General features: G+C 41.0%; 49 protein-coding genes (2 of these 49 only partly in view). 34 read left to right on the plus strand and 15 right to left on the minus strand.

Translation table 11 applies throughout. The features are described from left to right. The 4 genes from A9267_RS13520 to A9267_RS13535 all read left to right on the plus strand — a co-directional run. Window positions 1–1,493, plus strand: partial view of an assimilatory sulfite reductase (NADPH) flavoprotein subunit gene (locus A9267_RS13520; RefSeq protein ID WP_065109526.1) — the 3' portion only. Its footprint begins 292 nt before the window's first position; 1,493 of the gene's 1,785 nt are visible here — the last part of the coding sequence; its start codon lies beyond the left edge, outside the window; its stop codon occupies window positions 1,491–1,493. Window positions 1,494–1,570: 77 nt separating this feature from the next. Next, window positions 1,571–3,262, plus strand: a complete 1,692-nt coding sequence (cysI, locus tag A9267_RS13525) for an assimilatory sulfite reductase (NADPH) hemoprotein subunit (protein ID WP_065109593.1) — start codon at window positions 1,571–1,573, stop codon at window positions 3,260–3,262. 32 nt (window positions 3,263–3,294) lie between these two features. Beyond that, the gene (locus A9267_RS13530; protein ID WP_065109527.1) at window positions 3,295–4,038 is read left to right on the plus strand and encodes a phosphoadenylyl-sulfate reductase; all 744 of its coding nucleotides are present in this window, start codon (window positions 3,295–3,297) and stop codon (window positions 4,036–4,038) included. A gap of 666 nt (window positions 4,039–4,704) precedes the next feature. Next, on the plus strand, window positions 4,705–6,426 hold the full coding sequence (locus A9267_RS13535) for a hypothetical protein (protein WP_065109594.1): 1,722 nt from the start codon (window positions 4,705–4,707) through the stop codon (window positions 6,424–6,426). Window positions 6,427–6,497: 71 nt separating this feature from the next. On the opposite strand, the gene A9267_RS13540 is transcribed toward A9267_RS13535, so the two are convergent. After that, the gene (locus A9267_RS13540) at window positions 6,498–7,361 is read right to left on the minus strand and encodes a phospholipase A (protein ID WP_055025194.1); all 864 of its coding nucleotides are present in this window, start codon (window positions 7,359–7,361) and stop codon (window positions 6,498–6,500) included. Between the two features lie 290 nt (window positions 7,362–7,651). Between A9267_RS13540 and cobA the strand changes: the two genes are divergently transcribed. The 11 genes from cobA to nqrF all read left to right on the plus strand — a co-directional run bounded on the left by cobA (window position 7,652) and on the right by nqrF (window position 19,624). Further along, on the plus strand, window positions 7,652–8,473 hold the full coding sequence (gene cobA, locus A9267_RS13545) for a uroporphyrinogen-III C-methyltransferase (protein ID WP_055025131.1): 822 nt from the start codon (window positions 7,652–7,654) through the stop codon (window positions 8,471–8,473). 56 nt (window positions 8,474–8,529) lie between these two features. Continuing rightward, window positions 8,530–9,438, plus strand: coding sequence for a sulfate adenylyltransferase subunit CysD (gene cysD, locus A9267_RS13550; protein ID WP_055025132.1), 909 nt, complete (start codon window positions 8,530–8,532; stop codon window positions 9,436–9,438). Window positions 9,439–9,513: 75 nt separating this feature from the next. Continuing rightward, on the plus strand, window positions 9,514–10,956 hold the full coding sequence (cysN, locus tag A9267_RS13555) for a sulfate adenylyltransferase subunit CysN (protein ID WP_065109528.1): 1,443 nt from the start codon (window positions 9,514–9,516) through the stop codon (window positions 10,954–10,956). Between the two features lie 3 nt (window positions 10,957–10,959). Further along, entirely contained in the window at window positions 10,960–12,687 is a 1,728-nt protein-coding gene (locus A9267_RS13560; RefSeq protein ID WP_055025134.1) for an SLC13 family permease, read from the plus strand. 30 nt (window positions 12,688–12,717) lie between these two features. After that, the gene (cysC, locus tag A9267_RS13565) at window positions 12,718–13,335 is read left to right on the plus strand and encodes an adenylyl-sulfate kinase (protein WP_055025135.1); all 618 of its coding nucleotides are present in this window, start codon (window positions 12,718–12,720) and stop codon (window positions 13,333–13,335) included. Window positions 13,336–13,757: 422 nt separating this feature from the next. Beyond that, on the plus strand, window positions 13,758–15,119 hold the full coding sequence (locus A9267_RS13570; protein WP_065109529.1) for a Na(+)-translocating NADH-quinone reductase subunit A: 1,362 nt from the start codon (window positions 13,758–13,760) through the stop codon (window positions 15,117–15,119). Next, a complete protein-coding gene (locus A9267_RS13575; RefSeq protein ID WP_065109530.1) occupies window positions 15,119–16,336 on the plus strand; it encodes an NADH:ubiquinone reductase (Na(+)-transporting) subunit B in 1,218 nt (405 codons plus the stop codon). The genes A9267_RS13570 and A9267_RS13575 overlap by 1 nt, the downstream gene beginning before the upstream one ends. Beyond that, window positions 16,326–17,099 carry a Na(+)-translocating NADH-quinone reductase subunit C gene (locus A9267_RS13580; protein ID WP_065109531.1) on the plus strand — a complete coding sequence of 258 codons (774 nt, stop codon included), beginning with the start codon at window positions 16,326–16,328 and terminating at the stop codon, window positions 17,097–17,099. The genes A9267_RS13575 and A9267_RS13580 overlap by 11 nt, the downstream gene beginning before the upstream one ends. Beyond that, window positions 17,096–17,716, plus strand: a complete 621-nt coding sequence (locus A9267_RS13585; protein ID WP_065109532.1) for an NADH:ubiquinone reductase (Na(+)-transporting) subunit D — start codon at window positions 17,096–17,098, stop codon at window positions 17,714–17,716. The genes A9267_RS13580 and A9267_RS13585 overlap by 4 nt, the downstream gene beginning before the upstream one ends. A 5-nt stretch (window positions 17,717–17,721) precedes the next feature. Next, on the plus strand, window positions 17,722–18,330 hold the full coding sequence (nqrE, locus tag A9267_RS13590; RefSeq protein WP_055025195.1) for an NADH:ubiquinone reductase (Na(+)-transporting) subunit E: 609 nt from the start codon (window positions 17,722–17,724) through the stop codon (window positions 18,328–18,330). 76 nt (window positions 18,331–18,406) lie between these two features. Then, window positions 18,407–19,624, plus strand: coding sequence for an NADH:ubiquinone reductase (Na(+)-transporting) subunit F (gene nqrF / locus A9267_RS13595; RefSeq protein WP_065109533.1), 1,218 nt, complete (start codon window positions 18,407–18,409; stop codon window positions 19,622–19,624). Window positions 19,625–20,156: 532 nt separating this feature from the next. On the opposite strand, the gene A9267_RS13600 is transcribed toward nqrF, so the two are convergent. From A9267_RS13600 to yjjX, 7 genes are all read right to left on the minus strand, one after another. Further along, window positions 20,157–21,347, minus strand: a complete 1,191-nt coding sequence (locus tag A9267_RS13600; RefSeq protein WP_065109534.1) for a hypothetical protein — start codon at window positions 21,345–21,347, stop codon at window positions 20,157–20,159. 28 nt (window positions 21,348–21,375) lie between these two features. Further along, window positions 21,376–22,293: an FAD:protein FMN transferase gene (locus A9267_RS13605; protein WP_197495537.1), complete on the minus strand. Its 918-nt coding sequence runs from the start codon at window positions 22,291–22,293 to the stop codon at window positions 21,376–21,378. A gap of 754 nt (window positions 22,294–23,047) precedes the next feature. Continuing rightward, window positions 23,048–24,223 (minus strand): membrane dipeptidase, encoded by a 1,176-nt coding sequence (locus tag A9267_RS13610; protein ID WP_065109535.1) that lies wholly within the window; start codon window positions 24,221–24,223, stop codon window positions 23,048–23,050. A 40-nt stretch (window positions 24,224–24,263) separates the two neighbouring features. Next, on the minus strand, window positions 24,264–24,671 hold the full coding sequence (locus tag A9267_RS13615) for a SufE family protein (RefSeq protein ID WP_231919134.1): 408 nt from the start codon (window positions 24,669–24,671) through the stop codon (window positions 24,264–24,266). Window positions 24,672–24,800: 129 nt separating this feature from the next. Next, window positions 24,801–26,024, minus strand: a complete 1,224-nt coding sequence (locus A9267_RS13620) for a cysteine desulfurase (RefSeq protein ID WP_065109536.1) — start codon at window positions 26,022–26,024, stop codon at window positions 24,801–24,803. 156 nt (window positions 26,025–26,180) lie between these two features. After that, window positions 26,181–27,221, minus strand: a complete 1,041-nt coding sequence (locus tag A9267_RS13625; protein WP_065109537.1) for an NADP(H)-dependent aldo-keto reductase — start codon at window positions 27,219–27,221, stop codon at window positions 26,181–26,183. 80 nt (window positions 27,222–27,301) lie between these two features. Then, window positions 27,302–27,853 (minus strand): inosine/xanthosine triphosphatase, encoded by a 552-nt coding sequence (yjjX, locus tag A9267_RS13630; protein ID WP_443018798.1) that lies wholly within the window; start codon window positions 27,851–27,853, stop codon window positions 27,302–27,304. Window positions 27,854–28,016: 163 nt separating this feature from the next. On the opposite strand from yjjX, the gene A9267_RS13635 reads away from it, so the two are divergent. The 3 genes from A9267_RS13635 (at window position 28,017) to A9267_RS13645 (ending at window position 31,896) form a co-directional block, all read left to right on the plus strand. Next, complete coding sequence (locus tag A9267_RS13635; RefSeq protein ID WP_065109539.1) at window positions 28,017–28,799, plus strand: ribonuclease H family protein; 783 nt, start codon at window positions 28,017–28,019, stop codon at window positions 28,797–28,799. A 325-nt stretch (window positions 28,800–29,124) separates the two neighbouring features. Next, on the plus strand, window positions 29,125–30,417 hold the full coding sequence (locus A9267_RS13640; protein ID WP_055025148.1) for a serine/threonine transporter: 1,293 nt from the start codon (window positions 29,125–29,127) through the stop codon (window positions 30,415–30,417). 111 nt (window positions 30,418–30,528) lie between these two features. Beyond that, a complete protein-coding gene (locus tag A9267_RS13645) occupies window positions 30,529–31,896 on the plus strand; it encodes an L-serine ammonia-lyase (protein WP_065109540.1) in 1,368 nt (455 codons plus the stop codon). A 77-nt stretch (window positions 31,897–31,973) separates the two neighbouring features. Here A9267_RS13645 and A9267_RS13650 read toward each other — a convergent pair whose 3' ends face one another. After that, window positions 31,974–32,435, minus strand: coding sequence for a GNAT family N-acetyltransferase (locus A9267_RS13650; RefSeq protein WP_055025150.1), 462 nt, complete (start codon window positions 32,433–32,435; stop codon window positions 31,974–31,976). 104 nt (window positions 32,436–32,539) lie between these two features. Between A9267_RS13650 and A9267_RS13655 the strand changes: the two genes are divergently transcribed. Beyond that, entirely contained in the window at window positions 32,540–32,887 is a 348-nt protein-coding gene (locus A9267_RS13655; protein WP_065109541.1) for a hypothetical protein, read from the plus strand. A gap of 205 nt (window positions 32,888–33,092) precedes the next feature. Further along, window positions 33,093–34,433: a dicarboxylate/amino acid:cation symporter gene (locus A9267_RS13660; protein WP_055025151.1), complete on the plus strand. Its 1,341-nt coding sequence runs from the start codon at window positions 33,093–33,095 to the stop codon at window positions 34,431–34,433. Window positions 34,434–34,538: 105 nt separating this feature from the next. Here the strand turns inward: A9267_RS13660 and A9267_RS13665 are convergent, their stop codons facing one another. After that, entirely contained in the window at window positions 34,539–34,958 is a 420-nt protein-coding gene (locus A9267_RS13665) for an META domain-containing protein (RefSeq protein WP_065109542.1), read from the minus strand. 169 nt (window positions 34,959–35,127) lie between these two features. Here A9267_RS13665 and A9267_RS13670 point away from each other — a divergent pair, with 169 nt between their 5' ends. The 3 genes from A9267_RS13670 to A9267_RS13680 all read left to right on the plus strand — a co-directional run bounded on the left by A9267_RS13670 (window position 35,128) and on the right by A9267_RS13680 (window position 36,396). Continuing rightward, window positions 35,128–35,364, plus strand: a complete 237-nt coding sequence (locus A9267_RS13670; protein WP_055025153.1) for a hypothetical protein — start codon at window positions 35,128–35,130, stop codon at window positions 35,362–35,364. After that, on the plus strand, window positions 35,361–35,933 hold the full coding sequence (locus A9267_RS13675) for a GNAT family N-acetyltransferase (protein WP_065109543.1): 573 nt from the start codon (window positions 35,361–35,363) through the stop codon (window positions 35,931–35,933). The genes A9267_RS13670 and A9267_RS13675 overlap by 4 nt, the downstream gene beginning before the upstream one ends. Window positions 35,934–36,015: 82 nt before the next feature. Further along, window positions 36,016–36,396 (plus strand): hypothetical protein, encoded by a 381-nt coding sequence (locus tag A9267_RS13680; RefSeq protein WP_065109544.1) that lies wholly within the window; start codon window positions 36,016–36,018, stop codon window positions 36,394–36,396. 45 nt (window positions 36,397–36,441) lie between these two features. Here A9267_RS13680 and A9267_RS13685 read toward each other — a convergent pair whose 3' ends face one another. Next, window positions 36,442–37,002, minus strand: a complete 561-nt coding sequence (locus tag A9267_RS13685) for a GNAT family N-acetyltransferase (protein ID WP_065109545.1) — start codon at window positions 37,000–37,002, stop codon at window positions 36,442–36,444. A 556-nt stretch (window positions 37,003–37,558) separates the two neighbouring features. On the opposite strand from A9267_RS13685, the gene A9267_RS13690 reads away from it, so the two are divergent. Continuing rightward, window positions 37,559–38,161 carry a flavin reductase family protein gene (locus tag A9267_RS13690; RefSeq protein WP_055025157.1) on the plus strand — a complete coding sequence of 201 codons (603 nt, stop codon included), beginning with the start codon at window positions 37,559–37,561 and terminating at the stop codon, window positions 38,159–38,161. A 92-nt stretch (window positions 38,162–38,253) separates the two neighbouring features. Beyond that, window positions 38,254–38,814, plus strand: a complete 561-nt coding sequence (locus tag A9267_RS13695) for an MAPEG family protein (protein WP_065109546.1) — start codon at window positions 38,254–38,256, stop codon at window positions 38,812–38,814. Window positions 38,815–38,899: 85 nt separating this feature from the next. Here the strand turns inward: A9267_RS13695 and metK are convergent, their stop codons facing one another. Then, a complete protein-coding gene (gene metK / locus A9267_RS13700; RefSeq protein WP_055025159.1) occupies window positions 38,900–40,051 on the minus strand; it encodes a methionine adenosyltransferase in 1,152 nt (383 codons plus the stop codon). A 577-nt stretch (window positions 40,052–40,628) separates the two neighbouring features. Here metK and tkt point away from each other — a divergent pair. The 9 genes from tkt to A9267_RS13745 all read left to right on the plus strand — a co-directional run bounded on the left by tkt (window position 40,629) and on the right by A9267_RS13745 (window position 52,032). Further along, window positions 40,629–42,623 (plus strand): transketolase, encoded by a 1,995-nt coding sequence (tkt, locus tag A9267_RS13705; RefSeq protein ID WP_065109547.1) that lies wholly within the window; start codon window positions 40,629–40,631, stop codon window positions 42,621–42,623. Between the two features lie 131 nt (window positions 42,624–42,754). After that, window positions 42,755–43,777, plus strand: coding sequence for an erythrose-4-phosphate dehydrogenase (epd, locus tag A9267_RS13710; RefSeq protein ID WP_065109548.1), 1,023 nt, complete (start codon window positions 42,755–42,757; stop codon window positions 43,775–43,777). A gap of 87 nt (window positions 43,778–43,864) precedes the next feature. Then, on the plus strand, window positions 43,865–45,040 hold the full coding sequence (locus A9267_RS13715; RefSeq protein WP_065109549.1) for a phosphoglycerate kinase: 1,176 nt from the start codon (window positions 43,865–43,867) through the stop codon (window positions 45,038–45,040). A 261-nt stretch (window positions 45,041–45,301) separates the two neighbouring features. After that, window positions 45,302–46,366, plus strand: coding sequence for a class II fructose-bisphosphate aldolase (gene fba / locus A9267_RS13720; protein ID WP_055025163.1), 1,065 nt, complete (start codon window positions 45,302–45,304; stop codon window positions 46,364–46,366). Window positions 46,367–46,658: 292 nt separating this feature from the next. Next, window positions 46,659–48,002 (plus strand): MATE family efflux transporter, encoded by a 1,344-nt coding sequence (locus tag A9267_RS13725; RefSeq protein WP_065109550.1) that lies wholly within the window; start codon window positions 46,659–46,661, stop codon window positions 48,000–48,002. Window positions 48,003–48,129: 127 nt separating this feature from the next. Next, window positions 48,130–48,870, plus strand: coding sequence for a DUF481 domain-containing protein (locus A9267_RS13730; protein ID WP_065109597.1), 741 nt, complete (start codon window positions 48,130–48,132; stop codon window positions 48,868–48,870). 352 nt (window positions 48,871–49,222) lie between these two features. Further along, window positions 49,223–50,011 (plus strand): hypothetical protein, encoded by a 789-nt coding sequence (locus tag A9267_RS13735; protein WP_144430194.1) that lies wholly within the window; start codon window positions 49,223–49,225, stop codon window positions 50,009–50,011. Next, a complete protein-coding gene (locus A9267_RS13740; protein WP_065109551.1) occupies window positions 50,001–50,555 on the plus strand; it encodes a hypothetical protein in 555 nt (184 codons plus the stop codon). Before A9267_RS13735 ends, A9267_RS13740 begins: the two co-directional genes overlap by 11 nt. A gap of 85 nt (window positions 50,556–50,640) precedes the next feature. Then, a complete protein-coding gene (locus tag A9267_RS13745; RefSeq protein ID WP_065109552.1) occupies window positions 50,641–52,032 on the plus strand; it encodes a hypothetical protein in 1,392 nt (463 codons plus the stop codon). A gap of 71 nt (window positions 52,033–52,103) precedes the next feature. Here A9267_RS13745 and A9267_RS13750 read toward each other — a convergent pair whose 3' ends face one another. The 3 genes from A9267_RS13750 to A9267_RS13760 form a co-directional block, all read right to left on the minus strand. Then, complete coding sequence (locus A9267_RS13750; RefSeq protein WP_065109553.1) at window positions 52,104–54,335, minus strand: PAS domain-containing protein; 2,232 nt, start codon at window positions 54,333–54,335, stop codon at window positions 52,104–52,106. Window positions 54,336–54,444: 109 nt separating this feature from the next. Continuing rightward, the gene (locus A9267_RS13755) at window positions 54,445–55,089 is read right to left on the minus strand and encodes a TatD family nuclease-associated radical SAM protein (protein ID WP_065109554.1); all 645 of its coding nucleotides are present in this window, start codon (window positions 55,087–55,089) and stop codon (window positions 54,445–54,447) included. Window positions 55,090–55,400: 311 nt separating this feature from the next. Continuing rightward, window positions 55,401–57,671, minus strand: partial view of an efflux RND transporter permease subunit gene (locus A9267_RS13760; protein ID WP_055025170.1) — the 3' portion only. It continues 867 nt past the right edge of the window; only the last 2,271 of its 3,138 coding nucleotides appear in the window; its start codon lies beyond the right edge, outside the window — the gene reads right to left on this strand; it ends in the stop codon at window positions 55,401–55,403.

Here is a 57,671-nt window from a genome sequence, read left to right on the forward strand (position 1 = left end):
ACAAGGTTCGTCAACTTAAACAAGAAACCATTTTGATTGCTGTGGTCAGCACCCATGGCGAAGGTGAAGCGCCAGATGATGCCATTGAGTTACATAAATTCTTAGCATCGAAGCGTGCACCAAAGCTTGAGCAATTGAATTTTTCTGTGCTTGCTTTAGGTGATACCAGTTATGAATTTTTCTGCCAGACAGGTAAGGACTTCAGTGAGCGTTTAACTGCATTAGGCGCCAAAGAGTTATTGCCTATTGTTGAGTGTGATGTGGACTATGAAGACGCTGCTGAAAACTGGCAAGAGCAAGTATTAACTGCCGTTGAACCCTTAGTACAAGCAAGTGGCGCAAGTGTCGTATCAATTGATACTGCAAAATCTTCTGCAGAAAGTGAATACACCAAGCAGCAGCCTTATGAAGCAGAAATACTGGTTAGTCAAAAATTAACCGGACGAGATTCTGATAGAGATGTTCGTCATGTAGAGATTGATTTAGGTGAGTCAGGTATACGTTATGAAGCGGGTGATGCACTAGGTATCTGGTTTACCAATAGCTCAGGTTTAGTCAACGAGGTAATAACGGGCCTTTCGTTAGATGCTAACGCTGAAGTGACAGTAAGCAAGCAAACGCTAACCCTTGAGCAAGCTTTACTTGAAAAGAAAGAACTGACGCAACTTTATCCTGGACTTGTTACCGCATGGGCAGAGTTAGCTGGCAATGGCGCATTAACAGCTATTGCAGCAGATAAAGAACAAACACGACAGTTTGTATTAGGTCATCAACTAGCCGACTTAATTACCCAATATCCAGTGACCATTGATGCTGACAAATTGGTTGCCTTATTGCGTCCTTTAACGCCTCGTTTGTATTCAATTGCTTCTAGCCAAGCTGAAGTTGAAAGTGAAGTGCATTTAACTGTGGCGTTAGTTGAGGATGAAAGAGAAGGACAAACTCGTTTTGGCGGTGCATCTCACTTCTTGGCGTCTGCTGAAGAAGGACAAACAGTTAAGGTTTATGTCGAGCCTAACAAGCACTTTAGATTGCCTGAAAACAATGATACTCCCGTTATTATGGTGGGCCCTGGAACAGGTGTTGCGCCTTTCAGAGCATTTATGCAACAGCGTGCTGCTGACGGTGTTGAAAGCGATAGCTGGTTATTCTTTGGTAATCCGCATTTTGAGCAAGACTTCTTATATCAAGTTGAATGGCAACAATACCTTAAGTCTGGTGAGCTAAGCCGATTAGATGTGGCATTTTCTCGCGACCAAGCTGAAAAAGTATATGTGCAGCATCGTATTGCTGAGCAAGGTGAAACCCTATGGAACTGGTTACAAAATGGTGCCCATTTCTATATTTGTGGTGATGCTGAGCGTATGGCCAAAGATGTTCATCAAGCCTTGATAAACCTTGCAATTGAGCACGGTGGTTTAGATGAAGCTGGTGCCGAAAATTATTTAGAAGAATTACGTAGCGCCAAACGTTATCAAAAAGACGTTTACTAATTGCCATAAAAACATAACAAGATATGCGCTAGAAAGATGAACGCTGGCGTGAGCAAAGCATTGATAGAGGCCACATGATGAGTGAGCAAAAATTAGCAGTAAACGAGTACTTAAAAACCGACAGTGATTATTTACGTGGCACGATTAAAGAAGGTTTAGATACCCAAGTCACGGGATCATTTAGTGATGGCGATCAGCAATTAATTAAGTTTCATGGTTTTTATCAGCAAGATGATCGTGATTTAAGGAATGAGCGTAAAGAGCAAAAGCTAGAGCCTTTATATAGTTTCATGCTGCGTGCTCGTGTGCCAGGTGGTATTTGTTCGCCTGAACAATGGTTAGATGTTGATCGTATTTCATCAACATTAACAACCTCGAATAGTATTCGTTTGACGACACGTCAAACTTTTCAATATCACGGCATTCCTAAGCGTAATTTGAAAACCCTGATCCAAGGTTTAGATAGGGCAGCATTAGATTCGATTGCAGCTTGTGGTGATGTTAACCGTAACGTGATGTGTAACCCAAATCCTGTTGAGTCTAAACTACATCAACAGGCTTATGCTGTAGCAAAAGAATTGTCAGATCATTTATTGCCTCATACTCGTGCTTATGCCGAGATTTGGTTAGATGAAGAAAAGTTATTAGACACTGAAACTAATGAACCTGTTTACGGTAAAACCTACCTACCACGTAAATTCAAAATGGCCGTTGCTGTACCGCCAGATAATGACGTGGACGTGTATACCAACGATTTAGGTTTTGTTGCAGTGGCAGAAGCAGGTGAGCTTGTTGGCTTTAATTTAGTTGCTGGCGGTGGCATGGGCTCAACGCATGGTGAAGTGGAAACGTTTCCAAGATTAGCTGATGATTTTGGATTTATTAAAACTGCAGATGTGATCAAGTTTGCAGAAGCCGTCATGACAGTTCAACGTGACTGGGGTAATCGTGTTAATCGTAAGCGTTCACGTTTAAAGTACACCATAGTTGATCATGGCGTTGCTGAATTTAAAGCTGAAGTTGAAAAACGTGCAGGTGTCAATTTTGAACCAAAACGTGATGTCGTGATTGGCGATCGAGGCGATCGATATGGTTGGGTTAAAGGTGTTGATAATAAATGGCACCTGACCTTATTTATCGAAAGCGGTCGTATTAAAGATGTTGAAGGTCAAACATTGCAAACGGGTTTACGTGAAATTGCCAAAATTCATAAAAGCGATTTTAGAATGACATCTAATCAAAATATGATTATTGCTGGTGTTTCAGAAGAAGATAAAGCAGCGATTGAAGATCTTGCTCGCCAACATGGTTTTTTTGGTAAGTTAATCAGTCAGACCCGTGGTCATTCAATTGCCTGTGTTGCTTTGCCTACATGTCCTTTGGCGATGGCGGAAGCTGAGCGTTATTTTCCTGAGTTTATTGACCATATTGATGCATTACAGACGAAACATGGTATTAGCGAACAAGCCATCGTGGTGCGTATGACAGGCTGCCCTAATGGCTGTGCAAGACCCTTTGCGGCCGAGATTGGTTTAGTTGGCAAAGCTCCTGGGCGATATAACTTATACCTAGGCGCAAGCTTTGAAGGTACGCGATTAAATAAAATGTACAAAGAAAACATTCAAGAAGCTGAGATTTTAGCTGAATTAGACAACTTGTTTGGTTTGTATGTACAAGAGCGTGATGCTGGCGAAACTTTTGGTAACTTTACCGTTCGTCATGGCATCGTGAAAGCAGTAAATGATGCTGCGAAAGATTTTCATGGTTAAGGCTCTAATTGAGTCTTACCAATGAGGGATTAATGATGATTAATCAAAATGAATTGCTTGCGCTACTGACTGCTCCTAAAGAGGAGCAGGCTATTGTATTAGCGCAAGTGAATGAGTTTTTAGCTGGATTAACAGCACAAGAACGTGTGACTTGGGGCTTAGCACTGTTGCCGGGCGAACATGCATTATCATCTAGCTTTGGTATACAAGCTGCGGTTATGTTGCATATGGTAAGCCAAGCACAAGCTGATATTCCTGTCTTGTTGACTGATACTGGTTATTTGTTTCCTGAAACTTATCAATTTATTGATCAGCTCACAGAACGATTGGAGCTAAATCTTAACGTTTATAAAGCAAGCGAATCGTCTGCTTGGCAAGAAGCGCGTTACGGAAAACTGTGGGAACAAGGACTTGATGGTTTAGAGAAATACAACCGTATCAATAAAGTTGAGCCTATGCAGCGCGCTTTAAACGAACTCAATGTTGGTACTTGGTTTGCTGGACTTCGTCGCTCACAGGCAAGCACCCGTGAAGCGTTACCTATTTTAGCCATTCACGGAAATCGTTTTAAATTACTGCCGATTATTGAATGGACTAATAAAGACGTGCATGAATATTTAACCAAACATGATTTGCCTTATCATCCTTTATGGGAGCAAGGGTATGTTTCGGTGGGTGATACTCACTCTAGTAAGCCGTTAGAGCTTGGGATGAGCGAAGAAGAAACACGTTTCAACGGTTTAAAGCGTGAGTGTGGTTTACACTACGAAATATAGCTGTGTATTCAAGCGTGATTGACCGACTTAAAATATCAGCATCCGTGCTGATATTTTTTATTTTGCATAAAATCAATGAATAAAATAGTTTGGTTACGCTTTATTTATCTAGCGTTTAACCTCATTCAATTGGGGTATATTGTTCGCTCAATTAAGACTATTGACTGATTTTATATCTGCTGACATTTTTTCGTCAAAAATCGACTTTAAAATTATGCACAAGTTAATTTTATAGTCTAAATTAGAAAGTTCCCGTAGATGGTTTTTGTCGACACTTTAGGTGGGTTGTTGCTCACCCAGTACCTCCAAAAGCCTCACTCGATTTATCGAGTGCCCAGTGATTGGCTTGCTAGCGTAAGTGCAATCAACTTTGATTTCTCGGTAAGTCACCCTTGGGTGACTTACCGAGAAATTCCCCTTCGTTTATCGTTTACTCGATGTCATCGACTAGTCAGCCATTAAACATTTTTTGGCAAATATTTTGTAAATGATGGCTTATCCTGCCCGTTTTCTGTGATTCATTAAAAAATAATGCTAAGTTATTGCGCTAGCTATTAAAAATTGATGTTGATGTGTCGCATTAACCTAATTGAACTCAAAACTAAACCAATAACTCTCAAGGAAGAGTGACTTGTTTTAATGTGCATGTAATTTATGGAGCAAAAAATGAAAAAACTCGCAATTGCTGCGGCTGTTATTGCAGTTGGTGCCGGTGCTTATGTACTCACAAGTAAAGAAGATAACGCTGTTTCAGCGAATGAAATGCTGCAATACATTCCGGCTGACACCTTACTATTTTCAGGTCAGCTAACGCCATTTCCTCTGGAAGATTATTTATATTCCATGCCAATGGGATTAAATAGCAAAGCTTCACTTGAGCAGTTAGAGCAAGCAGGCCCTTTTAGCACTGAACAAGAGCGTTTTTTTGTTAGCTTATATAAGAGCTATCTAACCAGTTTTGAAAACCCAGATTTATTCTTAAAAACGTTTGGTTTTCCTTCTCAAATTGAATCTTATACATACACTTTAGGTGCATTACCGGTATTCAAGATTCAGGTTGAGAATGAGGCGGCAATTTGGGCTTTATTAGATAAGGCGTCTGAAGAGAGTGGCTTAGTGCATAAAGCTGAGTCGATTAAAGGCCTTGAATATCGTGCTTATCCTCTGATTGCAGAAGATGAAACCATTGATATGGTTTTTGCACAACAAGACGGCTGGTTGACGATTACATTAAACACTTCGTTTAACCAAGCTTCGTTGTTAGAAACCGCTTTAGGGCTAACGAAAGTCGATAACCCTATCAGTGATACTAATGTCATCGAAAACATTACGTCTACACATGGCTTTTTACAAGACAGCATCAGCTTTGTTAACCATGTGGAGTTAGTGAAAGGATTAACTTCTTCTGATGGCAATATGTTGGCGAAGCAACTGACTAAATTGGTTGAGATGGATGGCACTCAAAGTGATCCATTCGCTGAATTCAAAACACCAGAATGTAAAGCTGAATTTGGTGCTATTGCAGCTAATTGGCCAAAAACGGTGATGGGATTAACGTCATTCTCCGTTGATAGAAAGCAAACTAATTTTGATGCAAAAGTCGTGATTGAGTCTAATAACCAAGTGATACTAGGTGCATTGACTAAAATGCGTGGCTTTATTCCTGGTTTTGCCCAAAACCTCAATGACAATGTAGCTTCTGTAGGCATTGGTTTAAACGTGATGCAATTGGCGCCGGCATTGACTGAAATTTGGCAAGATCTGCAAACTCCGAGTTATCAGTGTGAAGCGCTAGCGCAAATGCAATATGGCTTAAGCGAACAAAATCCGGCGATGCTCGGCATGATGACTGGTATGGCGAATGGCGTGCAAGGCGTTAGTGCATCTATCATCGACTTCACCTTAACTGATGAAAATGGTGAGCCTGGATTTAAGCAGTTAGATTCGTTAATTGCTCTTTCTGCCAATGATCCTGATATGTTACTCAACATGGTTAAGCCTTTTGTACCTCAGTTAGCGAATGTTGAACTCACTAAGAATGGTGATGCGGTCGATGTCACTCCATACTTAATGTTACCGCCTGAGCTTGGCGTCACTGCTAAAATGGCGGTTAAAGACCAGCATATTGTGATTTATAGCGGTGAAAAAGGTGAAGCATTAGCGAATCAGCTAAATGATGAGCAAGTGGTCGCTAACGGCTTAACAGCAATGTCGTTAGACTATCAGAAACTTCTCACGCCAGTGTTGAAACTGATTGAAGACAGTGGTGAACCTATTCCTGAAGAGATTTCTGCTTTGAAAGATTATGATATGCGCATGCAGTTTACTTTCGATGTCACCGATAAAGGCCTTGCTATCTCTACCAAAGCGAATAGCAAAGCAAAATAAATCATTATGATTACTAATAAAAAAAGGTGAACCTTTGCGGTTCACCTTTTTTATTTACTTATTTGTCAGCGTTATAAAATGTCGTTAATTGATACGCCAATACCGATACGTTGGTTATGGTGATTATAATCAATCATGCTCTCGCCATAACCGTTAAAGTATTGTGTATATAATCTAAGGTTACCTAGTATAGGGTAACTCCAAGTTGCTTCTATTGCGCCTTTATTGGGGCTATCTAAATTGTTACGTCCCATTAAGGTAAAGCGATGTTCACCTAGACCATAAATCGCCGTCACTTCAAAATTCCCCATGTAATCGCCGATATCCGGGTTGTCATCACCATCTGCTGATGTTGGAGTTTCTTTCTCATCTTCAGGAATGCGATACCAAGCTTTAAATCCGAGTGCAAAAGGGCCACGATCAAAAACCATTTCGCCATAAATACGATTCCAGCTACGAGATAAACTTCCTGACTTCCCATTTGATTGATGGACAGCACCAAGGCCCCAAAATGAGTTTCTTAGGCCTGCAACTTCCCAGTCATTGTTGAATAACATAAAAATTTCAGGTTCGTGATTAGTTTCTCTGAAAGGAGATGAGATGTCTTTGTTATATACCTGCCAATAAGATTGGTTGGTATAAGCAAAAAATAAATGGCCATTATCACCAAAAACATTGTACCAAAGAGGAAACTTGAAGCTTATTTGAAACTTAGCTTCAGCATTATCAACGTGCTCATCAGCGTCGTCGTTGCCCGTCTTAAAGTCGACGTATGGAGCAGTATTCGGGGTGTCATTGTAAGTGTAAGGCAGGATGTAATTCACCTTATGAGGTGTGATCACGAAGCGTTTTTCAGATGTCTCTGTCTCACTCTTTACTCGTTCATCAACTAATGACTCATTTGCGAATGCGAGTTGAGAAACGTCATAGAGCATGCATATCGTCAAAGCGATGCCAAAAAATGTTCTCATTGAATTCCCTTTTTACTTAATTTTCGTCATAGGTTATCACCGCGGATACAAAGGTGAAACAAAACTTGCGCATTTATAAAACAAATATAAGACAACAAAGTGCAAATACTAGCAGCGTAATATGTACTGAAAAAAGATTAATAGATAACTCTGTATATAACTAAAAGGAATAAAAGCTAATCAATACATATTATATGTGGAATATATAAACCGCTATATTTACCCTTAATTAATTATCGAAAGGTAAGTAGGTCATGGAATTAGTATCAATGCCTGGTCAGCAGGCTAAAGGCAAAGTATGGTTGGTCGGTGCTGGTCCCGGTGATGTTGAACTACTCACGTTAAAAGCTTATCGCGTTATTAAACAAGCTGATGCGGTACTTTATGATGCACTTGTTAGCCAAGAAATTCTGGATCTTATTCCTGCTGCTGCAGAAAAAATAGCTGTAGGTAAGCGTGTTGGTAAACACAGTGCTGCACAAGATGAGATTAATCAATTATTAGTGACTAAGGCGTATACCCGTAAAAATGTGGTTCGTTTAAAGGGTGGCGACCCATTTATTTTTGGTCGCGGTGGAGAAGAGCTCCAAACTTTAGTTAAAAGTGATGTTGAATTTGAAGTCGTCCCAGGTATTACAGCCGCTAGTGGTACAGCAGCTTATGCTGGAATTCCACTCACTCACCGAGATTATGCTCAAGGAGTGTCGTTTATTACTGGGCATTGCCAGTTGGAGAGTCGACCGATGGATTGGCAAGGCTATGCTAATTCATCCAACACCTTAGTGGTGTACATGGGTATTTTGAATGCCAATATTATCAGTGAAGGCTTAATGAGCCATGGCCGACATCCTGATACACCAGTGGCTATTGTGTCTAAAGCAACCACGGCTTTACAACAAAGATTTATCGGTAAGTTAAGTGACTTACCCCAATTAGCGGCAGATGCAGCACTTGAAATGCCTGCGCTGATGATTATCGGTGAAGTAGTTGAGCTTGCGGAAACGTTAAACTGGTTCACACCAGCATCCGCAACGACTTCCCAAATACATTCAGAAATTACAGCCCTCGGATTGTAATTTACCCATTTTATTAATTTCTAACTGTTTTGCAGTCTTGGTAATGGAGAGTAATCATGGCAAGTCGTTCATTAAGCCATTTAGAACAACTGGAAGCTGAGAGTATCCAGATCATTCGTGAAGTCGCAGCTGAGTTTGATAACCCAGTGATGCTGTATTCAATTGGTAAAGACTCTTCGGTAATGCTTCATCTGGCCCGTAAAGCTTTCTATCCTGGCAAGATCCCATTTCCTTTATTGCATGTTGATACAGGCTGGAAGTTTAAAGAGATGATTAAGTTCCGTGATGAACAAGCCAAAAAATTTGGTTTTGAATTACTGACACATCAAAACCCAGAGGGCGTTGCTCAAGGCATTAACCCTTTTGACCATGGTAGTTCCAAGCACACTGATATCATGAAAACGCAAGGCTTAAAGCAAGCTCTTAACCAATATGGATTTGATGCTGCTTTTGGTGGAGCACGTCGTGATGAAGAAAAGTCTCGTGCTAAAGAGCGTGTTTATTCGTTTAGGGATAAACATCACCGTTGGGATCCTAAAAATCAACGACCTGAGTTATGGCGTACATACAATGGCGCAGTCAATAAAGGCGAAAGCATTCGCGTATTTCCATTATCAAATTGGACAGAGTTAGATATTTGGCAATATATCTATCAAGAAAACATTGAGCTTGTTCCGTTATATTTTGCGGCTGAACGTCCTGTAGTACAAAAAGGAAGCCAGTTGATCCTTAAAGACGATGACAGAATGCCATTAGAGCCAAATGAAGAAGTGACTTATCAGAAGGTGCGTTTTAGAACCTTAGGCTGTTACCCATTAACTGCGGCAATGAATTCTGAAGCAGACACCTTAGAAAAGATTATTGAAGAAATGCTGCTAACCCGCTCAAGTGAGCGAGAAGGGCGTCTTATTGACTCTGATCAAAGTGCCTCTATGGAACTTAAAAAACGTCAAGGGTATTTCTAATTTTCTGTGGTGAATGGTTTTCGAGAATTGAATTGATACGAAATGTCATCGTAAAGAATGTAAGTGAGAAAAATTATGGATCAAGCAGTGAATAATACCACCAAAATGGCAGCCGAAATCGAGCAGCATGGTGTGAAGGAATATTTAGCGCTTCAGCAGAATAAAGGCTTATTACGCTTTTTGACTTGTGGCAGTGTGGATGACGGTAAAAGTACTTTAATTGGCCGTTTATTACACGATAGTGCGCAAATCTATGAAGATCAGTTAGCAAGTATTAAAAATGATAGCGCCAAAATGGGAACGACAGGCGATGAAATTGATTTAGCGCTATTAGTTGATGGTTTACAGGCTGAACGAGAGCAGGGTATTACGATTGATGTAGCGTATCGCTACTTCTCGAGTGAAAAACGTAAATTTATTATTTCAGATACCCCAGGCCACGAGCAGTACACCCGTAACATGGCAACAGGTGCATCAACCTGTGATTTAGCTGTAATTCTAGTGGATGCTCGTTACGGCGTGCAAACACAAACTAAACGTCATGCATTTATTGCATCGTTAGTGGGCATTAAGCATTTTGTTGTCGCTGTAAACAAGATGGATTTAATGGCATTTGATGAGTCAGTATTCAATAAAATAGAAGCCGACTTTAAAGAGTTCGTTAAAGATTTTGGTGAGCTTGACCTTCACTTTGTGCCACTGTCAGCGCTTAAAGGTGACAATGTTGTTGACCGCAGTCCGCAAACTGACTGGTATCAAGGTGGCACTTTATTAGAGCTATTAGAAACCATTGATACACAACGTGAATTAGCCGACTTGCCAGCTCGATTCCCTGTGCAATATGTTCAGCGCCCAAATCTAGATTTTAGAGGTTTCTCCGGCACTTTAGCCTCTGGTTCATTTAAAGTCGGTGATGAGGTCGTTGCTCTACCTTCTGGTAAGCGTAGCAAGGTTGCTCGCTTGGTCACTTTTGACGGTGATTTAGAAGAAGCGGTTGCAGGTCAAGCCATTACAATTACATTAGAAGATGAAATTGATATTTCCCGTGGCGACTTAATTGCAAAGCCCGACAGTGCACCTGCACTAGCAAACCAAATTCAAGCTGACATTGTGTGGATGGATGAAAAACCTCTACAGATTGGTGTGCAGTATGACGTTAAAGTGGCAGGTAAAAAGACTCAAGCAAGTGTTAGTTCAATCGAATATGTGGTTGATGTGAATACACTAGCAAAAAGTGATGCTGACAGTCTGCCATTGAATGCAATTGCAAGAGTTCATTTAGAGCTCACTGAATCGATTATTTTAGATCCTTATACATTAGTGCGTGACACTGGCGGCATGATCGTTATCGATCGTCTAACCAATGCAACTGTTGGGGCTGCGATGGTTGTAGCAGGTCAGCAAGGTAGTTTGCAAGCTGACTCTCAATTTACTCCATTTGAAGTTGAGTTAAATGCACTAATACGTAAGCATTACCCTCATTGGGAAGCGAAAGATATTAGTGTCTTTGGAAAATAATCAATGAGTGAAGTGTGGCAGCTGGCTATTATATTAATTGCCTTGGTTGGCGGGTTAGTCGCTGGTCTTGCGTCGCCTGCCGCACTGTTCTTTTTTGCACTGTTAACCACTTACTTATTCGGGTTGGTTGATATATCGAGTGCACTTGTTGGCTTTACCAATAACGGCTTAATTACCTTAATCTTGCTCGTGTTAGCTGCGATTGCCTTAGAGAAGACCTCCCTCTTGGCGAGGCTGAGTCAAATGATAGGCAATAGTTCACTGCCAATGACGTTAGCTAAGTTGGGTGTTTCTACTGCTTTATTATCATCATTTACAAACAATACGGCTGTTGTTGCTTCACTGATTGGTGTTGTTCGCCGCAATCAAACCCATGCGCCAGCTAAGCTTCTACTACCGCTAAATTATGCTGCGATATTAGGGGGCACGCTCACATTAATTGGTACCTCCACTAACTTAATCGTTAATTCGTTTGTTGAAAATGCCAACTTGAAACCGCTTGGTTTTTTTGAATTTACATTGGTTGGTATCGTACTGGTTGTGAGCGGCATCGTGTTGTTAATGTTAATCGCCAATACACTTCCTGATAGGCGGGTTGATACGGCAGAAGAGTCATTACCTTATTTGTTAGAAGCGCATGTCGCCGATACATCTGCCTTGGTGGGTAAAAGTGTTGTCGATAACCGTTTACGCGCGCTTAAAAAATTGTATTTAGTCGAGTTAGAGCGCAGTGGTATTCGAATCTGTCCAGTGCCACCTCAGTTAGTGCTACAAGCTGGCGATGTACTGCGTTTTAGTGGTGCTGTTGAGTCAGTTGAACTATTGCATCAATTTGATGGTTTGGAGTGGTTCGGCAAGCAACAAGCTAAAGGTCAAAACCTTGTGGAAGCAGTGCTGTCTCCTGCGTCTAAATTAGTGGGAACTAGCTTAAAGGATGCGCGTTTTCGTGAAGAGTACGATGCGGCTGTAATGGCAATTAGGCGTGGTCACCTTCCGTTAAAAGGGGGGCTTGGGGATATTGAATTACAACCAGGTGATGTTTTATTGATTACGCCTGGCGATAGCTTTTCGACTAATCCGAGGTTAACTACGGATTTTGCTGCCATTAGCGGCCTAGATCTTAGCGTTAGGTTAGATAGCAAACGCAGTAATTTAGTTTTGTTTGGCTTTGCTATAACCATATTAGCCAGTATTGCAAATATCTTACCCTTAGCTAAAGGCTTGGTGCTGTTGCTATTAGGCTTGCTGGCGATTGGTGCAGTGAATATGACCGAAATTAAACGTCGGTTTCCTATAGAGCTGGTGGTGATTGTTGGTAGTGCACTGGGTCTAGCAAATTTAATGCTTGAAACAGGGCTTGCGGATGTCATGGCGCAAGGAATGCTTGGCGTGTTGAATGGTTATGGCTATTTTGCGGCTTTTGTGGGGATTTACTTTGTTACTTTGATTCTCACTGAGTTGATAACCAACAATGCTGCAGCTGCGCTGTCTTTTCCTGTTGCCTATGCCGTAGCAGTTAATTATGGACTGGATCCAAGACCTTTCATCATGGCGGTAGTTTTTGGAGCAAGTGCCAGTTTTATTTCGCCTTATAGTTATCAAACTAATCTCATGGTATTTAACGCAGGCAATTATAAGTTTAGTGATTTTGTTCGTTTAGGGTTACCGATGTCGGTGCTTTATTCTGCGGTTGTGATTTCTGTTGTACCAATCGTATTTCCTTTTAAGTAATCAGCAAATTAGGCTGAATTTGGAGTCTTTATGACAGACATAGTATGGCATCAACATGTAATTGACCAAGCTGCCAGAGGTGACCAGAAAGGTCAAAGTCCAGTGTTGCTTTGGTTTACAGGGCTTTCAGGTTCAGGTAAGTCAACATTAGCGGGAGCACTTGAACGAGCTTTATTTGAGTCAGGCTTCCATACCTATCTACTTGATGGTGACAATGTTCGTCATGGTTTATGTAAAGATTTAGGCTTTAGCTTGGAAGATCGAGACGAAAATCTACGTCGTGTCGGTGAAGTTGCTAAGTTAATGGTTGATGCAGGTTTAGTGGTGCTATCAGCTTTTATTTCACCGACTTTGGCAGAAAGAGAACGCGTGAGAGCATTATTTCCTGAGGGGAAGTTCATTGAAATTCATGTATCAACGCCTTTGAGTGTCTGTGAAGCTCGCGATCCTAAAGGGCTTTATGCCAAAGCAAGAAGTGGAGAAATAGCGAATTTTACTGGCATATCTTCGCCTTATGAGCAGCCCCTTGCAGCTGAATTGACCATTGATACCAGTAAAGGTGATTTAACCACTCAAGTAAATACCTTGCTGGATTACTTAAGCGCCATTCAAGTGATCGATGGGAAGCAGCTTTCTGCACTAGCTTAACCATTACTCACTATTTTTGACACGGTATAAGCGCATTGCTTGTGCCGTGTTTTTACTTTTAGACTATTTTTAGTCTTCAATGTTAACATTTGCGTTTTTCACCAAGAAGAACGTTAACATCCTCCAAGAAATTTCATTTCATTGTCATACAGATATTGTTGAGTTTACTGTGATCTAGGTCTATGTTGTTTGGTAGTATGTTGTGCTACATCAACAGCGCTTGGTGAGTTTTTGTGCTTATTGGGCCGTTTTTTAGTTTCATAATTGAAATTTTATCTCGGACTCAGTTCAAAGTTTTAGCTCAAATTCGTTTTTTGTCGTACATTTATTTCACATTATATTTAAAAGGTGTGACTTCAATAGCGGATTTAGCTCACAAATTTATTTAATATGTGGTATCTGAATTTTAAAGGTTACAAGTAATGGCTGGATCCTCAAATCAGGTTATAACAATTAAACGAGGCCTTGATGTGCCTATCGCGGGGGAACCGCAACAAGTCATCGAATCAATAAAAGCGACGTCGAGAGTAGCAATTCTTGGTGAAGAGTACGTTGGTTTAAAACCGACTATGCTGGTTGAAGAAGGGGATATGGTCAAAAAAGGCCAGGTACTTTTTGAAGACAAAAAAACACCAGGAGTAAAGTTCACAGCACCAGCAAGTGGTGAAGTCATCAGCATTAATCGCGGTGAAAAACGCGTATTATTATCTGTTGTTATTCGCTGTGAAGGCGACGAGTCGGTGAGTTTTGACATTGCTGATGATGTGCTGGCTTTATCTCGGGATAAGGTAAAGAGTAATCTCGTCAATAGCGGTTTGTGGACTGCACTTCGCACCCGTCCTTTTTCACGTATACCTGCCCTTGATGCAACTCCGAGTGCAATTTTTGTCACTGCGATGGATACCAATCCATTAGCGGCGGATCCTCGCATTGTGATTGCAGAGCATGAGGAAGCATTCAGTCAAGGCTTACAAGTACTGTCTCGGTTAACTGATGGCAAAGTCATACTCTGTCATGATGAAGGCGCGAGTTTACCCGGCAGTGATGCTCAGCAAGTAGATTCACACCAGTTTGGTGGGGTACATCCTGCAGGTCTTGTGGGCACGCATATTCATTTTCTTCATCCTGTAAACATTGAAAATGTGGTTTGGCATATTGGTTACCAAGATGTCATTGCGTTTGGCAAACTATTTCAAACTGGTGAGTTATTCAACGAACGTGTTGTCGCGTTAGCGGGCCCCAATGTGTTAAACCCACGATTGATTCGTACCCAGCTTGGTGCCGATTTAGGTGAAATGGTAGAGAAAGAAATCAAAGATATTCAGTCTCGAGTCGTGTCGGGATCTGTGCTCTCTGGTCATACTGCTGTAGGGGTTTATAACTACTTAGGTCGTTATCACACCCAAGTTAGCGTGTTAACTGAAAATGCTCGCCATGAGCTTTTGCCGTGGGTGAGACGCAATAAAGAAAAGTTCTCCCTTACTGGCATTATGATGTCGGGTTTTAGCCGCACGAAAAAGCTATTCGATTTCACCACTCATGCGGGGGGCTCACCACGGGCAATGATGGCGTTTGGCCAATTAGCACGTGTGATGCCTTTGGATATTTTACCTACCTTACTCGTCAGAGATTTAGTGGTTCGTGATACTGATGAAGCTCAGCTATTAGGCGCATTAGAATTAGACGAAGAAGACTTAGCGTTATGCACTTTTGTTTGTCCCGGAAAGTATGACTTCGGTAAAGAGTTACGTGCTTGCTTGGATATTATCGAGAGGGAAGGTTAATGGGTCAGCAACAAAATAAACCGGGTAAGCAAGAGCAGTATTACGCTCACGGGCACTCGATGAAAAGCTATTTGCGCTCTTTATGGATTGCACGTGGCCGAAGCACCAAGGGTAAAGTACATGTACGTGATGCTATTGACGTCAAACGTACTATGCACATTGTGGGTATGTGTTTACTGCCTGTGCTGCTTTTTGGCATGTACAACTTAGGGCTTCAAGCTCAAATCGCCATAGCAGCAGGTGCTACTCAACCTGATAGTTGGCAATTAGTTATTTTTAATGCGGTTTTTGGACCACTGACAAGTGAATCAGGCTTACTGAGTTTGTTTGCTTATGGTGCCAGCTACTATGTACCAATTTATCTCGCCACATTAATCGTTTGCTTATTTTGGGAAGTGATTTTTGCCAAAATGCGTAAGCAAGAACTTCACGAAGGCTTTTTCATCACAGCCTTGTTGTTCTCGATTATTGTGCCAGTCTCAACACCGTTGTGGATTATTGCTATTGGCGTGTGTTTTGGGGTGATTGTCGCGAAAGAGATGTTTGGCGGCATGGGGTATAACTTCTTAAATCCTGCCTTAGCGGGTTACGCCTTTATTTATTTTGCATATCCGACAGAAGTGGCTGCAATTAGTCAGTTTGTCGCGGTAGACGGCTTCGCTGGCGCTACTACATTAACCGAAGCTGCAGCGAGTCGCGCTAACCTATACGCTGATGTCAGTTGGTTAGGTGCGCTGTCAGATCCTAAATGGATGGATGCCTTTTTAGGCTTTACTCCTGGTTCGATTGGGGAAACAAGCACCTTAGCCATTTTGATTGGTGGTGGCGTGTTATTACTGACTCGTGTTGCAGATTGGCGAGTGGTCGCTGGTGTGTTGTTAGGTATGATTGCCACGGCGATTTTATTCAATCTTGTTGGCCCTAGCAAAAACTCTATCGCTGCAATGCCGTGGACATGGCACCTTGTGACAGGTGGCTTTGCCTTAGGCATGATGTTTATGGCAACGGACCCTGTGACCGCTTCATACACGCGCAATGCCAAATATGCCTACGGCGCATTAATTGGTTTTATGACTGTGCTGATACGAGTACTAAACGTAAAACTTCCTGAAGGCATTATGTTAGCGATTTTGTTTGCGAATTTATGGGCACCGCTATTCGATTATCTGGTGGCTCAAGCCAACATTAAACGGAGACTAAAACGTCATGGCCTTTAAGAAAGATACTGTCGCAGGCACGATGATATTTATCATCAGTTTGAGTTTAGTGTGTTCGTTTATGATTACCGGGACCGCTGAAATTCTCAAAGAACGTAAGTTGGCCAAAAAACGAGATGAAATACAGCAATTTGTGTTGCGCGCAGCCAATGTTGATATTAGTAATGGCGATTTTCGTGAACTCTTTGCCGAGCGAGTGACACCTAAGATGGTGAATCTGGAATCAGGTGAATATGTCGCACAAGAAAACCTACTTGATTTCGATGACCGCATGGCGGCAATCAATCCTGATAGTTCATCTAAGCCTAAAAAAGATACCGCCAAGATTAAGACTCGTGCGGATAACATTCGAATTTTTGAAGTTCGAGATGAATCAGGCAGCTTATCGAGCGTCGTTATGCCTATATATGGCAAAGGTTTATGGTCGATGATTTATGGCTATTTAGCAGTCAAGCCTGACTTGAATACGGTTGAAAATATCATTTTCTACGAACATGGTGAAACACCTGGTATTGCTGACTTTGTTACCGATCCACAATGGACTGACTTATGGAAAGGCAAACAGCTATTTGATGAACAAGGCAAGATTGCTATTAAAGTCGTCAAAGGTGGCGCTAAAGAAGGTGACATTCATGGGGTTGATGGCGTGAGTGGAGCGACTCGAACTGGTGTCGGTATACAGCGCGCGGTTGAGTTTTGGTTTGGAGTAGAAGGTTTTCAAACCTTTCTTAAGCAGTTTGCTCAAGCGGAGGCTAAGTCATGAGTAGTGCTATTTCTACTAAGCAGATTTTAACATCGCCTATTTTTGCTAATAACCCTGTTGCGATGCAAGTATTGGGTGTCTGTTCTGCTCTAGCTGTCAGTAACTCTATGCAAACGGCATTAGTGATGACGCTTGCGGTGACATTTGTATTGGTGTCATCTAACTTAATCATTTCTACCATTCGCAACTTTATCCCAAACAGTGTGCGGATCATTGCGCAGATGACTGTGATTGCTTCTTTGGTCATCATTGTCGACATGGTACTTCAAGATGTGGCATACGAGTTGTCTAAGCAGTTATCTGTTTTTGTCAGCTTGATTATCACTAACTGTATCATCATGGGACGTGCTGAAGCATTTGCGATGAAGTACCCACCGCATCTCGCCTTGGTTGATGCCCTCGGTAATGCTATGGGATATGGCGTTATCTTACTGGGTGTCGCATTTGTTCGTGAACTGTTGGGGCGTGGGACCTTATTTGGTCATGAAATATTTACCACCATTGAAAACGATGGTTGGTATTTGGCAAATGAAATGTTCACCTTACCGCCTAGCGCATTCTTTTTGATCGGCGTGATGATTTGGGCCATCAATGTTGTGCAGCGTAAGAGAGGGTAATGGCAATGGAACATTATATTAATTTATTTATTCAAGCTGCGTTTATCGACAATATGGCGCTGTCTTTTTTCTTAGGTATGTGTACGTTTCTTGCTGTATCTAAGAAAGTGTCGACTTCTTTCGGTTTAGGGATTGCCGTTATCGTGGTGATGATGCTGGCTGTGCCGTTAAACCAGGTCATATACGTTAACGTACTTGCGCCAGGTGCATTAGCTTGGGCTGGCTTTCCTGAGTTAAACCTTAGTTACTTACAGTTGATTACCTTTATTGGGGTTATTGCAGCGTTAGTACAAATTTTGGAAATGTTTTTAGAGCGCTATATTCCAACCTTGTACCAGTCTCTGGGGATTTTCTTACCACTTTTAACAGTAAACTGTGCCATTTTTGCTGGGGTAATTTTTATGGCGAACCGCGATTACAACTTAGTTGAATCTATGGTGTTTGCTGGTGGTAGTGCTGTGGGCTGGGCCATGGCGATTATCTTGTTAGCGGGCTTACGTGAGCGGATGAAATTCCATGCGATTCCACTTGGCTTACAGGGTATCGGTATTACCTTTATTACCACTGGATTAATGGCGCTAGGCTTTATGTCATTTGCTGGTATCACGCTGTAATGCTGGCAAAAAAGATAGTGACAAAAGTGAACTCGAATTCTCTGAGTAATGACACATTGTTGAGAAGGTACATTTAATGGAAATGGCAATCGGCATAGGCATGTTTACCATTGTGGTAAGTTTGCTGGTAATGGTAATTTTATTCGCTAAAAGTAAGTTAGTTAACACTGGCGATGTCACCATTGGGATTAATGGTGAGGCTGATAAGAGTGTTCGCACTCCAGCTGGTGACAAATTGTTAGGCGCCCTTGCTGGACAGAATATTTTTATTCCGTCTGCATGCGGCGGTGGTGGCACATGTGGCCAATGTCGTGTGACAGTTAAGTCTGGTGGCGGAGATATTCTGGCTACTGAACTTGACCACATAACGAAAAAAGAAGCAAAAGAAGGTTGTCGTTTAGCTTGTCAGGTTGCTGTGCGAACTGACATGGAACTAGAAGTAGACGAAGAGATATTTGGTGTTAAAAAGTGGCAATGTGAAGTCGTCTCAAACAATAACCAAGCCACCTTTATTAAAGAGTTACTGTTAAAGGTACCTGAAGGTGAAGAGGTTCACTTTAAAGCTGGAGGCTACATTCAAATTGAAGCACCAGCTCACGAAGTGAAATATGCTGATTTCGATATACCTGATCAATATCGAGATGACTGGGAGCGTTTTGATCTATTTAGCTTAGTATCAAAAGTCGATGAAGATGTTTTACGTGCGTATTCAATGGCCAACTACCCTGATGAAAAGGGAACCATTATGTTGAACGTACGTATTGCTACTCCACCTACAAATGATTTACCACCTGGACAAATGTCTTCGTACATTTTTAATCTCAAAGCGGGTGATAAAGTCACGATTTCAGGACCATTTGGTGAATTCTTTGTTAAAGAGACCGATGCTGAAATGGTGTTTATTGGTGGTGGTGCAGGTATGGCACCCATGCGTTCACATATCTTTGATCAGCTTAAAAGTAAGCAGACCAAACGTAAGATGTCATTCTGGTATGGTGCACGTTCTGCGAGAGAAATTTTCTATCAAGATGATTTTGATACATTAGCAGCTGAAAATGAAAACTTTGAATGGCATGTCGCACTGTCAGATCCTTTACCGGAAGATAATTGGCAAGGTTACACAGGCTTTATTCATACAGTGCTGCTTGAGAATTACCTTAAAGACCACAAAGCCCCAGAAGATTGTGAATTCTATATGTGTGGCCCTCCAATCATGAACTCTTCTGTCATTAACATGCTAGAAAGTTTAGGTGTTGAAGAAGAAAATATTCTACTTGATGACTTTGGTGATTAACCATTAAGTTACAAAGTAAAATCAAAAGCTGAAACTGAGATTTCAGCTTTTTTATATCTCATACTTGGCTGCAAGTGATAATTATGTCTAATGGGTAACACCGGATTTGCTTAAGCTTCTTATTTAAGCCTTTCAGCTAAGCCTTTCATTTAAGTTCTTCAGTACAGCTTTTCAAGACAGCTTTTCAATATAGCTCCTTGATATAACCTCTCGATATAGCTTTTCGGTTGAGTCCCTTGAATGAGTTTTTTGCGTGAGTTTCTCGCATGATTTTTTTGCATGAGTTTTTTGCGTGAGTTTCTGGTATAGGTCTGTTGATTCAATTGTCGGTTTGAAAGCCACTACAAAATGGTTTTTAACGACATGCTATTTAATAGCGTATCAGAGAGTAAATTAACGACGTAGTGAAGAGGCTACAAAGCGTGGTTGGTAAAAAGCTCAGCACGTACTTGTACACATAAAAAAGCGCTTCTGAGGGAGTGGCAGAAGCGCTTACAGTAACGATTTATTGTAATCGTATTACTTTGGCTTATTAACCTAGTGGAATAATGCCATCAACTTTAATAACCAGTGAACATGCACCTACTTTTGTCCAATCAACATCTGATGGAGTAAAGTCTTCGCCAGCACCTAGACCAGGAACTTCAGTGACCCAATCAAAGCCTTTAAGTGCAGTACGCTCGTAATCAATTGTACCTAAGATACGTGCACCCATGTTGCGCTCAAATTTGGCTGAAAGCATCGGAGAGTATTCATAGTAAGCTAAACGAGTTTCACCTTCAGTGACAGCGTTATAACAAGTATTGTTTTTACCGATACTCATTGAAACATAATAGTTTCCATCGTCTTCAAGCTTCATACCGTAGCCGAAAATCGCCACGTTTGGTGTTTCTACCATTTCAGCTGTTTCATCATCAGTAAACTTGTTTACTGTAGTGACTAATTTAGCGCCCATTTGGTTTTTGATTGCGCTTAATTGGTATTCTTTACCATCGTTCGGGAACATGTCTGCCATGTATTCACGGTTCTGAAGGCCACAAGCTGTTTTCAGTGTTTTAGCACCAGTTCCATCTGACACTTCTTTCCACTCGTAGTTGTAAATGCTGCCATTTAAGCGTTGAGCTAGGTAATCGGCATTTAAGAATGAGCCAGTGCCGTAGTAGAACGAACCTGATGCACCTGTTTTACCATCGACTAATGTGTCATCTGGCTCAGGTTGTGGGAACGTTGGATCTTGTGGATCGCCTGGATCTACCGGCGGCGTTTCATCATGTGGATTATCATGACAGTTACTACAAGTACCGTAATCGCCATGTGGAACATTAGCAGGGTCGCTACCTTCATAGTTATGGCAGCTCATACAGTCATCAGATGCCATTGCAGAAGCGAATGCCGCTACAAGTGGCTCTTCATCTGCAGGTGCATTTGGGTCGATATAATCAAAGTTAACGCCTTCTTCAGCACATTGGTGTGCAAAAGTAGAAATATAACCAACGGCCTTAGTTTGTAATTCATCCGCTTTAGTCACTAAGTTAGCATTGTCTTCTACTAAAGAATCATTTGCTGCTGTTAGTTCTGTATTTTTAGTATTTAGCTCAGCGTTTTGAGCTTCTAATTGCTCAATTTGGTTTTCAAGACCTGACGTATCAGTGTCATCATCACTACACGCGGTTAGGCCAAGCATAGCGATACAAAGAACGCTTAATTTAAAAGTTTTTTTCATCGTTTTTCCCCTATTAATAGTTTGATAACTATTCTTTTATATATTTTTTAAAGCTCTCAGAATGGTGAGTAATCAACTTGCCAAACTTATCCTCAATGATCATGATTGGGATTTGGTGTTCATTGGCGATAGCCAATGATTCTTCGACAGAGAGCACCATAAATGCTGTTGCTAATGCATCTGCTGTCATAGAATATTTTTCAATTACTGTGGCTGAAACCACAGTGTGAGCAACGGGTCTACCTGAGCGTGGATCAATTAAATGAGAGAAGTGGTGGCCGTTTTTCTCGAAGTACTTACGGTAATCTCCCGAGGTGGCGACGGCTGCATCTCCTGGATTAATAATTTCCATTTGCCCCGTTGAGTAAGCAAAAGGTTTATCGATTCCGACTTTCCAAGCTTGTTGCTCAGCGTTAAGTCCTTTTATTCGTAATTCACCACCGATATCGACAAGGTAATTGTGAATACCATTCAGCTCCATTACATCGGCAACAACATCGACTCCAAAGCCTTTGGCAATTGAAGACAGATCAATCTCTAAGCCATCAATTGTTTTTGTCAGTTGATTGTTTTCGATTTTAATATGTTGGATCCCAACGTATTGCTTGGCATTGTCGATGGCTTTTTGAGTCGGGACTTCGGTTGCTTTACCGTCTGGCCCAAACCCCCATAAATTAACTAATGGCGCAACAGTTACGTCCAATGTATGGTTTGTTAATTCAGCAATGCGCAGTGCCTCTGTCATGACGTATTTCATGTCTCGACTGATAGTGATAGGCGTATTTTTAGGAGTTTGGTTAATTTGGCTGATTTCAGAATCTTCACGCCAAGTAGACATTGATTGATTGACGTTTTCGAGACGAGTTTCTATTTGTGCTCGAATGTTTGCCATATGAGCAGGTGTGATTTTTTCTGCTGTCCAAGAGACTTTATATTTATTGCCCATGGTTTTTCCATGAACAGTTCTCATCTCTTGAGCATTAACTTGTGTGATTAAAATGCTATATAAAAATAGCCCAAAGATTGTTTTTAAAGTACTTGAATTCATATTCATAACAAGTTTTTTGTAAATAATAACTTTTGTTTTATTAGAATATGAGACAGTCATTTTTATGTAAATTTATACACAGAAAATCCTTTTTTTGATGTTTAAATTTGCGCTTTGCATCATTCTGTTATGTGGTTTTTTGATCTAGGTCTATGTTTTATAGTGTTAAATTAGTAAAGGGTGCTATATGCCTTACCATGTTCGTTTTTTATATCGTTTAGGTATAAAAATTCAAAGCAAACAATATTTAATCTATTAAAAACTGCTCTTAATGTGATGTAGGTATAAATTTTATTGTTTTTATTTAAACCAATGAAAAATGTTGCAATATAAAATGAATTTCAAAAAATGAAATGGTCTTTTTTGATATTTAGAATTGTTAATAATTAATACAGAGGCATTTGAAAGTAGATTCTTTTTGAAAGGAAAAAATATAGATGACTGTTTCAACTCGCGTTTTATTATCGTTGAGGGTTGCTATTTTAACGTTATTCTAAAGGGTGATTCTTGGAATAAAGAAATTTGCTTATTTAGCTTATTAGTCATTTAGCCAGTAAATAAATAGCCTATTAGGCAAACGGGGGGAGGTGATGCTGGGGACTAACCCAGCATTAGGCATGTATTAGTGCATTTTTGAACATTGATTAAGGGGTTAGATCAACACCTGATTAAGCACGCGTTGCCAGTTGCCTCCTAAAAAGCGGTCACGATCGCTAGATTTATAGCGAGCTTTAGCTAAGGCATCATCAATTCGACTCATTCTGTCTATATGGTTCAGTTCCGGTATCACGACGTGCTGAGGCAGGTTCTCAAAACCCAAGACATTTTTTGCTGCTAAACTTTGCCACCATTCGTGGTATTGCTTTACACCTTCTTCGTTATTGTTATCTAACGCTAACAGGTTTTCTTGACCTCGCAGCGGATAATCATTGGCAATCGCAACAGCGTTCACCCCGCCGATTCTGGCAACTCTATCTAATTGACGTACATAATCATCAATTGTGGGCACAGGATCGTTGGTTAGCCAAAAGCTCATCATAAATACCCCAAATACGCCGCCAGTATCTGCAATGGCTCTGATAACCTCATCAGGTGAACAGCGGGCGTTATTTACAATAGAGCGCACAGCGCCGTGACTTTGTACTATGGGCACTTGGCTCGCTTTGGCTGTATCTAACGCTGTTTGCGGACTGGAATGACTAACATCAATAAGAATATTACGCTGGTTGAGTGCACTAATGAGCTGTTTACCGTCATCAGTTAGCGGTTTGTTTAACCCTTGGTTGCCGTCATTATCTAATGCGCCGCCCGCAAAGCGATTTCCGTAATGGTGGGTTAATTGTAATACCCGTAATCCGTGCTGATGAAACTCATTCAAGCGTTGCCACTGCTGACCTTCACCTGAAAAGTTATCATCTTCAACACAATCGGCACCTTGTATTTGAAAGTAAACCGCAGTGCGTTGTTCAGCCCTGGCGCTAGCAATATCACGCCCACTGAGACCCTGTAATAAAATATCTGGATTGTCTATTACCCGTTGCTGAGCTTCTTTAATGCTGGCAATGCAGGCTTTGTAACTGCGTTTATAGTTTGTGGTGCCATCGGGCTGAGTAATCGCTTCAATATCAGAAATATCACAAATGTACGCATCTAGTTTTGATGCGCGCACATCATCAAGGTTATCAGGAAGAAAACTAAGTCCATCGATATAAAGGCGCTTATTTGATTGCGCAAGTACAGAAGAGCTGTAAAGCGGGCAGAGAAGACTGGCGGCGGCAATGCCCTTGAGAAGTTGTCGTCGGCTTTGGTTACAAGCGCTTGTTGTCATGTGGTTTCCTTTTTAGACGCTTGTAATCATGTGAAGCTGATTATGTTGCGGCAAATTGCTTTATAGCATTGGCTAAGGCGGTGACGCCATTGGTACGCGACGGGCTTAATTGGCCACTTAGCCCTAAATGTGAAAAATAACGCTCTAAATCAAATGAAGTAATTTCAGCTGAGGTTTTTCCGTGAGTCGCATCGAGCAGTATAGCAATAAGACCCTTAACTATACGTGAATCGCTGTCAGCACAAAAAAAGTGTTTATCTGCATCTTGATAGTGATATAGCCAAGCTTGGCTTTCACATCCTTTCACTTGAGCAGTTTCTACTTTAAACGTTTCATTTAATGGAGCAAGTACCTTACCTACCAGCATAATTTGGCGATATTTATCTTGCCAGTTTGTTGCCTGTTGTATGGCGAGAACAGCCTGAGAAACCTTGTCATCTAATGGTATAAAACAGCTTTTATCTGGCGTATCAACGAGTATGTTTTCTGATGCTGCGTGATTCAAAATAGGCCTCAATGGGAATGACTAAATACTATTAGGGTTAAGCTGTAAAGGTTTAAGCGAGTTAAGGTTAAGTTATAACAGTAATTCTTTAACTTTACGAAGTGCATCGATAAATAGGTCAATATCTTGCTTATTATTGTATAAACCAATGGATGCACGACAACAGCCTTTAAGGTTTAGGTGCTGCATTAATGGCATGGCGCAATGGTGGCCGCACCGAACGGCAATACCTTGCTGATCGAGTAATATGCCCACATCTTGATGATGCTCACCAGTAAGGTTAAAAGCGACAACTCCAACATTATTAGGACCAGCGCCATAGAGACTTATGTCACCCAACTGAGCCAGTTGTTGCTGTAAGTAGTGCAGTAAAGTTTGCTCATGTTGCTCAACCAAATCACTGGGTAAGTCACTCATAAAGCTAATTGCAGCGCCTAAACCGATGACGGCAGAAATAGCTGGGGTGCCAGCTTCTAATTTGTTAGGCAAACTACCAAATTCCGTACCGTTAAAGCTGACCGTTTTGATCATTTCGCCACCCGTTAACATCGGGGTTAAGGTATCTAATATCTGGTAGCGACCATAGAGGATGCCAACCCCTGTTGGACCATACATTTTATGGCCTGAAAATACATAAAAATCACAACCAATTTGTTGAACATCAATAGCAAAGTGAGCGATGGCTTGCGCGCCATCAACTAAGGTGATGGCACCTGCTTGTTTGGCTTTTTGAGTTAATTCTATGATCGGGTTAACTGTGCCTAATGCATTAGTCACATGGGTTAGGGCGACTAGTTTGGGTGCTAATGACAGCAACTGCTCATACGCATCAACATCGATCGTTAAATCATCATTGAGTGGAATTGGTTTAATGATGGCGCCAGTTTGCTTTGTCAGTTGTTGCCACGGGACAATATTGGCATGATGGGCGGCTGTATCGACCAAGATAATATCGTCTTTATCAAATTGTGCCGTTAATCCATGCGCCACCATATTGATTGACTCAGTAGTTCCATGAGTAAAGATGATTTCATCGACTCGATTGCTATTGATAAACCCTTGTACTTGGCTACGTACTGCCTCATAGTCGCGCGTTGCTCGAGCTGATAATTGATGAGCCGCGCGGTGAACATTGGCATTATTTAGTTGATAATACTGATTCACTGCATTGATGACGGAGTGAGGCTTTTGGCTCGTCGCCGCAGTATCTAGATAACATAACGGTTGCCCATCAATCTGTTGAAACAGGGTGGGAAATTGGGCTCTAATCGCATCATGTTCAAAAGCTTTCGTCATTGCAAACTCACTTTATTAACGCCAACCTTAAATAACACGCGCGGATTCAAGCATTGTCGATAAATAGAAATTGGGCTAAGCCCTAAATAGAAACGCCACGATCTTCATAGAAAGTGGCGCTTATTGCAAGTCTAGCATGAACGATTAAGCAGTTTATTAAGGGCAAGGCATTCGGTAGCGTAAAGACAATTCATCAATTCTTGCCAATAATTCAGGGCTAAGGGTTACATCAAGACTGTCGATGTTTTCTTTAAGCTGATCTAGCGTTGTTGCGCCAATAATATTAGAGGCAACAAAGCGTCGACTATTTACAAAAGCCAGTGACATTTGTGTTGGACTTAGATTGAACTCTCGAGCTAACTCAATATAAGCTTGGGTTGCTTCAAGTGCCATTGGGGTGGCATTGTAGCGAGCAAATCGCTTGAACAAGGTCAGCCTGGCTTTTTCTGGCCACTGGTTATTTTCATATTTACCGGTTAGCGCACCAAAAGCGAGTGGTGAATATGCCAGTAAAGGCAGCTCTTCTCGGTGACTAATTTCAGACATTCCTACTTCAAAACTACGATTCAGTAAATTATAAGGATTTTGCACGCTAACGATTCGAGGTAAGTCGTGTTTCTCTGCAAGGCGAAGGTATTGCATCAGCCCCCAAGGCGTCTCATTTGATACTCCGATATAACGCACTTTTCCTTGGCGAACGACTTCAGCTAACGCTTCTAATGTTTCAAGAATGGGCGTTTGATGTTCTTCTTCATCATGGTTATATAAAAGCTCGCCGAAATAGTTACAATTTCTATCTGGCCAATGTACTTGATACAAATCAATCGTATCTATCTGTAATCGCTCAAGCGATGCATCAACTGCTTGATGGATATTTACCCAATCTAACGCCATATTAGGTCGGATAAAGTCGCTTTTAACACCTGCTGCAGACACTTTTGTGGCAATCACTAGGTTATCGCGGTTACCACGCTGAGATAAATATTGGCCAATAATCCGCTCAGTTTCGCCTTGAGATTCAGCTTTTGGCGGAACGGGATACATTTCGGCAGTATCAATAAAGTTAATACCGCGACTTAGGGCGTAATCGAGTTGTTCAAAAGCATCTTGTTGTGAGTTCTGTTCTCCCCAGGTCATAGTGCCCAGGCAAATTTTACTGACATCAAGACTGGTATGAGGAATGCGTTGATATTCCATTTATTTCTCCTATGGAATGCAGTTACTTTGAAGTTATCAAGCTTTTGCGTTAAACAAAAGCTTGATATTCCGTTAGCAAATTAACTGTTGAATATCTCGGCATTTATAAAGGGGGCCATTGCTAAAATAATGGCTTGGGTATAAATACTTTCTCGTGTTGCTAACCCTTGTGTTAGCAGACCAATTGCACCACCTTTTTGCTTGATGTTGTCAGTATTAAATAAACGATCCATCACATGGCCAAGCTCTTCACCTTGTTGTAATGATTGATAAACTTGAGCTGGTAATGGCAGTAGTGCACTGCGACCAATTGATATTTGCTGCTGATGAATGATGGCCATATAGGCAAAGGTGGCAGGGCCGTGATCAAAATGATCAACCCCGCCTTCCATAGCGATGTAAAAGTCAGCTTTTGTTTCTGCCATTGCGTTTGCTAAGTCTTCAGACTGGCAAAATTGAACACGATTAATTGCCCCCTGTTTTGTTTCTTGCTCTGTCATGGGTTGATCTGCGACAAGAGAGGGAGCATGTTTGCCAATGCAATGTATTTGGTGATGGGGGAAATATTGGCTGAAGGCGACTTTGGCGGCATTCACTTTTACTGGATTTTTAGAACCAACAATAATGGTCATTTGTGCAATTGTTTGCTCGGCAATTGATTTTTTATCATGCAGAGGTTGCGTTTCAAGCTGAGTAGGATTTGACATAGTTTTATATTCAATTAGTTATTTTAGTAACGGCATAAGCTACACTGATGCGCATTAAGTATCTTACGCTATTTTACAGAGAGTCATCATGGCAAAGAAGTTTTATGTTGTCTGGTCAGGTCGAGAGACAGGTATTTTTACCAGTTGGGATTACACCAAGAAGTTGGTGGATAAGTTTCCTCAAGCCAAATACAAGTCGTTTCCCACTGAGGCGCAAGCTAAAGCGGCATTTGCTGGTGCGGCATCTAGTAGCATTGGTAAACCTACTGTCAAAAAAGCGGGTGTGAAGCCTTCAACTTCAAATGCCAGTAAAGTTGAGTCAATCAAAACAACTGACATCAATTTAACCAGCCATGATGTCATGGTGTTTACTGATGGCGGTTGCGAGCCAAACCCTGGTAAGGCGGGTTCAGGAATGGCGGTTTATCGCCAAGGTGAAGTGAGTGAGCTTTGGTATGGGTTATTTAATCCTAATGGCACTAACAATAGTGCGGAACTAAATGCCTTGTATCAAGCGTTATTGGTGGCTGAAAAAGCCTTAAACGATAAGCAAACCGTCAAGATATTGAGTGACTCGCAATATTCCATTAATTGTATTACCAACTGGGCCTATGGTTGGAAAGCCAAAGGTTGGAAGCGAAAAGTTGCTGGTGATATTGCTAACCTTGAAGTGATACAACAAGCACACGAATTATATGACGCAATTAAAGGCCAGATTGATATTGCTCATGTGGCTGCTCATATCGGTATTGAAGGTAATGAACTGGCTGATCGCATGTCGATTTACGCTATCGATCAAAAAAATACTGAATTTAGCCAATATGATGAACCTATCAATTTAACTGAGATTCTGGCTCTTAGGACAGGGTAGTCGTCATTTCCTTTCTTTGAGAGATGATAGTTGAGGCATTATGTTAAGCATGGCAATCGTTATATGGGTTATTGATTGTATGACCTAAGCCGTGCTTGTGTGTGAGCTGCTGGTTTATTAGGTGTTATTGTATTAGATGTTTTGTTGAGCAATTTATCTTAAAGTGTTACCAGTTAGAATAACTGATCGTACCAGTTGCGTGCTTTGCTCTCAAATAGCGTTAAATTTTTTGTGAGTCGGGGTAAAAAATGACCTAGATCATATTTCACAATTTAGAATTCTATATTCTCCGCTGTGAAATTAGATACCTAATAGGGTCATTATTATGCAAAGAGATTCAATCAATGCGCAGGACGTTGCAGTTTCAGCTCACGATGAGCAAACTTCAGTAAAAGGCTGGACACGCCAAGATACGACTTGGATGCTTAGCTTGTTTGGTACCGCGGTTGGCGCAGGCATTTTATTTTTGCCTATCAATGCAGGTATGGGTGGATTTTGGCCGTTAGTGTTAATGGCGATTATCATTGGCCCAATGACGTACCTTGCTCATCGTGGTTTATCTCGTTTTGTATGTTCTTCTAAAAATCCAGGTAGCGATATCACCCAAGTGGTTGAAGAACATTTCGGTGTGAGTGCAGGTAAAGCCATCACAGTGCTTTATTTCTTTGCTATTTTCCCTATTGTGCTTATTTATGGTGTTGGCATTACCAACACTGTTGATAGTTTTATTGTTAATCAACTTGGCTTTGCTTCACCTCCACGAATTCTTTTATCTGCAGTGTTAATTATTGGCATGATGTCAGTGATGGTTGCGGGTGAAAAATTCATGCTAAAAGTGACTCAGTTTTTGGTTTACCCGTTAGTTGCTATTTTAGCTTTCATGTCATTTTACCTGATGCCAGATTGGAAGATGGACGCACTGCAAGTTGTGCCTTCTACCGGTGAGTTCTTGGGGACTGTGTGGCTAACGATTCCTGTATTAGTGTTTGCATTTAACCATTCTCCTGCTATTTCACAGTTCTCTGTTTCATTGAAACGTGAGCATGGCAATAACGCCTCGAAAAAAGCGGATGTGATTTTACGTAACACCTCCATGATGCTGGTTGGCTTCGTGATGTTATTTGTATTCTCGTGCGTATTGTCTTTAAGCCCTGCTCAATTAGCTGAAGCAAAAGATCAAAACTTAGCGATTCTGTCTTACCTTGCTAACGTTCACTCAAGCGGATTTGTTAGTTATTTTGGTCCTATTATTGCGTTCATTGCGATTATTTCTTCATTCTTTGGTCATTACTTAGGGGCAACTGAAGGTTTAAAAGGCATGATCACTAAGCAACTTCGTAGTAGCAATAAAGAAGTATCAGACGCCAAACTCAACAAATTTATTCTTGGCTTTATGTTTTTCAGTATTTGGATTGTTGCGGTTATTAACCCAAGTATTCTTGGCATGATTGAAGCGTTGGGCGGCCCTATTATTGCGGCGATTTTATACCTAATGCCAATGTATGCCGTTTATAAAGTTCCTGCATTAAAAGCTTACCGTGGCCGCATCAGTAATGTGTTTGTTGTGATTGCAGGTTTATTGGCAATGACAGCCATTTTATTCGGCCTAATGAGCTAACACTCTGATAGTTAAGGCTGTTGTGTAGCATGGTTAGAGGAACAATAACGGTTCCTCTTTCTTACGGTTTTTAGTTTGCTGATAGGGTCAGTAAACGTTGAGGCAAATTATATGTTTAGTGCATTTGAAATCTTTAAGATTGGTATTGGTCCGTCGAGTTCACATACCGTTGGGCCGATGAAAGCGGCAAATTGTTTTATTGATGACTTGATTGAGCAAGGCAAGCTAACTCAAATTACTAAATTCACGGTTGATGTATACGGATCATTATCATTAACGGGTAAAGGTCATCATACTGATATTGCGATCATCATGGGATTGGCGGGTAATGAACCTGAAACGGTTGATATTGATAGTATTGAGCCTTTTATTGCCCAAGTTGAGAAAACCCAAGAAATCATTATAGGTGATGCGATTCACCATGTTGATTTTCCTCGTGATGCCTTGATTTTCCATCGCTCAACCTTACCATTGCACGAAAATGGCATGACGTTACATGCTTGGATTGGCGATGAGTGTGTTTATTCCAATACTTATTACTCTATCGGCGGTGGTTTCATCGTTGAGGAAAGTGAGTTTACTCAAAGTCATTCCAGTGGCGTTAAGGTGCCTTATCACTTTAATTATGCTGATGAGCTAGTGGCACACTGCAAAGATTCAGGTTTAAGCATCAGCGGATTAATGAAGCAAAACGAGCTGTGCTTCCGTTCAGAAGAAGCTATGTATAGTGGGTTTAATCTTGTATGGAAAACCATGCAAGATGCGATTGTAAAAGGTTGTCATACAGAAGGCGTGCTATCTGGCCCATTAAAAGTGTCGCGTCGTGCGCCAGCCTTACACCGTGAATTACTTCGCTGTGAGCGAACCAGTACCGATCCTATGGAAATCATTGATTGGGTCAATTTATTTGCGTTGGCTGTGAGTGAAGAAAATGCTGCTGGTGGTCGTGTTGTGACCTCGCCAACCAATGGTGCAGCAGGGATTATTCCTGCGGTGTTGGCCTACTATGACAAATTCATACAGAAGGTCGGTGAAAAAGAATGTAGCCGTTACTTTTTAGCCGCAGCTGCTGTGGGATCGCTATACAAACGGAATGCTTCGATATCGGGGGCGGAAGTTGGCTGTCAGGGTGAAGTGGGTGTTGCTTGTTCTATGGCAGCTGCGGGTTTAGCTGAGTTAATGGGCGGTTCACCTGCGCAAGTTTGTATGGCTGCTGAAATTGGTATGGAACATAACTTAGGCTTAACTTGCGATCCCGTAGCGGGCCAAGTTCAAGTCCCTTGTATTGAACGAAATGCAATCGCATCGGTGAAAGCGATTAATTCGTCACGTATGGCATTACGTCGTAATTCTGAACCAAGAGTGAGCTTAGATAAAGTGATTGCGACTATGTATGAAACAGGTAAAGACATGCATGTGAAATATCGTGAAACCAGCCAAGGTGGTCTTGCAATAAAAGTCACCAATTTGTGTGCTTAATCGGGTTTGATTAAAAGGCTTTCTTACGAAAGCCTTTTTTGTATTTTGTACACATTGACAACAGCGTGTTGAGAACCCTACTCTTCAGCACCTTCTGCAATCTCTTCATACATCAGATAATGGCTTTGCTCCATACCTAGTGATTGATAGGTTTTTTGGGCAATGTGGTTGTCGTGCTCAACATACAATCTAAAACTCGCAGCGCCGCCTATTTCCTCAGCAAGTGATTTTACAGCTTGATAAAGCTTGGCATAAATTCCTTGGCGGCGATTTTGCGGGCGAATATACACACTTTGGATCCAGCAGTAGTTAGTTGCGCGCCAATCACTCCATTCAAGGGTAACCATTAACGATCCCGCTATTTGACCATCAACTTCAGCGACAAGATAAAAGCCTTTTTCTGGGCTATTAAGCATCGTGCTCACGCCTTTTGTAAGACGTTCATTATCTAATGTGAGGTTTTCGGTTTCCAATGCCATCGCTTGGTTAAAATCAACTAATGCTGCTAAATCTGATGCTTGGCCTTTTCTTATTATCATTGTCCTTCCTATATCGGGAATCGTAAAAATGTTGCTGATTTTTTATTCGACTAAAGTCTAAGCTGCTATGCTTATTATTCAATGTGACAGTGCAAGAGGTTGTGATGATAAAGTCAAAATATCAATTCAGAGTTTACCGATATATCAAACATCCCAGTCGAATTAATCGAGTCAAAAATCCTTGTCATAGTGTTTATCCTACTACAGTCAATGGGGCTGCACAGCCCAATATTAATCATCCGTTACACTTCCTGCTAACCTTAGCCACTTTAGGGTTATGGGCAATGGTGTGGTGGTGGCTGATTTTAAAGTCGAGAGGCAAGGAGTCAAACTGGCTTGCTGGTTTTGATGATGACTATTGGAGTTATTTAATCGAACGGGAATGTCCCCCTGCAGCTTTGTATCCTGTCAAAATCGGCAATAAAGAAACGACATTTATATTTGAAGCCTAATAGTGAATTTTGAATAGAAGCTCAGGGTAAACTGACCTAGATCATCTATTAAACCTAAATAGGTATGCTAGTATGCGGCGCCGAATTTTGTCGGCCGAGTTTATTGATGGTGTCATTGTTTAACGTTGATAACGACATCATCTAGATATTCATACATCGTGACTACTAGTCAGTTACATCAATCGCAAACAAGCAAGGTTACCCCATGTCAAAACATGCACCGTCATTTCCAAGTCGAGTTTGGTCTCGTTGGATGTCAGTTCCTTTATGGTTACAAATCCTCATCGGTATGGTTCTAGGTATTATTGCTGGGATCACCTTAGGGGATGATGCTAGTTACCTAAAACCTATTGGTACCTTGTTTGTTAATACCATTAAAATGCTTATCGTTCCTTTGGTGTTTTGCTCATTGATTGTAGGTGTTACATCAATGCAAGACACGGCAAAAATGGGCCGTATTGGCTTTAAATCATTTGGCTTTTACCTAGGCACTACGTCAATTGCGATAAGTATTGGTTTACTTGTCGGCTACGTCATGCAACCTGGCGCAGGTCTTGGACTTGAAGGTGCAAAAATTGTCAGCGAAGTAAAAGAAGCGCCGACATTGATGGATACGTTAATTAATATCGTACCTACCAACCCAGTGGCGGCATTGGCTAGTGGTCAAATTTTGCAAGTGATTGTGTTTGCTGTGGCACTCGGTATTTCGTTAGTGCTTATAGGTGAGCACGGTAAACCCGCTATTCGTGTTTTTGAAAGTCTAGCGGAAGCAATGTACAAACTCACTGATATGGTGATGAAGTTAGCGCCTTACGGTGTATTTGGTTTAATGGCTTGGGTCGCAGGTGAGTATGGCTTAGATATGTTATTGCCTTTGATAAAAGTCATTGTGGCGGTTTATATCGGCTGTGCGTTACACATTCTTGGTTTTTACAGTGTAGTACTGACAGTGTTTGGTAAGCTAAATCCGATGCAGTTCTTTAAAGGTATTGGCAATGCAATGGCGGTTGCATTTACAACGTCAAGCTCAGCCGGCACCTTACCAGCAAGTATGAAATGTGCCAGTGAAAACTTAGGGGTTAATAAGAAGATTTCTAGCTTTGTATTACCACTAGGAACCACCATTAACATGGATGGCACCGCGCTTTACCAAGGGGTTACGGCGTTATTTGTGGCACAGGCTTTTGGTATTGATTTAACTTGGGTGGATTACATTACTATTGTGCTAACTGCTACCCTTGCATCGATTGGCACAGCAGGTGTTCCAGGTGCAGGTCTAGTGATGTTAACTTTAGTACTGACCACTGTGGGCTTACCGTTAGAAGGCGTTGCTATTATTGCGGGGATTGACCGTATTTTAGATATGGCTCGTACAGTAGTGAATGTATCAGGCGATTTAGTTGCTACGACGGTGATTGCTCGCTCAGAAGATGAGCTAGACGTTGAGCATTACAATGCGGATATGGAGCAATCAGCTCTTATTGCTCAGCATAACGAAGTCGATATTCAGCAAAAAGTTGCTGAAAATGTGAAAAGCAATTCTTAAGTCATTATTTGAGTTTATTGAAAAAAAAGAGTGAAGCCATGGCTTCACTCTTTTTGTATGGACTCAGCTTAATTAGCCAAGTCATGGTGCTTTAGCGGGGAGCAACTAGTCTTGCTGCTGGCTCAATACTAATAAATTAGCACCTTGTTCTGATTTTAGCAGTAATTTTCCCGATTTTGATAAAGCCACATTTGTGACCATTGGCATGGCTTTCATGACTCTAGCTTCTTGTTTCATTAATACTTCAACACAGGCCATCATACTTGTACCAGCAGGGGAAAGGGTAAGTTGTGTATCGTCTTGCTGATACTCTCCAAAGAACTGATTACAACTATTATTACCCGATAATTTACCGCCTTCTGCAAACGTAATTTGTGCTGGACTATGATTAATTACAGCTTCAGAAAGAGCAGATTCAATATACCAACTACCTAACAAGTTAATTTCTTCAGCCTGGTGGCTGTTGCTTTGACAAGCACTAAGACCGAAAATAACCAAACAAGCGGTAATAGCGGGTTTTATCATGATGGTTTCCAATGAGATCGATAATCATCATAGTATATACTGTGTTTCAGCTAAATTTTCATGATGAAGTAGATTTAATTGTTATTCATTCTTTAAAGTCAGTGCATTAGTTAAGCTTGTCGTAAAAATCGACATCTTGATATGTCATTCAGTTAATAAGAGCTATTTAATGAGTAAAATATTTAAAGTCATGCATCTGGTCGGATTATTTATGGTTGGCTGTGGCGCATATTTCTATTTATTGACAGACATGGCCAACGAAATAAATGGCATGTTATTAGTGGCGAGCCTGATTGGTATTGGGCTTTTAATTATGGCGCCTTATCCTGTTGCATTAGTCTTCGATTGGGCACAAAAGCAGCCGCAGTCCCAAGTAAAACAAGAAAGTGATAATAAAACTGAATGAAAATCCAATACCGATTAGCAACACAAGAAGACTCAGCGGAACTGGCTCGACTTGAAAAGAGCTACATGAATGACGAGCTGTCATCACCCGCAGAAAGTATGTCTGGGCAGTGTTTTTCAAAGACCGATATTAGCGAGTTAATTCGCCTCGGCTGGATTATGTTAGCAGAGAACAGTGAAAAACAAACGAGTGCTGCACAAAGTCAGGCAAGTATTATTGGTTATGTGATTGCTGGACCTTGGTCATGGTTTAAATCATGGGGTATATACGCACTTGTTATGCGAAAACTATCTGATATAGAAGCGGGGTTTAGTAAGATAACGGCGCAAAATAGTTGTCAATATGGCCCCATTTGGATCCATCCTGATTTTCGTGGCCAAGGGATATTTGCGAAGTTAGTTGAAAAGCTTAGTTGTAATGTGACCAAAAAATACCCTTATATGGTGACTTTTATCGCAGAAGAAAATCAAACTTCTTTCGCCGCTCATACTGGTAAATCTGCCATGGAAGTAGTGGATTACTTTAGTTTTCAGCAGCGTGATTACTATTTGCTGCTAATGAAAAATTAATAGTGACAAGCAGGTATGGACAAGGTTATTAATGAAGTGGTTAACCGAAGAATTTAATGTATGGCATAACAAGAGGTAAATGATGAGTGTTGAAAACTCGCTAAATCAATTTGAACAGTTATTTCAGCCGTATTTGCATTTACGTTTGTCCGCTTATGATAATGCCAAAATTGTGGTGGCAGTATTAGCATCACAAAATAAAACATATCGTGTGGTTGAGTGTGTAAGTTCAGCGCAGTTAGATACTGAGCAAGCTGCAAGCCAACATGGCCACTACCTTGTTGAAACTGACTTCGGCAATATTGGCTGTGGCCGAGCTAATGGCTATCAAGAGGCTATTCAATTAATCGATGCGCTGCAAGACGTAGATCTAAGCTCCGCAAGAGAGCTGACTGTACCAGTGTTGAATATGCAACAAGTGGCGTTTATGTGCGTAGAAACGGCGCACTTTGATCACTGCTGATACGTATTACTCTAAATTTTCTTACTGTATCTGACTCAACTCAACTTAACTCGACTTAAGTAATGCCAAAGGTCTATTTTGGTTGTTATGCTTTTTAAATAACTGATTTATATTATTGTCTACCTCATGGGGCTTAATAAAACCGTGCTGCTGATAGAAATCGGTGAGCGAAGCTATTGCAAAAACATAACACTCAGATTCAAGCAAATTTGATTGAATAACAGACATCAATTGATGAGCGATTCCTTGGCTTCTAGCACTTTTTTTAACGACTAACCCTGTGACTAATTGAACCTCGCCAATTTTTTTTATCCTCACAGCAGCTAAAATATTATCGATTTGAAGCTGGTTCGTGTGGTTAGCTATTGGCTTATCATCAGCTTTTTCTTGGCAGCAGAGGATGACAGTGTCTTTAAACATTGGCTTGGAGTAGGGCAAGTGTTGGCGATAGAAAAGTTTGATTACGGACCATAATTGTTGCTGCTCGCTCAACGTCGTTTGGTAGTACTCGCCCTGAATACTGTCCGACGCTCTGACTGGCAAAGGCACTGATGACAGGCTAGAAAAGTCAGATTTACTTGCTTTGAACATATAATAGGAGTGCATTCATTTTCCTGAGTTTTATCATTGAGTCTCGCAACTTAAGCCTTGCAACCTAAGCCTCGCAACCTAAGTATCGCAATCTAAGTATCGCAATCTAAGTATGGCAATCTAAGTATCGCAACCTAAGCCAGTTAGCCAAAGTCGGTATGGCTTAACATCATATTGAGCATTCAGATCATAGCTTATTGCTTCAATGGGTTCGACTTATCACCTTATTTCCAATTGGTAAATTATTGCTCATTTTTAGGGCGTTTCTATGCTGGGTTTCTATGCTCGTTTCATTGCCAGTTCAACGGTTGTTATATTATTTGTTTTTTACCTGCTTCCTTATTTTCACATATTGAAAGTGTCATTGTAGAAATTCTGTCCACTTTGAGCCTTTAAAGTGCTTATTTGTGAATGTTAACAAGTTGTTTGCTGGTTAGGACTTGTTTGAATAATTATACGGTGATAGCTTAATAACTATCTTATTTAGTTTATGATTTTCATACTATTATTTGTATCGGTTTTGTTTGAATAGGTATGTTAACTAAACGTTGAAAGCAAGTTTGAGATTTCGATGGAATTTTTGCCGCATACGTTAACCGCACAGCAAATGTATAAATTATTGATTGGTGGTATCACCCCAAGACCAATCGCTTGGGTGTCTACGGTATCGGCAAAAGGAGTACCTAATTTAGCACCATTTTCATTTTTTACAGTGGCAAGTGCTAATCCTCCAGTGTTGTGCTTTAACCCAATGAGTACCGATAAAGGCGCAGAAAAAGACACGCTAGTTAATATACGTGAGCAGCAAGAATTTGTGATCAACACTGTCAGTTATCAAGACTTATCGGTAATGAATCAAACGTGCCATTCATTACCGCCAGAACAAAATGAGTTTGAATATGCTGGAATAGAAACCTTAGACTCAACGATTGTGAAACCAAGTCGCGTTAAGCAAGCTGTGGTCAGTTTTGAATGTCGACTCAATCAAATTGTCGATTTAGGTAATCAGCCATTAGCAGGGCATTTGATATTAGGGGACGTCGTTGCTGTTCATGTTAACGATGACGCGATAGATAATTTTAAAATAGATGCAGATCAACTTGATGCCATTGGCAGAATGGCTGGCAGTGACTATTGTTTAACGAGAGATAAAGTACAATTGATGCGCGAATAAAGCGATGTAAACGAGTTAAATAAAAGGACTATTTAATTCATACCCTTAGGGTAAGAAAATCTACTGATGAGCATTAAGTACAGGGAGAGATAATGCCACTTTTAGAACAATTTAAAAATAAACTATCATCAAAACAAAGTGATGTATCTTTGAGCGTCGTGATAGGAGTCATCGTCTCTTTTTTCGTTGTCGCCTATGGCGCTTTAGCTAATCCGCTCGAATACACAGAGCCACAATCTTTGGTCGAAAGGCTAACAATATATGCTTATGGCTTAATCTTGCCTGCATTGGCATTTATGTTTGCTGCAGGGCGTGTGCTACTAAGACGATTCAATACCACACAAACTCATGTTCGCTCGGCTTTTGAGGAGTCGGAAAAAACCAGGCATTTACAAAATGTTTTACAAAATACCTTAGAGCAATTTTGTATTGTTTTGAGCGTGTATTTTTTATGGACCTTTATTATGCCTGCTGAGTTCATGTCACTGATTGCGCTAATATCGATAGTCTTTTTTATCGGCAGAATTATATTTATCAGTGGTTATGAAAAAGGTTCCGCCACAAGAGCGTTAGGGTTTAGTTTGACATTTTATCCTTCGGTTCTCTCTGTAGGCGCTATTATTATTTATCTCTTTTATCGTACGTTCTCTTAGCCGTTTTAGTGAATTTTACCCATAAAAAAACCGTCATAAGACGGTTTTTTTGATTCTACTTTATGCGCTAGGCTATGTTGAAAACTTATAAGCCTGCATCTGCACGTAAGATTTCAGCTTTATCAGTCGCTTCCCAAGGGAACTCATTACGACCGAAGTGCCCGTATGCAGCTGTACCTTGGTAAATTGGACGAGCTAAATCTAACATAGCGGTTAAGCCATATGGACGTAATTCAAAGTGCTGGCGAACTAGCTTGATAAGTACGTCTTCAGAAACTTTACCTGTACCAAATGTTTCAATACTGATTGACGTTGGCTCTGCAACACCAATAGCGTAAGACACTTGGATTTCACAGCGATCAGCAAGACCTGCTGCAACGATGTTTTTAGCAACGTAACGTGCAGCATAAGCAGCACTACGATCCACTTTTGATGGGTCTTTACCTGAGAAAGCACCGCCACCGTGACGTGCCATACCGCCGTAGGTATCTACGATAATTTTACGACCGGTTAGACCACAATCGCCTACTGGGCCACCAATAACAAAACGGCCAGTTGGGTTAATGAAGTACTTAGTGTCTTTGTTTAACCATTGTGATGGTAAAACAGGCTTAATGATGGTTTCCATCACGCCTTCGATTAAGTCTTCTTGCGTCACATCTTCACGATGTTGAGTCGACAGGACGATGGCGTCGATACCTTTGATTTGACCATTTTCATAGGCAAAAGTAACCTGACTTTTCGCATCAGGACGTAGCCAAGGTAATGTACCGTCTTTACGGACTTCAGACTGACGTTTAACCAGCTTGTGTGCGTAAGTAATAGGTGCAGGCATTAATACATCAGTTTCATTGCTTGCATAACCAAACATTAATCCTTGGTCACCTGCGCCTTGCTCTGCAGGATCGCTACGATCAACACCTTGGTTAATATCTGGAGACTGTTTACCAATCGCATTTAAAATCGCACAAGAGTCAGCATCAAAACCCATATCTGAATGAGTGTAGCCAATTTCACGTACTGTTTTACGTGTGATTTCTTCGATATCAACCCAAGCTGAAGTCGTAACTTCACCACCGACTAATACCATGCCAGTTTTAACGTAAGTTTCACATGCAACACGCGCCTTTGGATCTTGCTCTAAAATTGCGTCTAGTACCGCATCAGAAATCTGATCGGCGATTTTATCTGGATGACCTTCTGAGACTGACTCAGAGGTGAACAAGTGGTTTGCCATAGTTGGTAAATCTCGTCTTTTGGAATTTGAACGTGTAGAAGCATCTACATCTAGACGTCTATAATAATTCAAATTAAGTTTGATAACACCCCTTAGAATCAATATAAGTTAAAAATTGTGCAACCATTCAAAGATTTATAAAAACTGTCATTGCTCTGTTTTATAAATTTATTAAATTAATCTTATGAATTTTATGCTAATTCTTGCCTTTATACTGTATTGGGTAGGGATGCTAAGGTTAAAAATAAAACAATAACTTTAGTTGATGTTTATCACTTTGTTGGTTTTTTTATTCGCCGGTGGCAACAAATATTCACAGTACTTTTAATGTGACAAAAAATGTCTTAGGGCAATTTAAAATAGAAAATGTAATAGCTTAGTGGGAAAAAGTTATATAAATGTTATCGGTAACATGGTATAAAGTTGGCTAATTAATCTACGCGTTTAGTTTGCAATAGATTGTTAGATGAAAAAAAGTGGCTAATACCGCTAATAAAAATTTGCGTCACATCGCCTAGTAGGGGAAAATATGCCCCCACAATTGCCCGCTAGACCTCACAAACAAGCAGGAGAGAGCATGTCATCTCGTAAAGAACTCGCAAACGCTATCCGCGCATTAACTATGGATGCCGTTCAAAAAGCCAATTCTGGACACCCAGGTGCACCAATGGGGATGGCAGATATTGCCGAAGTGCTATGGAATGACTTCCTAAAGCATAATCCAACTAACCCAGAGTGGGTTGATCGCGATCGTTTCATATTATCAAACGGTCATGGCTCAATGCTGATTTACTCTTTACTTCACCTGTCAGGCTACGCGCTGCCAATTGAAGAAATCAAAAACTTCCGCCAATTACATTCTAAAACACCAGGCCATCCTGAATACGGTTACACCCCAGGTGTTGAAACCACAACCGGTCCTTTAGGCGCTGGTATCAGTAATGCTGTGGGTATGGCTATTGCTGAGAAAACCTTAGCAGCACAATTTAATAAGCCTGGTCACGATATCGTAGATCACTTCACTTACTGTTTCTTAGGTGATGGCTGTTTAATGGAAGGTATTTCGCATGAAGCTTGTTCTTTAGCGGGTACATTAGGCCTAGGCAAATTAGTGGCATTTTGGGATGACAACGGTATTTCTATCGATGGTCATGTTGAAGGTTGGTTCACTGATGATACGCCTAAGCGTTTTGAATCATACGGCTGGCATGTTATTGCAAATGTTGATGGTCACGATAGCGATGCTATCCGCGCTGCAATTGAAGAAGCAAAATCTGTGACAGATAAGCCTACGATGATTTGTTGTAAAACCACTATTGGTTTTGGTTCTCCAAACAAATCAGGCAGCCATGATTGTCATGGTGCACCATTAGGTGATGCTGAAATTGCAGCAGCTCGTGAGTTCCTTGGTTGGGAACACGCGGCATTTGAAATCCCTGAAAACGTTTATCAAGGTTGGGATGCTAAAGATGCTGGCGCAAACAACGAATCTGCATGGGATAAGAAATTTGCAGCTTATCAAGCAGCATTCCCAGCAGAAGCAGCTGAATTTACACGTCGTGTATTAACCGGTGAATTGCCTGCAGAATTTGAAGCAAAAGCGAATGCATTTATTCAAGAGTGCCAAGATAAAGCAGAAGGCATTGCAAGTCGTAAAGCTTCTCAAAATGCGATTGGCTTCTTCGGTGAAATGTTACCAGAGTTATTAGGCGGTAGTGCTGACCTTGCAGGTTCTAACTTAACATTATGGTCTGGCTCTAAAGGTATTCAAGACGACCCAGCGGGTAACTATATCTTCCACGGTGTTCGTGAATTTGGTATGAGCGGTATCATGAATGGTATCTCGCTTCATGGTGGTTTCATTAACTACGGTGCGACTTTCATGATGTTCATGGAATATGCGCGTAATGCTGTACGTATGTCGGCGCTAATGGGTATTCAAAATATCTTTGTTTATACCCACGACTCAATCGGTCAAGGTGAAGATGGTCCAACTCACCAACCAGTAGAGCAATTAGCTAACTTACGTATGACACCAAACATGACAGTATGGCGCCCTTGTGATGCTGCTGAAACAGCCGTTGCTTGGAAAGCTGCGATTGAAAACAGCAAAGCGCCAACGTCATTAATTTTCAGCCGCCAAGGCTTAAAAGCCCAGTCTCGTAATGCTGAGCAATTAGCAAATGTGGCTAAAGGTGGTTACGTACTGTCTGATTGTGCAGGTACACCTGATGTTATTTTGATTGCAACAGGTAGTGAAGTGCAATTAGCTCTTGATTCTGCTGCAGCGTTAACTGAGCAAGGTCAAAAGGTTCGTGTTGTATCTATGCCTTCTACGAATGTATTTGATAAGCAAGATGCAGCTTATAAAGAGTCTGTATTACCTGCCTCAGTAACAAAACGTGTGGCGATTGAAGCGGCGCATGTTGATTTCTGGCATAAGTATGTTGGCTTTAGCGGCGGTGTTGTTGGTATGAGCACATTTGGTGAATCTGCACCAGGTGGCGAGCTACTGAAGTACTTCGGCTTTACCGTTGAAAATGTGGTTAAAACAGTAAATTCACTGGGTTAATCCAAAACGGACGCAATTAAAAGGGTAAACTTTTACCCATGAAGTCTGTATAATGGCGGCCTGCAATCACTTGCAGGCCGTTTTTTTATCTGCTTTTTACTGAGTACTGTTAAGAGGAAGCTTAACCCTCAATGATCCGAGTCGCTATTAATGGTTATGGCCGTATAGGTCGATCTATCCTTCGTGCACTTTACGAGTCGGGTAAACGTCAGCAAATCCAGATTGTGGCAATCAATGAACTTGCCAAGCCTGCAGCAATTAGCCATCTCACTCAATATGATACAACTCATGGTCGATTCCAAAATACAGTTAAGCTGAAGGATGATCAGTTAGTTATTGGTGATGATGTTATTCAACTATTACATCAAGCTGATGCGACTAAGCTTCCTTGGACTGAGCTTGATATCGATATTGTCTATGAATGTAGTGGCAGCCTAATAGAGCGTGATGCTTGTGAAGCGCATATTCAAGCTGGCGCCAAACAAGTTCTGATAAGCCATCCTTCTTCAGCTGATGTGGATGCCACCATAGTGTATGGCGTCAATGACAGTTTACTTAAAGCTGATCATACCGTGGTATCGAATGCATCGTGTACCACTAACTGTATTGTGCCTGTCATTGATGTACTAGATAATCATTTTGGAGTTAAAAGTGGCGCCATCACGACGATACATTCTTCGATGAATGATCAACAAGTGATTGATGCCTACCATGATGATTTACGCAGAACACGTGCAGCTGGTCAGTCAATTATTCCTGTCGATACTAAGCTTGCACGGGGCATTGAGCGCATTCTGCCGCACATGAAAGATAAGTTTGAAGCGATATCAGTGCGTGTGCCAACGATTAACGTTACCGCCATAGATTTATCGGTAACAGTTAATGAACGGGTTGATATTGATAAAATAAATAATGTATTAGAGCTTGCTGCGAGCGGCCTATTTAATGCTGTGTTGGGCTATACTGATGCACCATTGGTGTCATGTGATTTTAACCATGATCCTCGTTCCAGTATTGTTGATGGCACACAAACCAGAGTAAGCGACGGGCATCTCGTTAAGCTCTTACTCTGGTGCGATAATGAATGGGGCTTCGCAAATCGAATGCTCGACACCAGTTTAGCGATGATTCACGCTAAAGATTCTGGTCACTAATTTACGTCTATAGAGCGCTTTACCTTCATCGGGTAAAGCGCTCTATAGCAAAAGCAGTTTTGTTTTTAAATTAAAAGGAAGGTCTCAATGGCTATTATCAATATGAGTGAGTTAGATTTAACCAATAAGCGTGTGCTTATTCGTGAAGATCTAAACGTTCCCGTCAGTGACGGCGTCGTCACCAGTGATGCAAGACTACGTGCGGCTTTACCGACAATTAAACTTGCCCTTGAAAAAGGGGCTGCAGTGATGGTGATGTCTCACCTAGGCCGCCCAACTGAAGGTGAGTTTAATGCTGAGTTTTCAATGCAGCCAGTGGTGGATTACTTAAACGATGCGCTAGATTGTCCAGTCACTTTAGCTTCTGATTACCTAGATGGTGTTAACGCAAATGTAGGCGAAGTGGTTGTATTTGAAAATGTTCGCTTTAACGTTGGCGAGAAGAAAAACGATGAAGCATTAGCTAAAAAACTGGCTGCTTTGTGTGATGTATACGTGATGGATGCATTTGGTACTGCACACCGTGCTCAAGCTTCTACACACGGTGTAGGTATGCATGCTGCAGTTGCTTGTGCAGGGCCTTTATTAGCAGGTGAATTATCTGCTCTGGGTAAAGCTTTAGATAATCCTGCTCGCCCAATGGTAGCGATTGTCGGTGGTTCAAAGGTTTCAACTAAATTAACCGTATTAGAAAGCTTATCTACTAAAGTTGACCAACTAGTTGTTGGTGGTGGTATTGCGAATACCTTTATCGCTGCAGCTGGCCATCAAGTGGGTAAATCTTTGTTTGAAGCAGATTTAGTTGATGAGGCTAAACGTTTAGTCGCTAACGCCCAAAGTCGTGGTGGAGATATCCCTGTTCCAACAGATGTTGTTGTTGCTGGGGAGTTTAGCCCAACTGCGGAAGCGACATTAAAGCCTGTTAGCGACGTTGCTGATACCGATATGATTTTTGATATTGGTCCAGACAGCGCAGAAGCATTAGCAAAAATCATTGAAGCTGCAGGGACTGTGGTTTGGAATGGTCCAGTAGGCGTATTTGAATTTGATCAATTTGGTGCTGGCACCAAACGTATCGCTCAAGCGATTGCTGATTCAAGTGCTTTTTCAATCGCCGGTGGCGGAGATACATTAGCTGCTGTAGATAAATACGATATCGCAGATAACGTTTCTTATATTTCGACAGGTGGCGGTGCTTTCCTTGAGTTCCTTGAAGGAAAAGAGTTACCTGCTGTCGCGATGCTTGAAAAGCGTGGCGCATAATCGTCAAATTAACGATTAAGTTAGACCCTTTAGCGAACGTCTCACAGTTTAAAACCAAAGAGTTAACGCTGTGAAGACGCGCTGAAGTGAGTAAGAATTGAAATAAGAAAAATATAATTATTAGAAAAAAACCGCCCATGTTTATAAATGTTAGCTGAGCTACTTTGTTATCAAGGCTAAGAATTATGTGCATAGGGTATAAAAATCAATCCAAAGCGATAGCGACCTAGGTGAGAAATCACCCTATTTTTGGAGTAAAAAATGGCCTTAATATCTCTACGTCAAATGTTAGATCATGCTGCAGAACACGATTATGGTGTACCTGCATTCAACGTCAATAACCTTGAGCAAATGCGTGCAATTATGCAAGCTGCTGAAGCAACTGACAGCCCTGTAATTGTTCAGGCATCTGCGGGAGCACGTAAATATGCTCGTCCACAGTTTCTTAAGTACCTGATGGCAGCGGCACTAGAGCAGTACCCAGATATCCCTGTATGTATTCATCAAGATCACGGTACTGACCCTGATATTTGTCAACGTTCAATTCAATTAGGTATGTCATCAGTTATGATGGACGGCTCATTAATGGCTGACGGTAAAACACCTGCGTCATACGAGTATAACGTTGATGTGACTCGTCGTACTGTTGCTTTCGCTCATGCTTGTGGTGTGTCAGTTGAAGGTGAAATCGGTTGTTTAGGCAGTTTAGAAACTGGCCAAGCAGGCGAAGAAGATGGTATTGGTGCCGTAGGTACTTTAAGCATGGATCAAATGCTAACGACTCCGGAAGAAGCGGCACGTTTTGTTGCTGATACCCATGTTGATGCATTAGCAATTGCAATCGGTACCAGCCATGGTGCATACAAGTTTAGCCGCAAACCTACCGGTGACGTTTTACGTATCGATCGCATCAAAGAGATCCACGCACGTATTCCTAACACCCACTTAGTGATGCACGGTTCATCTTCTGTACCACAAGAGTGGTTAGAAGTGATTAACCAATACGGCGGCGCAATCCCTGAAACTTACGGTGTACCATTAGAAGAAATCGTTGAAGGTATTAAGCATGGTGTACGTAAAGTTAACATCGATACCGATTTACGCTTAGCGTCAACGGGTGCTGTTCGTAAGTTCCTTGCTGAAAACCCTTCAGAGTTTGACCCACGTAAATTCTTAAAAGCGTCAATGGAAGCAATGGCTGACATTTGTACGACACGTTATGAAGCATTTGGTTGTGCTGGCATGGGTTCTAAAATTAAGCCTAAGTCACTTCAAGCTATGTATAAAGCTTACCAATCAGGTGAATTAGACCCACAAATCAACTAAAGCTTGATTTGTCCTAGGTCAATTCTATGATGATGGCCAGAAAGCTATACGTTATAGTCATCATAACTAATTGATTGTTAACGCTTCGATAAAGCCAGCAGAATTTGCTGGCTTTTTTATTGGGTTATTTTCAATAAAATGACTTGTGCATAAGCGTTTTATGCCGCATTATCCCCGCCCTTAAATTTGAGTTCAGATGAACTTGGCGGCGCTACTTGACCCATTAATGTCATTCTTGGCCGTTATGCTTGTAATGGAATATGTCACCTTTAACCATTATTGAAGTACTGCAATGCACGTAAAAAACACTGCTCCCTTATCGCTTTTCTCACTGACTTGGCCACTATTTTTTGATTTTGCGCTGCACTTTTTAACAGCCGCATTAAATACATTAATGATTAGCCGAGTATCTTACCAGGGTGTTGCTGCACTATCGGTCGGTAACATGGTATTTGAGCTTTCAATTACGCTATTTAGTTTCGTCAGTATCGGCGCGAGTGTGGTGATAACGCAATATTTGGGCGCCAAGAATAGAGCCGCTGCGAGTGACGTGGTTTACTCTTCTATTGGTTTTAACCTCATGGTTGGCGTGGCTGCGGCTTTGGGTGTGTTTTTGGGGGCAGGTTTGATTTTGCACCTAATGAATTTACCCGTAGAGCTAATTCCTGATGCAAAGCTATACCTTCAAATTGTTGGTATCTGTTTAATTCCTGAAGCAATGGCAATGTGTTTAGCTGCAGGGATGCGTGCTCATGGCTTTACCCAACAAGCGATGTGGGTGACTTTACTCATGAATGTCATCACGTTCGCAGGTAATTTGTTGTTACTTTATGGTTGGTTCGGAATCCCGCAAATGGGGGTGGCAGGTGTTGCCATTAGTACGGTTGTTGGGCGCTTAATCGGGATGACATTAATGGCATACTTGTTTGTTAAGTACACCCATATTCCAATTAAGTTGTCTGAAATCATTAAACCGAAAAAGCACTTACTCGCTAAGGTTTTCCATATCGGTTTACCGGCTGCTGGCGAGAACGTTTCTTGGATGTTGCAGTTTATGGTTGTGACCGCATTCGTTGGCTTAATGGGTGACAAAGCGCTTGCTGCCCAATCCTTATATTTTCAAATCTGTATGTTCATATTATTGTTCGGTTTATCCATAGGGATTGGTAACGAAATTATGATTGGTCACATGATTGGTGCCAAACAATTTAAATCAGCAGAAACACAGATGTATCGTGCATTAAAAATTGGCTTAATTTTAACGACGATTGTAGCAGCTTTAGCGGCGATATTTGGCGAAAAGCTAGTGGCGTTTTTTACTCAAGATGAAGATATCTTATTGATGGTAGGCCAGTTATTCTTATTAACTTTACTGATGGAACCCGGTAGAACATTTAATCTTGTCGTGATTAATGCGCTACGTGCAAGTGGTGACGCTCGGTTCCCATTTTTTGCTGGCATGATTTCTATGTGGTGTATTGCTGTGCCGTTAGCTTATCTATTCGGTATTCATTGGGATATGGGGTTAGTAGGGATTTGGTGTGCGTTAGCGATTGATGAATGGACTCGAGGTTTAACAATGTTATGGCGTTGGCGAAGTGGACGTTGGCGGGAAAAGAGTCTAATTCTTGCCTAAATATACTTTTTAGTGGGTTTAAGCTGTAAAAATGCAGTTGTTTTTTCAATTTTGCTACCAAAGTGTTAGTATGCGGTTCGATTTCTGGGGTGATTTTGATTTTATTGTAAATAAAGGATTTGATGACATGAAAAAACTGCTACTGACTGCAGCTGTTACGCTTGCCATGCCATTTGCTGCTCAAGCGGGTGCGGACTTTGTTGAAGGCGATAAGACCTTTGCTGGTGAAGCAGAATTGGGTGCAACACTGACCACAGGTAACACGGATACTTCTTCTTTTAAAGCCCGTCTAGGCCTTAAACAAGAACTAGGTAACTGGGAAAACGCATACTTACTAGAAGGCTTATACAAAGAAGATTCTGGTGAGAATACTGCAAAGCGTTACTACGCTGGTATTCAAGGTGACTACAAGTTCGACGAAAAGAACTACATGTATGTTACAGCAAACTATGAAGTCGATCCTTTTACTGGTTTTGATTATAAAGCGGTTGGTTCAGCAGGTTATGGTCATAAATTTATTGATAATGGCCGTACATTTTTAAGTGCTGAAATCGGTCCTGGTTATATTTATAAAAAATTAGATGACGAGCAGTCTTTGGCCTTAGGTTATGACACTGAGGACAGTGTTGTTGCTCACGGTGCGTTAAACTTTTCATATGAAATTACCGAAAGCTCTAAGTTCACTCAGCTGTTTGTTGCAGATTATGGTGATTCTTTAGAAGGGCGTTCAGAGTCTGCTTTGACAGCAAATATTATTGGCGCTTTAGCAATGAAGTTTGCTGTCATTGTTCGTTATAACAGCGAGCCGTTAGAAGATTTTAAGAGCACCGATACTGAAACCAACATGACACTTCTCTACGCATTTTAATTGTTAGTCATTTGGGTTTAAAGCCGAGCTATGCTCGGCTTTTTTGTGTCTAAAATAATCATTTTAAGTATGGTTATCCCAACTTTATGATTGTTACTAATGTTACATTTTCTCGTGTTAATTCAGCTTAAAAATGAACTTGTTTTTATGTCATAGGTTCGCTAGGGCGTAAATGGTGATGTTTGTTTAATCGATTACCCAAATAAAAATAAACATTTGCGCAACAGGTGTAACTATTTAGGGGGGTTTAATAAGCCGAAATATTGAAATTTCGGGGTATAGCTCACGAATTTAGATGCCGAGACTTTATCAGTTATTTTGATCACAATTATACCCTTTTGCCTAGCGTATAATGATTTCCCATATTGACAGAAGAGACGAAAAAGGCATGCAAATCGGTTGTTGTTGGTTTGATGATGAGCGTAAGGTGCTTATCAACCAATCTACTGCTACTAAATGGCAACTCAACCATAGTGAGTATTGGGTGTTAAGCATTTTAGCTAAACATCGTGGCCAAGTCGTGCCTATTGAAACCTTAGCATTTCTTGAAGAAGAACAAGGATGCCATCAAAAGTTATCCGTCGATGAGATGGAGCAGTTGGTTGAAAACTTTAAAGATTATTTTGGCGATTCGCATCGAGGCTTAATTGAGCTGATTGCTGATCAAGGGGTGATTTTATACAACAGAGTCGTCGGTCATCACAGCAGTTTACTCGATACTCCCAATAAAGCGATTTCAAATGCCCATTACATACTGATTATTCTAATGACGTTGTTGGCGTGTAATTTTGTTTATTCAAATCTCAGCGCTCCTGAGTTTGTCATTCCGGATGTGAGCCGTACTTTTGAATCGCAAAGTGGTGCTAGTGTCGTTTTTAAACTCTATGGTGACGACAAAAGTGAACGTGATTTTTCTGAGGTCGCGGATACAAGTATCGCAGCGTTAAAACAGTGTGACACGATTTTGTGGGATTCAATATCTGCCACATTAGCCAAGGGTGATAATTCGGTGAGTATCTTGCTGAAAAAACAAGTCGATAAAGGTGTGCGATTCCATAACATAAAAGTGTTGCGTGATAATCCTGAACTTTTATTTGTCTCCACCGCGTGGCTTAAAAAGGTGCGAATCTGTGGTGAATAAACTCACTAAATTTTTATCGACAACATTTGGACGTATCGTTTTTTTGTTTATTTCAATGAGCATATTTTGCCTTGTTATTTTGACATTAGAACGTTTTGCCGACACCAGAGAGGTGTGGTCATTTGATTGTCAAAGTGATGTCTATCGTTTTGAAACGACAAGTGCTGAGCCAAAAGAGATTGATGAAGGCGAATTATTCTTATCACTCACAGTTGAAGATGGACAGATCCGCTTAGATTATTACAATGCAGATAAACCGTCCGATAGAGAGTTTATTTCATTAGCGGGCGAACTGAAAGAGTTAGAAGTGGGAAGCGTAAGTTATCAATTAGATTTAGCGGTCACTGACGTACAATTTGAAAACGATAGTTCTTATTTAAAAACGTATCTTGCAAAAGAGCTTGACGAGCCTCAGGCTAACTTGTCGATAGGCAGTCAGGTTAATGTCACTGTTAAAGTGTTAGAAATGAGTATGAATAAAAACTATATTTCTATTAAATTTACTCCAAATAGTAGTTCATGGATCTGCCGACTACACGAATAAAGTTTGATTTGATAAGGTCAGGCTTTCGCTTTGTTATTTAAATTCGCTATAGTATGGTAATTCCCTCGTTGTTGAGTTCTCCTCAGTGGCAAAAGTCAAAGTAAAACAAGAAGAAGCATTATCAATTAAGTTCAGCCACCAAATGGAGGTTGGGCATCAACGCACGTTTGATTTATTCTTTTATCTCCCCACTGAAATGGGGATTGGTGAAAAAACCTTAGATGAAGAAGAGTACTACCACAGTGCGATGTTAGGTAGGCGTTCCTATTACTCGAAAGGCCTACATTTACCTTTAGTTCAAAACCGCTTTGTGAGTATCAATAAGCGCACCAAAGAAGAGTTTCGTTTTTACCTTAATTTGTTCGCATATCAATTTGCCGTTGCGATTGAAACCGATGCCAAAGAAGTTCGCCAACTTACCGAAGCAGAAGAGTTTTACCCGGCCTTAACCGAACTCGGTCAGTCGGTTGTGCAGCTATTAAAAAAGTTTCGTCGTAATGAACCGAGTGAAGAAAAATGGCAATCTTACTTTGCTAATGCCGATAATTACCTTTCGTGGTTTTGCGAGCAGCAATTACTGAAAACCTTAGCTTATCGCCCAAGGAATGCGGCTTATAAAGAAGATAAAGAGCAGATTATTGCCTTATGCCGAGCAGAGCATCATTACCGCGAAGAAGAGCGTAAATACAACTCTGCGGGAACGAAGCAAGATGCCAATCGTATCTCTAATAAAATGCTGTTACTTCGCCGCCTGATTCAGCAAGGGGTCGTCCTTAAAGAAGAGTTAAAACCTCTTGGTATAGGGCTTAAAAAGTTTGTGACAGGTTTAGCAACGACTTTAGTGATGCTTGTGGTATCGGCATTGATTATTAAGGCACAGGGGGTATTCAGTGGTTTAACCATGAGCCTTATTGTTACCTTGGCCATTATTTATGGCTTTAGGGAAATTTTTAAAGAGGATGTTCGTAATGCCCTATGGCGATTTATACAAAGAGGCCGACCTCGCTGGAGCCGAGTACTAAAAGATACCACTACACAAACGGTCATTGCTAAACAGCTTGTCTGGCTAGACTTCACACGTCCTCAAGATATTCCTAAAGCTGTGGCAGAAATAATGAAGCAGCGGCATAGTCAAAATAAGGTGGATGCAGAAGTATTGCATTATCGAATTGCGACTAAGGTGACCAATAAAGAGTTCGAAGCTGGTTACTCACAAATACAAGAACAGGTTAACTTTAGTTTGGTTCCATTTGCGCGTCATTTAGAGCGTGGCAAAGCTAAAATTTATAAAGAACAAGACGGAAAGGTGAGTAATGAATCTGTAGAGCGGCGTTATCAAGTGAACCTAGTCGCTGTGCTTAAAGATGGTAAAGGCCCGCTAGAATATGCGCGTTATAAGGTGGTGATGAGCCGCTCTAATATTATTGAAATTACTCGTAGCAAATTACCCGGCGATTTACTTGAAATGGGTGATTAAGCGAAGACCGCAGCCTTTATAAATAGATAAAAAAGCGGGATAAATCTTGTCATTTATCCCGCTTTTTTGTTTTATGCTTTTCGAGTAAACGCTTGGCAAATGTTCTGATTACCCGTTTGCTTTGCTCTTTTTAACGCGACTTCAGCATTACTCAAGTAATGTTCAAACGACTGAGGCTCAGGGTAGCCAGCGATACCAATGTTTATGCCTTCATTGAACTCATTTTGCTCTAACCTGTCCATGATGCTCATTGCATATTTATGGGCTTGAACAGAGTCACTGGATGTTAACAGTATGACCAACGAACCTAAACGCCAATGGGCGATTTGAAATCCTATTGGTAAATCAATCAATAATTGCATTTCAATATCTTTTTGACGCTTCTCAAGATGATCGATATCGCTAATGTGGCTGATTAACCCTTCAGGGTTGATATCCATAATCAGTAAACAGGTTTGCTCTCTATTGGGCTCTGTTAACGTACTAAAATGCACTTCGAGTTCAGATAATGGCACCACCATCGAACTTAACGGCGCTTGCTGGCTAGGAAGTTGTTGTAATGATTTTTGCAATTTTAGTATTTGTAGTGTCACCACTAAATATTCAATCTCGCCATCAAGATTATGCTCAGCTTGAATACTGGCTTTCAAACTATTGGCAAAGCGAGTATCAGCATCAGCAAATATTTGCCCCTTCCATTTACCTTGTAAACTTAATCGGCTGTTGATATCGGCCCATTGCTGAGAGAACTCTTTTCCGAGTAGTTCCATCACATTGTCTTGACTGTCGGCTTCGATATCTAATAGTTTTTTGAACTTGTGATTAAACTTGAGCAACTGACCGTTGGTATCAGTTAATGCTGTCGCGACATTACTTTCTGATAGCAGTTGATAAAAATAGCCTTGCTGTTTAGCTGAGGTTAGTTCGGTTATATTTTCAAAAGTTACAACCCAGTAGCGCTCACTTTTTAATTGGGTTTTACCTGGTTGAGCCGACACGGTAATAGTACAACTATCTTCATCTATGCTAACGATTTCTTGCCAATGCTTACCATTTTCCATGGCGTCAGTGAGGGATTGATAAACATCATCTTCAAGTTGTAGTACTCGTTGCAAACGTCTTTCTAATAATGCTTCAATTTCAACAGATAGCGTTTTAGCTGCCTGACGGTTTGCTTTTAATACTCGGCCGCTACTATTAACAATTAAGCAGCTTTGCTGGTTTCTAAATAAACTACTGGCTAAATTAATGCTATTCACATTGGCATTTTTCTCTAGCTGGTATCGATGTCTTGTATATAACAGCGCAGTGGCAAGCGAGCCTATCAGGACGCCGAAAAAGATTAATATATAACGCCATTGTTCAAACCTAGCGGCAATGTCTTCGTGGCGAATATATGACATTAAATAGTATTCTCTAATCGCTGAATTATTTGCTGCTAATTCCACTTTTAAGAATACGAAAGTACCCAGTTCGTTATGATATTGGCCAAAATTGGTATTGGCCATTTGTTGCCACAGTTCTGGGTAGGTTTGTTGTATGCTACTGCCTAGGGTTGTGGGGATTTTTTTGAGGGGCTGCTCTTGTGATGCGCCCGCATATAACATGCCTTGTGAGCCAAATAATAATAACGGTGAATGATGATTAAAAAAGGCAGGTTTAATTGTCTGTAGTACTTCAGATATGGAGTTATACGTAACCAAATAACCTCGAATACTTTGGTCTGGGTTTTCAATCCAAGCAAGTTGGTAAACGTAGGGAATTAGCTTGCCATTGATTGACACAAATTGAATTTGTGACGAATAAATGTCGTTACCGCCCATGGTTTTATCATGGTTAACCACCACTGTAGGTAAGGCAACATTATCAAAAGCATTAGTGGTTTTAAGTCTTGGATTGCCTTGCGGATCAAATAAGCTTAACCCCAATAATTCTGGAATATGGGTCAATAAGCCATCCCAGTTTTTAAGTAACTTTTCTTTTTGTAGCTCAGAAGGGTTACTCAAATACTGATTCATCAATTCAGCTTTAGAAAATGCTTGGGTGCGAAACTGCAGGAAGTTAACTTTATCAGAGGCGAGTGTTCCAACGGTTTGCAGTTCGCTGTAGCGCTTAGCTGCCCAATCTTCTTGAAGTCTGCGTTCACCTAAACTTAATAACAGGGTGGTAAAAATGACAATACTAATGAGCATCACAGAAACTTGGCTTAATAATGCCAGTACTTGTTGACGACTCCATTGAATATCTTGCGCAGAAATGAGCAGAAATTTTGAGACATTTTTGTTGGTTTGTCTTTTAAACATTCGCTTACTTAGGTTCACAATCTTGATAAGGTGATGTTATCACGAAAGCGTGAATAGGTTGACCTCAGTAAAGCTTTTTTAACTAATTTATTACTAACATAAATCAGCACTAACCGACGACATCTAACTCACGTTGTTTGAACTCACAACCTCGCTGTTCAACAAGTTGCCTGCATTGCTCAATATCGACATTTTCAAGCCCATTAATTGCAGATACTTGCACTTGTCCAATGTAATCTGGCGCTAGGCTAATAAATTCCAGTAATGCTTCATAAGCCCCTTTAAGTTTAGGCTTACAGTGTTGAATATACAGGGCTTCAGTGTTGGCATTCAGCGAGATTGATAAACTATCAACACACTGAGCAAGCTCTGGCAAAATATTTCTGCGATGAAATAAGTTACCTAATCCATCGGTGTTCACTCTAACGTTACCGCCTGCGGCTTTGATATGGGTTGCGACAACAATTAAGGTGTGCAAATTAAGGGTGGGTTCACCGTAGCCACAAAACACATACTCATCAAAGGACGTTACCTTACCAAGCAAAGGGATGATGTCTTCTGGCTTCACTTGTGCACTAAGCGACAACTCATACTGATGAACTTGCTTTGAACCATTATGCTTAGGGCAAAATTGACATCTCAATGTGCAGCGACCAGTAATGTTGAGGTAGCGGCTATCGCGGATGTCATAAACCAATGTGGCTATTGGGTGAGTGTCTTCAGTGGTGATATGAGGTTCAGCTTCAACAGTCATTGATTTGGCTCGGTACAGAATTAAGTGATTTATTGTAATGGAATCACTAAGGGATAACTGTTTCACAGCTCGCAAATCATCAAGATACTGGCTATGGCTATGATCATGAAGAGGCTTGATGGTTGACTAGTGTTATCCTAATCATCTCGCAAAAAAATTGACAATAAAAAAGGAGCCTAGGCTCCTTTTTGTTGTTAACAGTTGAATTGCTGAGTTATTTTCGTTCAGAGGCTATCCATTAAGAGATTATCCATTAAGAGATTATCTATGAAACGAGTCTCATTAAAGGGGTATCCCTAATAGAGGGTCGGTCAACGATAAACTTCATCGTCGTTTTTAGGTTGCCACCACCAATTGAAAATGCGTCTAACTAAACTTTTCGCATCATCAAGAATAATGTAAAGCACGGGTACTAAAATTAGCGTGACCACGGTCGAGAATAAAATCCCGAATGCTAGTGATGCAGCCATTGGGATAACAATTTGTGCCTGTAAGCTTCGTTCAAGCAAAATAGGCACTAAGCCGACAAAGGTCGTCATAGAGGTTAAAATGATGGCCCTAAACCGATAGCACCCTGAGTTTATTGCTGATTCAAGTAATGAATAGCCTTCTTTACGAGAACGGTTAACAAAGTCGACTAAAATCAATGAGTCATTGACCACAACCCCTGCTAGCGCCACGATACCGCACAGACTCAATACACTCATTGAGATGCCTAAAATGAAATGCCCGAATAAGGCGCCAATCATACCAAAAGGGATCACTGACATAATGATCATAGGTTGGGTGTATGATTTAAGCGGAATTGCCATTAGGGCATAAATGGTAAACATCGCAAAAAAGAAGCCTTGTACTAGACCTAACATAGCATCTTGCTCATCCTGGCTTCCGCCATCGAGTGATGCATTCACATCTCGATATTTCTCGGTTAACTCAGGTAAAAACTCCCCTTGGATCTCGCCCACCACTTTTGAAGGCTCGACAGTGTTTTTATTCACATTAGCACTGATGGTGATGGCTCGTTTACCATCAACACGGGTAATAGAAGCAAAAGATTGCCCTAATTCAATATCTGCAACAGTAGAGAAGGGTACAGCGACACCTTGAGGGGTACGAATCAGCATGTTTTCAAGATGGCCAATGGTGCGACGTTGCTCTAATGGATAGCGCACCATTACTTTAACTTCTTCTTTATTTCGCAAGATACGTTGGGCTTCATAGCCATAAAATCCATAACGAACTTGGCGAGCTAAATCTGAAAGCGTCAGGCCTTGAGCTTCTGCTTCAGGGCGAATATTCAAGCGTATTTCTTGGCTACCAGATGAGAAATTGTCTGAAATATCATAGACACCTTCATATGTTGCGAGTTCTTGCTTGAGCTCTTTCGAGGCTTCAGAGAGCTGAGCTAAGTCATTTGAGGTTAATCTAAATGAAATGTCACCGCCTGACTCGTTCGTGCTCGCAGCAATATTGAGTTTTTTGACAGACAATAGCTCTGGCAGCTGTTTGCGCCACTCTTCTGCAATGGTAACGCCATCGATTTCTCGGTCTTCCCCTTTAGATAACTCAGCAAAGATAAAAGCTGAGCTTCGAGAACTCATATTGATAAAACTGTGTTTAACCACATCTTCACCTGTTTCTCGGGCATATTTATCATTCATGGCGTACAAGGCTTCTTCCACTTTTTGCACGACATCAAGGGTATTGAGTTCAGAACTGCCTTCTTCCATTTCAAGTTGTACTTGAATGAAATCTGACGGTAAATCGGGGAAGAAAACCCAGCGTACTTTACCACTAGCAAGCAAAGCTAATGACAGAATAAGTACCCCAATAAATACCGCTACCACGTTATAACGCTGCTCAATACAGCGGCCTAAAAAGTGACGGTATTTATGTTGAATAAAGTACTGCAGTTTTTCGTTAAGGCTGACTTTAAATTTAGACAGAAAATTGGTGGGAGGGCGCTTCTTTTTCACTTTCATGTGAGCCAAATGCGCAGGTAAAATCAATTTAGATTCCACTAAAGAAAAAGCCAAAGCCAAAATAACCACCATGCCAATGGACTTCCATATCACTCCCATTGGACCCGACACCATAATCATAGGAATAAATGCCGCAATGGTGGTTAAAACGCCAAAGGTTGCTGGCATTGCTACGCGCTGCACGCCAGTAATGACATTATCAAGTGACTGACCATGTTTTTCGATTTCAGTATAGGCACTTTCGCCGATGACAATGGCATCATCAACCACAATGCCCAGCACCAAAATAAAGGCAAATAAGGTGAGCATGTTAATCGACATATTAAACGGCTCAATTGGCATGAGCAGTATCGTACCTAAGAAACAAACGGGTAAACCGAGCATGACCCAAAACGCCAGTTTAAGATCTAAAAATAACGCTAAAATGAGAAATACCAATAAGGCACCATAAAACATGTTTGATAGCATCATGTTTAAGCGGCCTTCGAGGTAATGGGTTAAATCACCCCATGTATCTAATTTGATGTTAGCGGGTAAGGTTTCTTTACGCTCGGCAATATAGGCTTTGACTTGCTCTGAAATAGCCAAAGCATTTTGATC

The sequence above is a fragment of the Shewanella sp. UCD-FRSSP16_17 genome (genome assembly GCF_001675935.1).
Taxonomy (GTDB): domain Bacteria; phylum Pseudomonadota; class Gammaproteobacteria; order Enterobacterales; family Shewanellaceae; genus Shewanella; species Shewanella japonica.

What these genes read in the sequence shown, in the direction of transcription:
- A9267_RS13685 (WP_065109545.1), bottom strand. Translation starts at nt 37,002, where the DNA reads ATGCACTCCTATTATATGTTCAAAGCAAGTAAATCTGACTTTTCTAGC.
- A9267_RS13575 (WP_065109530.1), top strand. Translation starts at nt 15,119, where the DNA reads ATGGGTCAGCAACAAAATAAACCGGGTAAGCAAGAGCAGTATTACGCT.
- epd (WP_065109548.1), top strand. Translation starts at nt 42,755, where the DNA reads ATGATCCGAGTCGCTATTAATGGTTATGGCCGTATAGGTCGATCTATC.
- A9267_RS13535 (WP_065109594.1), top strand. Translation starts at nt 4,705, where the DNA reads ATGAAAAAACTCGCAATTGCTGCGGCTGTTATTGCAGTTGGTGCCGGT.
- A9267_RS13680 (WP_065109544.1), top strand. Translation starts at nt 36,016, where the DNA reads ATGAGTGTTGAAAACTCGCTAAATCAATTTGAACAGTTATTTCAGCCG.
- A9267_RS13675 (WP_065109543.1), top strand. Translation starts at nt 35,361, where the DNA reads ATGAAAATCCAATACCGATTAGCAACACAAGAAGACTCAGCGGAACTG.
- A9267_RS13650 (WP_055025150.1), bottom strand. Translation starts at nt 32,435, where the DNA reads ATGATAATAAGAAAAGGCCAAGCATCAGATTTAGCAGCATTAGTTGAT.
- A9267_RS13570 (WP_065109529.1), top strand. Translation starts at nt 13,758, where the DNA reads ATGGCTGGATCCTCAAATCAGGTTATAACAATTAAACGAGGCCTTGAT.
- cysD (WP_055025132.1), top strand. Translation starts at nt 8,530, where the DNA reads ATGGCAAGTCGTTCATTAAGCCATTTAGAACAACTGGAAGCTGAGAGT.
- cysI (WP_065109593.1), top strand. Translation starts at nt 1,571, where the DNA reads ATGAGTGAGCAAAAATTAGCAGTAAACGAGTACTTAAAAACCGACAGT.
- A9267_RS13600 (WP_065109534.1), bottom strand. Translation starts at nt 21,347, where the DNA reads ATGAAAAAAACTTTTAAATTAAGCGTTCTTTGTATCGCTATGCTTGGC.
- A9267_RS13670 (WP_055025153.1), top strand. Translation starts at nt 35,128, where the DNA reads ATGAGTAAAATATTTAAAGTCATGCATCTGGTCGGATTATTTATGGTT.
- A9267_RS13750 (WP_065109553.1), bottom strand. Translation starts at nt 54,335, where the DNA reads ATGTTTAAAAGACAAACCAACAAAAATGTCTCAAAATTTCTGCTCATT.
- A9267_RS13640 (WP_055025148.1), top strand. Translation starts at nt 29,125, where the DNA reads ATGCAAAGAGATTCAATCAATGCGCAGGACGTTGCAGTTTCAGCTCAC.
- tkt (WP_065109547.1), top strand. Translation starts at nt 40,629, where the DNA reads ATGTCATCTCGTAAAGAACTCGCAAACGCTATCCGCGCATTAACTATG.
- A9267_RS13695 (WP_065109546.1), top strand. Translation starts at nt 38,254, where the DNA reads ATGCCACTTTTAGAACAATTTAAAAATAAACTATCATCAAAACAAAGT.
- A9267_RS13635 (WP_065109539.1), top strand. Translation starts at nt 28,017, where the DNA reads ATGGCAAAGAAGTTTTATGTTGTCTGGTCAGGTCGAGAGACAGGTATT.
- A9267_RS13665 (WP_065109542.1), bottom strand. Translation starts at nt 34,958, where the DNA reads ATGATAAAACCCGCTATTACCGCTTGTTTGGTTATTTTCGGTCTTAGT.
- A9267_RS13625 (WP_065109537.1), bottom strand. Translation starts at nt 27,221, where the DNA reads ATGGAATATCAACGCATTCCTCATACCAGTCTTGATGTCAGTAAAATT.
- A9267_RS13530 (WP_065109527.1), top strand. Translation starts at nt 3,295, where the DNA reads ATGATGATTAATCAAAATGAATTGCTTGCGCTACTGACTGCTCCTAAA.
- A9267_RS13725 (WP_065109550.1), top strand. Translation starts at nt 46,659, where the DNA reads ATGCACGTAAAAAACACTGCTCCCTTATCGCTTTTCTCACTGACTTGG.
- A9267_RS13755 (WP_065109554.1), bottom strand. Translation starts at nt 55,089, where the DNA reads ATGACTGTTGAAGCTGAACCTCATATCACCACTGAAGACACTCACCCA.
- A9267_RS13660 (WP_055025151.1), top strand. Translation starts at nt 33,093, where the DNA reads ATGTCAAAACATGCACCGTCATTTCCAAGTCGAGTTTGGTCTCGTTGG.
- A9267_RS13715 (WP_065109549.1), top strand. Translation starts at nt 43,865, where the DNA reads ATGGCTATTATCAATATGAGTGAGTTAGATTTAACCAATAAGCGTGTG.
- A9267_RS13540 (WP_055025194.1), bottom strand. Translation starts at nt 7,361, where the DNA reads ATGCTCTATGACGTTTCTCAACTCGCATTCGCAAATGAGTCATTAGTT.
- A9267_RS13730 (WP_065109597.1), top strand. Translation starts at nt 48,130, where the DNA reads ATGAAAAAACTGCTACTGACTGCAGCTGTTACGCTTGCCATGCCATTT.
- metK (WP_055025159.1), bottom strand. Translation starts at nt 40,051, where the DNA reads ATGGCAAACCACTTGTTCACCTCTGAGTCAGTCTCAGAAGGTCATCCA.
- A9267_RS13560 (WP_055025134.1), top strand. Translation starts at nt 10,960, where the DNA reads ATGAGTGAAGTGTGGCAGCTGGCTATTATATTAATTGCCTTGGTTGGC.
- A9267_RS13645 (WP_065109540.1), top strand. Translation starts at nt 30,529, where the DNA reads ATGTTTAGTGCATTTGAAATCTTTAAGATTGGTATTGGTCCGTCGAGT.
- nqrF (WP_065109533.1), top strand. Translation starts at nt 18,407, where the DNA reads ATGGAAATGGCAATCGGCATAGGCATGTTTACCATTGTGGTAAGTTTG.
- A9267_RS13735 (WP_144430194.1), top strand. Translation starts at nt 49,223, where the DNA reads ATGATTTCCCATATTGACAGAAGAGACGAAAAAGGCATGCAAATCGGT.
- A9267_RS13605 (WP_197495537.1), bottom strand. Translation starts at nt 22,293, where the DNA reads ATGGGCAATAAATATAAAGTCTCTTGGACAGCAGAAAAAATCACACCT.
- nqrE (WP_055025195.1), top strand. Translation starts at nt 17,722, where the DNA reads ATGGAACATTATATTAATTTATTTATTCAAGCTGCGTTTATCGACAAT.
- A9267_RS13620 (WP_065109536.1), bottom strand. Translation starts at nt 26,024, where the DNA reads ATGACGAAAGCTTTTGAACATGATGCGATTAGAGCCCAATTTCCCACC.
- A9267_RS13655 (WP_065109541.1), top strand. Translation starts at nt 32,540, where the DNA reads ATGATAAAGTCAAAATATCAATTCAGAGTTTACCGATATATCAAACAT.
- cobA (WP_055025131.1), top strand. Translation starts at nt 7,652, where the DNA reads ATGGAATTAGTATCAATGCCTGGTCAGCAGGCTAAAGGCAAAGTATGG.
- yjjX (WP_443018798.1), bottom strand. Translation starts at nt 27,853, where the DNA reads ATGACCATTATTGTTGGTTCTAAAAATCCAGTAAAAGTGAATGCCGCC.
- A9267_RS13690 (WP_055025157.1), top strand. Translation starts at nt 37,559, where the DNA reads ATGGAATTTTTGCCGCATACGTTAACCGCACAGCAAATGTATAAATTA.
- cysC (WP_055025135.1), top strand. Translation starts at nt 12,718, where the DNA reads ATGACAGACATAGTATGGCATCAACATGTAATTGACCAAGCTGCCAGA.
- A9267_RS13580 (WP_065109531.1), top strand. Translation starts at nt 16,326, where the DNA reads ATGGCCTTTAAGAAAGATACTGTCGCAGGCACGATGATATTTATCATC.
- fba (WP_055025163.1), top strand. Translation starts at nt 45,302, where the DNA reads ATGGCCTTAATATCTCTACGTCAAATGTTAGATCATGCTGCAGAACAC.
- A9267_RS13610 (WP_065109535.1), bottom strand. Translation starts at nt 24,223, where the DNA reads ATGACAACAAGCGCTTGTAACCAAAGCCGACGACAACTTCTCAAGGGC.
- A9267_RS13585 (WP_065109532.1), top strand. Translation starts at nt 17,096, where the DNA reads ATGAGTAGTGCTATTTCTACTAAGCAGATTTTAACATCGCCTATTTTT.
- cysN (WP_065109528.1), top strand. Translation starts at nt 9,514, where the DNA reads ATGGATCAAGCAGTGAATAATACCACCAAAATGGCAGCCGAAATCGAG.